At 59.2% G+C, this 57306-nt stretch carries 51 protein-coding genes and 3 pseudogenes (1 of these 54 only partly in view); 37 read left to right on the top strand and 17 right to left on the bottom strand.

Annotation, left to right across the window (positions count from 1 at the left end):
* From BMX68_RS15735 to BMX68_RS15715, 5 genes are all read left to right on the top strand, one after another.
* Positions 1-1012 carry the 3' end of a fimbria/pilus outer membrane usher protein gene (locus BMX68_RS15735; RefSeq protein WP_081503040.1) on the top strand. The gene continues 1562 nt to the left of window position 1, outside the view, so the window shows 1012 of its 2574 coding nt (coding positions 1563-2574); its start codon lies off the left edge, out of view; the stop codon is at positions 1010-1012.
* The gene (locus BMX68_RS15730) at positions 1009-1788 is read left to right on the top strand and encodes a fimbrial biogenesis chaperone (RefSeq protein WP_017132689.1); all 780 of its coding nucleotides are present in this window, start codon (positions 1009-1011) and stop codon (positions 1786-1788) included. Before BMX68_RS15735 ends, BMX68_RS15730 begins: the two co-directional genes overlap by 4 nt.
* Positions 1785-2765: a fimbrial protein gene (locus tag BMX68_RS15725; RefSeq protein WP_017132690.1), complete on the top strand. Its 981-nt coding sequence runs from the start codon at positions 1785-1787 to the stop codon at positions 2763-2765. The genes BMX68_RS15730 and BMX68_RS15725 overlap by 4 nt, the downstream gene beginning before the upstream one ends.
* Before the next feature lie 87 nt (positions 2766-2852).
* Entirely contained in the window at positions 2853-3095 is a 243-nt protein-coding gene (locus tag BMX68_RS15720) for a hypothetical protein (protein WP_017132691.1), read from the top strand.
* Between the two features lie 171 nt (positions 3096-3266).
* Positions 3267-4445, top strand: coding sequence for a transporter substrate-binding domain-containing protein (locus BMX68_RS15715; RefSeq protein ID WP_248672843.1), 1179 nt, complete (start codon positions 3267-3269; stop codon positions 4443-4445).
* Between the two features lie 101 nt (positions 4446-4546).
* Here the strand turns inward: BMX68_RS15715 and BMX68_RS15710 are convergent, their stop codons facing one another.
* From BMX68_RS15710 to norR, 4 genes are all read right to left on the bottom strand, one after another.
* A complete protein-coding gene (locus BMX68_RS15710) occupies positions 4547-4870 on the bottom strand; it encodes a hypothetical protein (protein WP_017132693.1) in 324 nt (107 codons plus the stop codon).
* Positions 4871-4907: 37 nt separating this feature from the next.
* The gene (locus tag BMX68_RS15705; protein ID WP_017132694.1) at positions 4908-5399 is read right to left on the bottom strand and encodes a GNAT family N-acetyltransferase; all 492 of its coding nucleotides are present in this window, start codon (positions 5397-5399) and stop codon (positions 4908-4910) included.
* Position 5400: 1 nt separating this feature from the next.
* Complete coding sequence (locus tag BMX68_RS15700; RefSeq protein ID WP_017132695.1) at positions 5401-6303, bottom strand: chemotaxis protein CheV; 903 nt, start codon at positions 6301-6303, stop codon at positions 5401-5403.
* Positions 6304-6411: 108 nt separating this feature from the next.
* Positions 6412-7962: a nitric oxide reductase transcriptional regulator NorR gene (norR, locus tag BMX68_RS15695; RefSeq protein ID WP_017132696.1), complete on the bottom strand. Its 1551-nt coding sequence runs from the start codon at positions 7960-7962 to the stop codon at positions 6412-6414.
* Between the two features lie 157 nt (positions 7963-8119).
* Here norR and hmpA point away from each other — a divergent pair, with 157 nt between their 5' ends.
* The 8 genes from hmpA to BMX68_RS25950 all read left to right on the top strand — a co-directional run bounded on the left by hmpA (position 8120) and on the right by BMX68_RS25950 (position 15942).
* Complete coding sequence (hmpA, locus tag BMX68_RS15690; protein ID WP_017132697.1) at positions 8120-9301, top strand: NO-inducible flavohemoprotein; 1182 nt, start codon at positions 8120-8122, stop codon at positions 9299-9301.
* 354 nt (positions 9302-9655) lie between these two features.
* Positions 9656-10165, top strand: coding sequence for a disulfide bond formation protein B (locus tag BMX68_RS15680; protein ID WP_017132699.1), 510 nt, complete (start codon positions 9656-9658; stop codon positions 10163-10165).
* Between the two features lie 787 nt (positions 10166-10952).
* Positions 10953-11879, top strand: coding sequence for a ubiquinol oxidase subunit II (gene cyoA / locus BMX68_RS15670; protein WP_026013251.1), 927 nt, complete (start codon positions 10953-10955; stop codon positions 11877-11879).
* A gap of 3 nt (positions 11880-11882) precedes the next feature.
* Complete coding sequence (gene cyoB / locus BMX68_RS15665; protein WP_017132701.1) at positions 11883-13904, top strand: cytochrome o ubiquinol oxidase subunit I; 2022 nt, start codon at positions 11883-11885, stop codon at positions 13902-13904.
* A 3-nt stretch (positions 13905-13907) separates the two neighbouring features.
* The gene (locus BMX68_RS15660; RefSeq protein WP_017132702.1) at positions 13908-14534 is read left to right on the top strand and encodes a cytochrome o ubiquinol oxidase subunit III; all 627 of its coding nucleotides are present in this window, start codon (positions 13908-13910) and stop codon (positions 14532-14534) included.
* On the top strand, positions 14535-14864 hold the full coding sequence (cyoD, locus tag BMX68_RS15655) for a cytochrome o ubiquinol oxidase subunit IV (protein WP_017132703.1): 330 nt from the start codon (positions 14535-14537) through the stop codon (positions 14862-14864). It abuts the gene before it with no gap.
* Positions 14865-14874: 10 nt separating this feature from the next.
* Entirely contained in the window at positions 14875-15762 is an 888-nt protein-coding gene (gene cyoE / locus BMX68_RS15650) for a heme o synthase (RefSeq protein WP_017132704.1), read from the top strand.
* 9 nt (positions 15763-15771) lie between these two features.
* Positions 15772-15942 (top strand): hypothetical protein, encoded by a 171-nt coding sequence (locus tag BMX68_RS25950; RefSeq protein ID WP_017132705.1) that lies wholly within the window; start codon positions 15772-15774, stop codon positions 15940-15942.
* Here BMX68_RS25950 and BMX68_RS15645 read toward each other — a convergent pair.
* Positions 15937-16440, bottom strand: a complete 504-nt coding sequence (locus BMX68_RS15645) for a RidA family protein (protein ID WP_017132706.1) — start codon at positions 16438-16440, stop codon at positions 15937-15939. The genes BMX68_RS25950 and BMX68_RS15645 overlap by 6 nt on opposite strands.
* A gap of 473 nt (positions 16441-16913) precedes the next feature.
* On the opposite strand from BMX68_RS15645, the gene BMX68_RS15640 reads away from it, so the two are divergent.
* Together BMX68_RS15640 and BMX68_RS15635 are read left to right on the top strand one after the other, a co-directional pair.
* Complete coding sequence (locus tag BMX68_RS15640; protein ID WP_017132707.1) at positions 16914-17189, top strand: hypothetical protein; 276 nt, start codon at positions 16914-16916, stop codon at positions 17187-17189.
* A gap of 288 nt (positions 17190-17477) precedes the next feature.
* Positions 17478-17927 (top strand): hypothetical protein, encoded by a 450-nt coding sequence (locus BMX68_RS15635; RefSeq protein WP_017132709.1) that lies wholly within the window; start codon positions 17478-17480, stop codon positions 17925-17927.
* Positions 17928-18350: 423 nt separating this feature from the next.
* Here the strand turns inward: BMX68_RS15635 and BMX68_RS15630 are convergent, their stop codons facing one another.
* On the bottom strand, positions 18351-19055 hold the full coding sequence (locus tag BMX68_RS15630) for a hypothetical protein (RefSeq protein ID WP_017132710.1): 705 nt from the start codon (positions 19053-19055) through the stop codon (positions 18351-18353).
* Between the two features lie 349 nt (positions 19056-19404).
* Here BMX68_RS15630 and bcsQ point away from each other — a divergent pair, with 349 nt between their 5' ends.
* Genes bcsQ through BMX68_RS15585 form a run of 9 tightly spaced genes read left to right on the top strand, consistent with a single transcriptional unit; the run spans position 19405 to position 34114 of the window.
* On the top strand, positions 19405-20544 hold the full coding sequence (bcsQ, locus tag BMX68_RS15625; RefSeq protein WP_017132711.1) for a cellulose biosynthesis protein BcsQ: 1140 nt from the start codon (positions 19405-19407) through the stop codon (positions 20542-20544).
* A complete protein-coding gene (gene bcsA / locus BMX68_RS15620) occupies positions 20541-22766 on the top strand; it encodes a UDP-forming cellulose synthase catalytic subunit (protein WP_017132712.1) in 2226 nt (741 codons plus the stop codon). The genes bcsQ and bcsA overlap by 4 nt, the downstream gene beginning before the upstream one ends.
* Positions 22763-25072 (top strand): cellulose biosynthesis cyclic di-GMP-binding regulatory protein BcsB, encoded by a 2310-nt coding sequence (gene bcsB, locus BMX68_RS15615; RefSeq protein WP_017132713.1) that lies wholly within the window; start codon positions 22763-22765, stop codon positions 25070-25072. Before bcsA ends, bcsB begins: the two co-directional genes overlap by 4 nt.
* A complete protein-coding gene (gene bcsZ, locus BMX68_RS15610; protein WP_017132714.1) occupies positions 25069-26274 on the top strand; it encodes a cellulose synthase complex periplasmic endoglucanase BcsZ in 1206 nt (401 codons plus the stop codon). Before bcsB ends, bcsZ begins: the two co-directional genes overlap by 4 nt.
* Positions 26256-30152 carry a cellulose synthase subunit BcsC-related outer membrane protein gene (locus tag BMX68_RS15605; protein ID WP_017132715.1) on the top strand — a complete coding sequence of 1299 codons (3897 nt, stop codon included), beginning with the start codon at positions 26256-26258 and terminating at the stop codon, positions 30150-30152. The genes bcsZ and BMX68_RS15605 overlap by 19 nt, the downstream gene beginning before the upstream one ends.
* A gap of 18 nt (positions 30153-30170) precedes the next feature.
* Entirely contained in the window at positions 30171-30857 is a 687-nt protein-coding gene (locus tag BMX68_RS15600) for an SGNH/GDSL hydrolase family protein (protein WP_017132716.1), read from the top strand.
* Entirely contained in the window at positions 30854-31531 is a 678-nt protein-coding gene (locus BMX68_RS15595) for a cell division protein FtsQ (protein ID WP_017132717.1), read from the top strand. The genes BMX68_RS15600 and BMX68_RS15595 overlap by 4 nt, the downstream gene beginning before the upstream one ends.
* A 19-nt stretch (positions 31532-31550) precedes the next feature.
* Complete coding sequence (locus BMX68_RS15590) at positions 31551-32966, top strand: MBOAT family O-acyltransferase (protein ID WP_017132718.1); 1416 nt, start codon at positions 31551-31553, stop codon at positions 32964-32966.
* Positions 32966-34114 (top strand): alginate O-acetyltransferase AlgX-related protein, encoded by a 1149-nt coding sequence (locus tag BMX68_RS15585; RefSeq protein WP_017132719.1) that lies wholly within the window; start codon positions 32966-32968, stop codon positions 34112-34114. Before BMX68_RS15590 ends, BMX68_RS15585 begins: the two co-directional genes overlap by 1 nt.
* 31 nt (positions 34115-34145) lie before the next feature.
* Here the strand turns inward: BMX68_RS15585 and BMX68_RS15580 are convergent, their stop codons facing one another.
* Complete coding sequence (locus tag BMX68_RS15580; protein ID WP_017132720.1) at positions 34146-35747, bottom strand: alkaline phosphatase D family protein; 1602 nt, start codon at positions 35745-35747, stop codon at positions 34146-34148.
* A 19-nt stretch (positions 35748-35766) separates the two neighbouring features.
* Entirely contained in the window at positions 35767-36321 is a 555-nt protein-coding gene (locus tag BMX68_RS15575; protein WP_017132721.1) for a GNAT family N-acetyltransferase, read from the bottom strand.
* A 189-nt stretch (positions 36322-36510) separates the two neighbouring features.
* On the opposite strand from BMX68_RS15575, the gene BMX68_RS15570 reads away from it, so the two are divergent.
* Genes BMX68_RS15570 through BMX68_RS15555 form a run of 4 tightly spaced genes read left to right on the top strand, consistent with a single transcriptional unit; the run spans position 36511 to position 40642 of the window.
* Complete coding sequence (locus BMX68_RS15570; protein WP_017132722.1) at positions 36511-36918, top strand: ExbD/TolR family protein; 408 nt, start codon at positions 36511-36513, stop codon at positions 36916-36918.
* A 2-nt stretch (positions 36919-36920) separates the two neighbouring features.
* Positions 36921-37649, top strand: coding sequence for an energy transducer TonB family protein (locus BMX68_RS15565; protein WP_017132723.1), 729 nt, complete (start codon positions 36921-36923; stop codon positions 37647-37649).
* Positions 37650-37674: 25 nt separating this feature from the next.
* A complete protein-coding gene (locus tag BMX68_RS15560) occupies positions 37675-39954 on the top strand; it encodes a TonB-dependent receptor (RefSeq protein WP_017132724.1) in 2280 nt (759 codons plus the stop codon).
* A gap of 40 nt (positions 39955-39994) precedes the next feature.
* The gene (locus BMX68_RS15555; RefSeq protein ID WP_017132725.1) at positions 39995-40642 is read left to right on the top strand and encodes a MotA/TolQ/ExbB proton channel family protein; all 648 of its coding nucleotides are present in this window, start codon (positions 39995-39997) and stop codon (positions 40640-40642) included.
* 59 nt (positions 40643-40701) lie between these two features.
* Here the strand turns inward: BMX68_RS15555 and BMX68_RS26760 are convergent.
* Positions 40702-40818 (bottom strand): annotated as a pseudogene (locus BMX68_RS26760) (REP-associated tyrosine transposase); the annotation flags it as partial.
* Between the two features lie 254 nt (positions 40819-41072).
* Here BMX68_RS26760 and BMX68_RS15550 point away from each other — a divergent pair.
* Positions 41073-42311, top strand: coding sequence for a phospholipase D-like domain-containing protein (locus BMX68_RS15550; protein WP_039792680.1), 1239 nt, complete (start codon positions 41073-41075; stop codon positions 42309-42311).
* A gap of 52 nt (positions 42312-42363) precedes the next feature.
* On the opposite strand, the gene BMX68_RS15545 is transcribed toward BMX68_RS15550, so the two are convergent.
* Positions 42364-43761 (bottom strand): amino acid permease, encoded by a 1398-nt coding sequence (locus BMX68_RS15545; protein WP_017132727.1) that lies wholly within the window; start codon positions 43759-43761, stop codon positions 42364-42366.
* Positions 43762-43911: 150 nt separating this feature from the next.
* Here BMX68_RS15545 and BMX68_RS25540 point away from each other — a divergent pair, with 150 nt between their 5' ends.
* Both BMX68_RS25540 and BMX68_RS15540 read left to right on the top strand, forming a co-directional pair.
* Positions 43912-44133: a hypothetical protein gene (locus BMX68_RS25540; RefSeq protein WP_143063299.1), complete on the top strand. Its 222-nt coding sequence runs from the start codon at positions 43912-43914 to the stop codon at positions 44131-44133.
* Between the two features lie 25 nt (positions 44134-44158).
* A complete protein-coding gene (locus tag BMX68_RS15540; protein WP_017132728.1) occupies positions 44159-44650 on the top strand; it encodes a sterol desaturase family protein in 492 nt (163 codons plus the stop codon).
* 2 nt (positions 44651-44652) lie between these two features.
* Here the strand turns inward: BMX68_RS15540 and BMX68_RS15535 are convergent, their stop codons facing one another.
* The 5 genes from BMX68_RS15535 to BMX68_RS15515 form a co-directional block, all read right to left on the bottom strand.
* Positions 44653-44874, bottom strand: coding sequence for a formate dehydrogenase subunit delta (locus tag BMX68_RS15535; RefSeq protein ID WP_017132729.1), 222 nt, complete (start codon positions 44872-44874; stop codon positions 44653-44655).
* Positions 44871-47774 (bottom strand): formate dehydrogenase subunit alpha, encoded by a 2904-nt coding sequence (fdhF, locus tag BMX68_RS15530; protein ID WP_017132730.1) that lies wholly within the window; start codon positions 47772-47774, stop codon positions 44871-44873. Before fdhF ends, BMX68_RS15535 begins: the two co-directional genes overlap by 4 nt.
* The gene (locus BMX68_RS15525; RefSeq protein WP_176986779.1) at positions 47771-49333 is read right to left on the bottom strand and encodes a formate dehydrogenase beta subunit; all 1563 of its coding nucleotides are present in this window, start codon (positions 49331-49333) and stop codon (positions 47771-47773) included. The genes fdhF and BMX68_RS15525 overlap by 4 nt, the downstream gene beginning before the upstream one ends.
* Positions 49330-49806 (bottom strand): formate dehydrogenase subunit gamma, encoded by a 477-nt coding sequence (locus tag BMX68_RS15520; RefSeq protein WP_017132731.1) that lies wholly within the window; start codon positions 49804-49806, stop codon positions 49330-49332. The genes BMX68_RS15525 and BMX68_RS15520 overlap by 4 nt, the downstream gene beginning before the upstream one ends.
* Before the next feature lie 614 nt (positions 49807-50420).
* Positions 50421-50750 carry a hypothetical protein gene (locus tag BMX68_RS15515; protein WP_017132732.1) on the bottom strand — a complete coding sequence of 110 codons (330 nt, stop codon included), beginning with the start codon at positions 50748-50750 and terminating at the stop codon, positions 50421-50423.
* A gap of 761 nt (positions 50751-51511) precedes the next feature.
* On the opposite strand from BMX68_RS15515, the gene BMX68_RS15505 reads away from it, so the two are divergent.
* From BMX68_RS15505 to BMX68_RS15485, 6 genes and pseudogenes are all read left to right on the top strand, one after another.
* The gene (locus tag BMX68_RS15505; RefSeq protein ID WP_017132733.1) at positions 51512-53038 is read left to right on the top strand and encodes a catalase; all 1527 of its coding nucleotides are present in this window, start codon (positions 51512-51514) and stop codon (positions 53036-53038) included.
* Positions 53039-53176: 138 nt separating this feature from the next.
* Entirely contained in the window at positions 53177-53740 is a 564-nt protein-coding gene (locus BMX68_RS15500) for an ankyrin repeat domain-containing protein (protein ID WP_211208491.1), read from the top strand.
* 17 nt (positions 53741-53757) lie between these two features.
* A pseudogene (locus BMX68_RS26755) lies at positions 53758-53953 on the top strand (hypothetical protein); the annotation flags it as partial.
* Positions 53954-54198: 245 nt separating this feature from the next.
* Positions 54199-54687 carry an Hcp family type VI secretion system effector gene (locus BMX68_RS15495; protein ID WP_017132735.1) on the top strand — a complete coding sequence of 163 codons (489 nt, stop codon included), beginning with the start codon at positions 54199-54201 and terminating at the stop codon, positions 54685-54687.
* 9 nt (positions 54688-54696) lie between these two features.
* Positions 54697-55671, top strand: coding sequence for a hypothetical protein (locus tag BMX68_RS15490; RefSeq protein ID WP_017132736.1), 975 nt, complete (start codon positions 54697-54699; stop codon positions 55669-55671).
* Positions 55668-56036, top strand: a complete 369-nt coding sequence (locus tag BMX68_RS15485) for a hypothetical protein (protein WP_017132737.1) — start codon at positions 55668-55670, stop codon at positions 56034-56036. The genes BMX68_RS15490 and BMX68_RS15485 overlap by 4 nt, the downstream gene beginning before the upstream one ends.
* 73 nt (positions 56037-56109) lie before the next feature.
* On the opposite strand, the pseudogene BMX68_RS15480 reads toward BMX68_RS15485, so the two are convergent.
* Positions 56110-56277 (bottom strand): annotated as a pseudogene (locus tag BMX68_RS15480) (DUF2628 domain-containing protein); the annotation flags it as partial.
* A 252-nt stretch (positions 56278-56529) separates the two neighbouring features.
* A partial coding sequence (locus tag BMX68_RS26400) for a DUF6708 domain-containing protein (protein ID WP_256218797.1) occupies positions 56530-57306 on the bottom strand: 777 nt, incomplete at its 5' end.

Genomic DNA, 57306 nt, shown 5'->3' with positions numbered 1-57306 from the left:
CGATATCACCCTCAGCCAGCCCGTGGCGGCGGGGACTTTGAGCTTTACCGCCCTTGAGCAGCGCTTCTGGAACTTGCCGGGTAAGTCCCGGCAGTTCAACGCCACCTATGGCGGGTACTGGCGGGACCTCAGCTATAGCCTGTCGGTGGATCGGACCCGGGCGATGGACGTCTATGGCCGGGTCGGAACCGACCATCAGTTCACCCTGACGCTGTCGCTGCCTTTGGGGCGTCATGAGCGTTCGACCCGTGCCTCACTGACGGCGGTACGCGACAACCAGGGTGACTCCAGTGTTATGGCTGGCTTGACCGGGCGCATCCTGGATCAGCAAGCATTCTACTCGGTGCTGGCCGGCAATGACGGCTCTGGCGCTCGTGCCGGTTCCGCCAGTGTCAATGCAACTACCTCCGTCGGGCGCTTCGAGGCTGGCTACAGCCATGGCCAGGACTTCAATAGCTGGAACATCGGTGCCCGTGGATCGCTGGTCGCCCACGCCGGTGGGGTGAACTTGGGTCAATCGTTGGGTGATAGCTTCGCGCTGGTGGAGGTGCCCGGTGTTGGTGGGGCACGGTTGAATAACTTCAGCGAGGTGAAAACGGCGGGCAACGGCTATGCCGTGCTGCCTTATACCCAGCCTTACCGGGCCAATTGGATCAGCCTGGATACTCGTGACCTGGGTGCGGACGTGGAAGTGGAGAACGCTATCGCCCAGGTGGTGCCGCGTCGTGGTTCTTCGACCCATGTGCGCTTCAACGCCAGTGCCGGTCGCCGGGTGCAGTTCGAACTGAGCCGGACCGATGGCAGCGCGTTGCCACTGGGGGCCAGCGTCCAGGATGCCGACGGCAAGCAACTGGCGGTGGTGGACCCCACCAGCCGGGCACTGGTGCTCAGTGATCGGGAGGAGGGGACGTTGCAGGTGAAATGGTCTGGGCAGAGCTGTCAGTTGCATTTCCGCCTGCCGCCGCGGGATCCGCAGTTGACCTATGACCGGATCAAGGAGGTTTGCCGATGAAGCTTTTACAGACATTGCTCCTGGCGTTGAGCGTTGCTGCGGGGCCGGTGCAGGCAGCCGTGTCCCTGAGCGACACGCGTCTGGTGTTTGACGGGCGTTTTACCGAGGTGAGCCTTGAGGCCCGCAACCGGGATCGTCAGGAGGTCCTACTGCAAGCCTGGTTGCAGGCGCCGGAAGGCTCCGAGCCTCGCTCCGGCGATCTGCCCTTTGTGCTGACGCCACCGATTTCGCGGCTGGCGCCCGACGGTCGGCAAGCCTTGCGGCTGATGTATGAGGGACGAGGAATGCCCACGGGCCATGAGTCGCTGCTGCACCTCTATGTGATGGAAATCCCTCGGCTGCGTCCTGGTGACAGTCAACTGAGCATTGCCATTCGTCAGCGGATCAACGTGTTGTTTCGCCCACCGGGACTGGTGGGTGATCCGGCGCTCACACCTGAGCGCTTGCGTTGGGTCGTGGAAGCGGATGCCGGGGGGAGACCGCGGCTGAAGGTGGCGAACCCGACGGTCTTTCATGCGGCGTTGTTGCGCCTCGAGCTGGCCGATAAACAAGGCAGTCTGCCACTGGGCGACGACCTGCTGGTACCTCCGGGAGAACAACGTGAACTCGTGGTGACAAACCATGAGCGGGCGAGCGGCGGGTATTGGCTGCGATTCAACGCCCTGACCGATTACGGTGGTCAGCGAACCTACACGGCCCGCTTCGATTTCGACAACCCTTTCAGCGCGTCGCTGGTGGGCGACGCTTCCTCCTCTGCAGAATGGACTTCCCCATGACCAAGACGCCCTACCTCGCGTGGCTGCACCCCTTGTTGCTGCTCGGACTGCTGAGCCCGGCCAGTTGTTTTGCCCTCACCTGTACCTTGCAAGGCAACGGCGCGCGGATTGCCAGCGCCGACCTGGGCAGCACCGTGGCGATTCCCGCCTCGGCCCCCAATGGCACAGTGGTCTGGCGTTCGGAGCCGATCAACTTGGCGGTCGACTGTGGCAGGGCTGGCCTGCCGGGGCCTCAGGAGGAGGTCTATATCCACCTCAATCCAGCTCATCAGGTGGTTGGCGAGGGAATTCGTGTCGGCTTGAGCCATGACGGGATCGACCACCGCCAGAGCAGCGCTCGCATCGCTACTGGCCGTAGCGTGCCGGCCTGTGTGGATGCGCATTCCTGTAGTTCGTTGAGCTTCAACCTGGGCTTTTCGGTGTTTATCGAGAAGTTCGGGCCGACACCGCCTTCGGGGGTAGCCAGCCGGTTGCAGGATTACCGGTTGTTCCAGCTCGACGGCAGCAGTGGACCGGGCAACGCTGGCGACTCGCTCAATTATGTGATCAACAATCTCGGCGGCCTGCGCTTTGTGGCCTGTGATGCCCAATTGCAGGTCATTCCCGACACCGTCGATTTCGGCCGGATCGCCATCCAGAACGTGGTGGTCGGGCAGGTGGCCGAGCGGCGAGCGTTCGCCTTGCACACCAGTCGTACCTGCGACAGCGCCTTCAGCCTGGACGCACGGCTCAAGCCGGTATCGGGCAGCTTGGTCGGCGAGTTGCTGATTCCCAACGGCAATGACGGCGTTGGCATTCGCATTGTCAGGGCGGGCGGCACGGTGATCCCCTACAATCGCTCCTTCCACCTGGCCGAGCTGCTGGGCGACACCCAGGTGGCGATGACTCAGTTCGACGCCGAACTGTTGTGGAACAGCGACCAGCCCAAGGCCGGGCCGTTCTCGGCTGGGGTGGTGGTTGATTTGTTCTATAAATGACCGTTGGCGGCGCGGACAGTGCGCTCGAAGGTATACTGCAACCCTTCGGTTCGACCTGATCCGTCCCGCTTTTTTTTCGGAGTTCCCATGACGCCCCCCGAACAACCGTCCGTTTGTGCCAACCCGGATGCAGAGCCTGTGGTTGAGGCTGAGCTTGCGGTCGGTGAAAAAACGGCTATCCCGGCCTTCAGTTTTCCGTTCAATCCGGCTGAGTTCGCTGCGGCAAAAAAAAGCGGCCAGACCTGGTACCAAAAAGGTGGCAAGGACGGACACCACGAGAGACCGGGCCGCGCTCCGAATGGCACCCGTCGATCCATGGGCAAGCGCTGAGTCCTCGACATTTCCAGTTTTTTCTTACATGAAAGACAGCTCTTTCAGGTAGAGGTATTGCTACTACTGTAGAGAAACTCTCTTGTCCTGTCCGTCTATTTCAGGCTGAGGCGCTATGTGCCTTCGAGCCTGTCTGGGCGGACGTTCCTGCTATAAAAAGGGAAGAAGCATATGGAACAAGGCAAGAGATTGACCACGGTATGTGGAATGGCCTGTCTGGCGGTGGCGATGGTGAGCGTTTCACCCTGTGCCAGCGCTTGGGACAAACAGCAAGAGACCCTTCGCTTTGGTGTCGAGGCGTTGGTTCCGCCTTTTGAAAGTCGTGATGCACAGGGGCAGTTGGTCGGTTTGAACATCGAGTTGGGTGAGGCGCTCTGTGCCGAGCTCAAGGCCCAGTGCGAATGGATCGACCAGGATTATGCGGGCATGATATCGGCCCTGCGGGAAAAGCGTTTCGACGCAATCATGCCCATGACCGCGACGGCGCAACGACGCCAGCTCATCGACTTCACCGAGCCGATGTATCCACTCCAGAGTCGCTTGGTCAGCCGCCAGGGAGACGGGCTCGGACCCACCGCCGAACGGCTCGAAGGCAAACGTGTCGGGGTATTGGCGGGCACGGTTCGCGAGGACTTCGCCAACGCCGAATGGGCGTCAAAGGGCGTTGAGATCCACCGCTATGCACTCAACAGCGAATTGATCGCCGCCCTGTTGGCCGGCGAGATCGACGCGACGCTACAGGACTCTATCGAAATCAGCGAAGCGCTGCTCAAGACACCGCAAGGTGGCGGTTTTGATTTTGCCGGGCCGCCGATTGTCGACCCACGATTGGGCGGCGGTGTGTCGATGGGGGTTCGCCAAGCTGATACCGAGCTGCGCGATAGATTGAACCAGGCGCTGAAGTCCCTCAAAGCCAGTGGCCGTTACCAGGCTATCGTGGCGCGTTACCTGCCATCTGCCGCTGCGATGGCAGCCGAACCCATGCAGTTTATTCCGGCGGCTCGGGGCATGCCGTTTTCCAAGGCTGTACGGGTGGGAGAAATGCTCTATCTCTCGGGTGTGTTGGGCTCGAACGGCAACGGCAAACTGGTTCCTGGCGGAATACGGGGGGAAATGCAGCAGGCCATGCACCTGATCGCGCAAGAGCTGGCGCGTAACGGCAGCACCATGGCGCAGGTGGCTAAATGCACGGTGATTCTGGCGGACATCAAGGACTTTGCCGACATGAACGAGGTCTATGTTCAGCATTTTCCTGCCGATCGCCTTCCTGCTCGCACCACGTTTCAGGCAGGTGGCTTGCTGGATAAGGCCAGGGTCGAAGTCGAGTGCCTAGCTTACGTTGGACCCTGAACCTGCTCAAGATCCAGGTCAGCGGCACGGGAGGATCTGTACCGCCTCGACCGGCCCACGGCGTGGCGTGGGCCGGTCGAGGCGAGTGACGCGCCGACTCCTCAGTAACTGCGTGTCGGCATCACCGAGTCCCACTCGGTCACGGCGGCGCTCTTGCTCTTCTTGTTATACAGGCACAGTTCAGTCCCTGGCTGGTTTTTCATATGAGCCTGCGGATAGAGACCATGCAGCAGCATGGCGGTGTAGCCGACCTGATCATCGAATTGTGCCGGCTTGCCCACCAGCTTCACACCCTTGAGACTGCTGGCCTTGGTGCAACTGGCGAGCACGGCCTTGTCGTAGGCAATCCAGGCATCGGCACTGGATGCCTGGGCCTGGCTTGCCAGTGCGGCGAGGCTGATGAAGATCAGGGAGAAGGTTTTCATGGTGGGTCTCCTGTCGGTGTTTACGGCAAAAAGCAGATTATGCCCGAGCCGGGCTGACTTCATAGCGCTGGATAAAGCGCATGCCGGCCCGGTCGTATAAGCGCCGGGCGGGTAGATTGTTTTCCATGACCTTGAGATCGACGAAGGCTTCGCCCCGTGACGCGAAGACCTGGAAGGCATGGCGCAACAACGCCAGGCCCAAGCCCTGGCCACGACGGCGTGGATGGATGACTAGATCCTTGATGTAAGCACTGGTCCAGCACTGGGCGACACCTGCCAGGCCGTGGTCGTCCACGGCAATCAGGCACAGCGCAGGATCGAATTCGGCATCCTTGGTGAAGCGTTCGCGCCAACTGGCGAAGTCCGCGACATACACACCATCGTCCCGATAGCCCTGTACCATCAGGTCGTGGACGGCCCTCATCAGATCCGCCCGCAGCACGCCCGGTCGAATCCCGGATGGCCATTGCGGCATCTCCAGCAAATCCTCGAGGTCCTTGCGCAACAATAGGCAGTGGCGGTCGGGCATCTCAGATACCTTGAGTGGCCACGGTCCTGGCCGCCTGGATCAGGCATTTGGTCAGTTCCGGTGAAGAGAACTTGGTCAGCACTGCGTTGGCTCCGGCCAGGCGTGCCTTCTCGCTGTTCATGGTACTGTCCAGGGAGGTGTGCAGAAGAATGTAGAGGTCCTGGAAGTCCGGGGTTTGGCGAACGGTGCGGGTAAAGGCGTAGCCGTCCATCTCCGACATCTCGATATCCGAGACCACTACGTTGATCTGTCCAGCGGTGCCTTGCAGGTCCAACAGGCAGCCGATGGCGTCCTTGGCGCTACGGGCGGTATGGCAGGTCAGGCCGAGATTGCGCAGGGTGTGTACCGATTGCTGCAAGGCCACTTGGCTGTCATCGACCACCAGGATGCGCGCGTGGCCGAGGATTTGCGCTTCTTCCATGGTCAATTCGGTCGGTGCGACTTCGATTTGCGCCGGGGCGATGACATGGATGACCTTTTCGATATCCAACACCTGCACCAGCGTGCCATCGACCTGGGTCACCCCGGTGATAAAGGAGCGTATACCGCCGGAGCCGAAGGGCGGCGGGCGGATATCGGTGGTCAGGCAATGGACGATCTTGCTCACGGCCTGGACATGCAGACCCTGCTTGGAGCGGCTGACATCGGTGACGATCAAGCAGCCGCCGTCGGGGTCCACCAGTGGACGTTCACCGATGGCACGGCTCAGGTCGATCACCGACAGCGAGGTTCCGCGAAGGGTGGCGATGCCTTTTACATGGGGGTGAGATTCGGGCAGTTTGGTCAGCGGCGGGCAGGGAATGATTTCGCTGACTTTTAGCAGGTTGATTGCCATCAGCTTGCCGCTGCGCAAGGTAAAGAGCAGAAGTGACAGTGAGTCTGCGCGGGCTTTGTTGGAGGACATAAAAACCTTCTGTTGGAAAAAGCTGCTTCAAGACGGGTTATCGACCTGAGCCGGGCGGGCTTTAGGTGAATATCTTGGAGGTTGTTGCCAGCCAGGGTGGCTTTTTTGTCACTTCAAGCCCAGGCGTTTGGCCATCCGTCCCAGGTTCGCTCGGTCCAGGCCGAGCTCCCTAGCTGCGCTGGCCCAGTTGTTTTGGTGTTTTTCCAGGCAATTGCTGATCAGTTGTCGCTGGTAGTGCTCCGTGGCCAGGCGTAGATCGACCCCGGTTTCCAAGTTCGGCGGGGCGCAGGCCTGCACCGCCGAGGCTTGAGTTGTCACCGTCGGCAAATCCAGGTCGGTAGCGCTCAATGTGAGAATCTTCGGCCGCTCCCGGCAATTGCCCAGGGCCTTCAAGGCACTACGGCCGATCAGGTGTTCGAGTTCACGGACGTTGCCCGGCCAGTGGTACGCCAGCAGCGCCGCGTGGGCATCGGGGCTCAGGCGTAAACTACCCAGGCCCATGCGCGAGCGGTTTTGCTCAAGGAAAAAGCCGCTCAGCAGCAAGACGTCGTGCCCGCGTTCACGCAATGCGGGTACGCGCAGCGGGTAGACGCTCAGGCGGTGATAGAAATCCGCCCGATAGCGTCCGCCGCGCACTTCTTCGGCCAGGTCACGGTTGGTGGCGGCGATCAGCCGCACGTCCACCTGATGTTCCCGGTCCGAGCCCAATCGCTGCAACTGACCGCTTTGTAATACTCGCAGCAGCTTGGCCTGGACGCTCAGCGAGAGCTCGCCCACCTCGTCGAGAAACAGGGTACCGCCATTGGCCAGCTCGAACTTGCCACGTCGATCGTTCACGGCCCCGGTGAAGGCGCCGCGCACGTGACCGAACAACTCGCTCTCCACCAGGGTATCGGGCAGGGCTGCGCAGTTGAGACTGATGATAGGCTTTTCCGCACGCGGCGAGGCGGCATGGATCGCCTGGGCCACCAGCTCCTTGCCGACTCCAGTTTCACCTGTGATCAGCGCTGTCAGGTGAGTGCCACCCACCAGGTTGATCTCTTCCACCAGGCGTTTGTGGGCTTTGCTCTGGCCGATCATCTCGCGATTCTGCGGGTTGCTGGCCTGGCGATAGAGTTCGGCGCGCTGATGCTCGTTCTCAGCGCGTAAAGCCAGGCGCTCGATGCGTTCGGCGGCGCTGACCGTGGCCGCCGCCAGGCTGGCGAAGGCCTGTAGTGCATCCAGTTCGATCGGCTCGAAGCGTTCCGGGTCTAGGGCATCGAGGGTCAGCAAGCCCCAGGGCCGCTCGTCGATAAACAGCGGGCAACCCAGACAATCATGGACCTCCAGGTGTTTGGTCAGGCCATCTACCAGGCCATCATAAGGGTCCGGCAATTCACTCTTGCCTTCGAAACGGGTTGGCCCGTGGCTGCCGAGCAGGATCTGGAAGCGCGGATGCTCGCTGACTTTGAAGCGGCGACCGAGAGTATCGGTACTCAAGCCATCGACGGCCAGCGGCACCAACCACTCGCCGTCCAGGCGCAGCAGCGCGGCGGCGTCACAAGGCAGTAGGGCGCGCATGGCTTCGAGCAAGCGTCGATAACGTTCGTTTTCGGGCAGTTCCCGCGAGAGATCCGATACCAGCGGCAGCAGGGTAGTCAGCAGGGATTTTGCAGTCATATTGACTCCGATGGTGTCAGACTGACTATAGAATGATTGTAGTTATTTTGACTAAGGTTATTTTAACCTATTGATTTTTAATGTTTTATTACTTGGCATGGAGTGTGAATAGTCAAAGTCAATTCAGGCGAAGCCTCAAACCCCAGGAGTTGATCCCATGCTGAGCGTTCAAGACCGTGCCATCGTCAAGTCGACTGTCCCGTTGCTGGAAAGCGGTGGAGAAGCACTGATCACCCACTTCTATCAGATGCTGCTGTCCGAGTATCCAGAAGTGCGTCCACTGTTCAATCAGGCCCACCAGGCTAACGGCGATCAGCCCCGGGCCCTGGCCAATGGCGTGCTGATGTACGCTCGGCATATCGACCAGCTCGATCAGTTGGGCGATCTGGTCGCGAAGATCATCAACAAGCACGTTGCGTTGCAGATTCTTCCAGAGCATTACCCCATCGTCGGTACGTGCCTGCTGCGAGCCATCCACGAAGTGCTGGGCGCCGAGATTGCCACGCCCGAGGTGATGAGTGCCTGGGGGGCGGCCTACAACCAGTTGGCCGATATCCTGATGGGGGCCGAAACCGCGATCTATGACGAGAAGGCCCAGGCACCGGGCGGCTGGCGTGGAGGCCGGTCGTTCAAGGTCGCGGCCAAGGTCAAGGAGAGCGCGGAAATCACTTCGTTCTACTTCGAACCGGTGGATGGCCAGGCCATCCTTGCGTTCGAGCCGGGTCAATACATTGGCCTGAAGCTGGTTGTCGACGGTGAAGAGCTGCGCCGCAATTATTCCCTGTCGGCGCTGACAAAAGTCGGACAGTACCGTATCAGCGTCAAGCGCGAGGCCGGCGGTAGAGCTTCGAACTACCTGCACGATCAATTGGCGGTCGGCCAGACCCTGGACCTGTTCCCGCCATCGGGCGAGTTCACCCTGACCACCAGCGACAAACCGTTGGTATTGATCAGCGGCGGTGTCGGTATCACGCCGACCTTGCCGATGCTAGAAGCGGCATTGGTGACCCAGCGCCCGATACATTTCATTCACTGCGCGCGCAACGGTGGCGTGCACGCATTCCGTGACTGGGTCGATGGCCTGGCCGAGCAGCATCCGCAGCTCAAGTGTTTCTACTGCTACGACGAAGATGACGGCGTGAGCCCGGCGGCGCACAAAGTCGGCTTGTTGAGCCTGGAACAGTTGGCCGAGTGGTTGCCAGAGCAGCGTGATCTGGATGCCTACTTCCTCGGGCCCAAGGGTTTCATGGGGGCGATCAAGCGTCATTTGAAGGTGCTGGGCGTACCGGAGAAGCAGAGCCGGTATGAATTCTTCGGTCCGGCAGCGGCCCTTGAATAAGCTAATTTGCCCTTGATTGATCATGCTCCCCGGTCGTTTCGGATTCCGGGTGTTCCCGGAATCCGAAAACCCCCTCGGCGGTTAATCCGCCTTTAATCAGCCTGTCGTTAATTCTCCAGGGCTGATTCCAACAGCAAACTCTGTGGCTGGCGACGTGCGCGGGAGCACTTTGGCGCGTACTCAATACGTTCAAAGATCATGAGCTGCGTGTAGACTTGCGGGCTACGGATACTGATCGGATCGACCATGCTCCGATGGCGGCCAAAGCGGCTTGTCGAAGACCACCTCGGCTTGATGCAGCCGCTGCCGGCGCTGTCTTCCAGCTGATCCAATAACGAGTCAAAGGAACACGGGATGAATGACGAAATGATGCGGCTGGGACGGGAACGGCGCTTTCTCGTCCTGCTCGGGGTGATCTGCCTGGCCTTGATCGGCGGTGCGCTCTATATGCAGGTGGTGCTCGGCGAGGCACCTTGTCCACTGTGTATCCTGCAACGCTATGCATTGCTATTCATCGCCATCTTCGCCTTCGTCGGTGCCGGCATGCGCACCCCACGCAGTCTCACGGTGCTGGAGGTGCTGGTGTGGTTGAGCGCGGTGGCCGGTACGCTGGTGGCAGGCCGGCATGTCTATATCCAAGCCTTTCCGCAAGTCAGTTGCGGGATCGATGTGCTGCAACCGATCGTCGATGGCTTACCGCTGGCGAAACTTTTCCCGCTAGGGTTCCAGGTCGACGGTTTCTGCGAGACCCCATACCCGCCGATCTTGGGCTTGTCTCTGGCACAATGGGCGTTAGTGGCCTTCGTCCTGACCGTCGTGTTGGTGCCGCTGGGTGTTTATCGCAATCGTCGACAAAACCGCTAATTCTCTGCGAAACGCCCCGGTCTTCTTGCTGAAGGCCGGGGCGTTGTGGTGTCTGCGTGCCGAGTAACGAGGCGGTGATGAGAAGCCACAAAAGGTCCGGAAAAAGTGCGACATATTGTCACGTTGTCGATGTCGCGGAGAGCGTTTGTGGCGACGATGCGGTTGTCCAATTGACAACAATTCTCAGCAAGGGCTCCTTGTCGGCTTTTGGGCCTCAGGTCACCAATAGCGCTCCTTGCAAGGGACCCAATATCTGCTAGGGACCCTATTTACCGGGGGTAAGCGCCCATCGATCGGCCATCTGGATGGCCCCAGGAACCTATCGAGCTGTCCGATAGACGAGCATATCAGAGCTTTTTGTTGCGAATGAAAAGCGATACGATTGGTATCGTTGTAAAATTGGCGAGTGATTGTTGCGCGAACGGATAAAAAATATTTCAGGATGAGACATGGTTTATAAAACGCGACATATCTACAATCGCCGCACTGAATGTCCAGCGCTGCTCATCCTTGACGGCACGAGGGCGATCGAGGGGCTCAACGGTGCCATGCGATCCCGGGTGCTGACCACCTCCAAGTATCCGCTCCAAATGGAATTGGTCTGTCACAAGGCCTTTGACCGACGAAATCGAATAAGAACTCACTGCTAGCTCCGGATGTGCCGATCAGCGATTAGCGCGAAGGGCAGGCCCTTAGTCAATTGAAGAAAAATGCCAACCCTTGGCAGGGTGAAGTGTTGGCGATCAAAACCCAACTGCATTGCGCAAGCTGCTTTAGAGGTCGTGAGATGAGTAAAACAAGGTACCCCAGATTCCTAGGCTTATTGCCGCTACTCGGCACGTTGTTGCTGGGAGGTTGCAACATGACCTTGCTCGACCCGAAAGGTCAGGTAGCACTGGACGAACGTAACCTGATCATCACTGCCACGCTGCTGATGCTGTTGGTCGTGGTACCGGTCATTCTGATGACCTTTGCTTTCGCCTGGAAATACCGCGCATCGAACAAGGATGCCACCTATGCGCCGAAGTGGAACCATTCGACCAAAATCGAAATCGTGGTCTGGGCCGTTCCGGCGATCATCATCCTGTTCTTGGGTATCGTGACCTATAAGTCGACCCACGCCCTGGATCCCTATCGTCCGCTGGAATCCGACGTCAAGCCGATCACCGTCGAAGTGGTTGCCCTGGACTGGAAGTGGCTGTTCATTTACCCGGAACAAGGCATCGCCACCGTCAACAAGCTGGTGTTCCCGGCCAAGACTCCAGTTAACTTCAAGATCACCTCCGACAGCGTGATGAACTCGTTTTTCATCCCTGGTCTGGGCGGTCAGATTTACGCGATGGCCGGTATGCAGACCAAACTGCACCTGATCTCCAATGAGAATCATGAGTACGAGGGGATTTCGGCCAACTACAGCGGCGCCGGTTTCACCGGTATGAAATTCAAAGCGACCGCAACCAGCCAGGCGGATTTCGATGCCTGGGTGGCTGAGGTCAAGAAGGCACCTAAACAGCTTGAACAAGTTGAATACGCGAACCTTTCCAAGCCGAGCCAGGACAACCCGGTCGAGCTCTATTCCAGCGTTACGCCGAACCTGTTCCAGATCATCGTCGACAAGTACGAAGGTATGAAACCAGGCAAGCCGGTCGAGCACGAGAAGAAAGAAGTCGCCGCGATACAAGGTTCGCATTCAGTTGCCGGGGCAGAGGAGTAAACGATGTTTGGTAAATTAAGTTGGGAAGCAGTGCCGTTCCACGAACCGATTGTCATGGTGACCCTTGCCGTGGTCGCCCTCGGTGGTCTGGCGTTGTTCGCGGCGATCACCTACTTCAAGAAGTGGACCTACCTGTGGACCGAGTGGCTGACTTCCGTCGACCACAAAAAGATCGGTGTCATGTACATCGTCGTGGCCATGATCATGCTGTTGCGCGGCTTCTCCGACGCCATCATGATGCGGACCCAGTTGGCCATGGCCACCGAAGGTTCGCCGGGCTACTTGCCACCTCATCACTATGATCAGATTTTCACCGCCCACGGTGTGATCATGATCATCTTCATGGCGATGCCATTCTTCACCGGCCTGATGAACATCGTCGTGCCGCTGCAGATCGGCGCGCGTGACGTTGCCTACCCATTCCTGAACTCCCTGAGCTTCTGGCTGCTGGTATCCGGTGTGGTGCTGATCAACGTTTCCCTGGGTGTCGGCGAATTCGCCAAGACCGGTTGGGTCGCCTATCCGCCGCTGTCGGGCTTGCAATACAGTCCGGGCGTGGGGGTCGATTACTACATCTGGGCGCTACAGCTATCAGGGCTGGGTACGACGCTGACCGGGGTAAACTTTTTGGCTACCGTGCTGAAAATGCGTACCCCTGGCATGAAGCTGATGGACATGCCGATTTTCACCTGGACCTGCACCTGGGCCAACGTACTGATCGTCGCTTCGTTCCCGATCCTCACTGCTACCCTGGCTCTGCTGACGCTTGACCGCTATATGGATTTCCACGTGTTCACCAATGAACTGGGTGGCAATCCGATGATGTACGTCAACCTGTTCTGGGCCTGGGGTCACCCCGAGGTGTACATCCTGATCCTGCCGGCGTTCGGGGTTTTCTCCGAAGTCATCTCGACTTTCTCCGGCAAGAAACTGTTCGGCCACCACTCGATGATCTATGCCAGTGGCGCGATCTCGGTGTTGGGTTTCATGGTCTGGTTGCACCACTTCTTCACCATGGGTTCAGGTGCCAACGTCAACGCTTTCTTCGGCCTGGCGACCATGCTGATTTCGATCCCGACGGGGGTGAAGCTATTCAACTGGCTGTTCACCATCTACCGTGGCCGTCTGCGTTTCACCAGTCAGGTCTTGTGGACCCTGGGCTTCATGGTGACTTTCGCCATTGGCGGCATGACCGGCGTACTGCTGGCCATTCCGGGCGCTGACTTTGTCCTGCACAACAGCCTGTTCGTGATCGCGCACTTCCACAACGTGATCATCGGCGGCGCGGTATTCGGCTACATCGCCGGTTTCAGCTTCTGGTTCCCGAAAGCGTTCGGCTTCAAGCTGCACGAAGGTTGGGGCAAGGCGGCGTTCTGGTTCTGGATCTCCGGCTTCTTCGTCGCGTTCATGCCGCTCTATGCACTGGGCTTCATGGGCATGACCCGTCGCCTGAACGCCAGCACCAACCCTGAGTGGATACCGTACCTGTACGTCGCGCTGTTCGGCGCGGTCCTGATCGCCTTCGGTATCGCTTCGCAACTGATCCAGATCTACGTCAGTGTGCGTGATCGCAAGCAGAACCTGGACGTGACCGGCGACCCATGGAATGGCCATACCCTGGAGTGGTCGACCTCCTCGCCACCGCCGTTCTACAACTTCGCCGAACTGCCGAAAGCCGATGGGGTCGACGCCTTCACCGAAGCCAAGGAAAACGGCACCGCGTACTCGGTTCCAAAACGCTACCAGCCGATCCATATGCCCAACAATACCGCCACCGGTCTGGTCATGGGCGCGCTGTTGACCGTCTTCGGTTTCGCGATGATCTGGCATATCTGGTGGATGGCCATCTTTGGCCTGGCCGGTACCGTGATTTATTTCATTATCCATGCCGCTCGTGACGATCAGGGCTACATGGTGCCGGTAGAGACTATCGAACGCATCGAGGCCGAGCAGCACAGAGTGCTGGTAGAGGCCAAGGCTATTGCGGCCGGTGCTCGTGTTGAAACCTCGTTGGAAAAGGCTTAAACCATGTCGAATGCAGTGACTCATGCTGGACACGCCCATGGTCATGACCATGGGCACGATGACCATCACCATGACTCGGGCGAGATGACCGTATTCGGTTTCTGGCTCTACTTGATGACCGACTGCATCCTGTTTGCGTCGATCTTCGCCGCTTACGCGGTACTGGTTAACAACGTAGCGGGTGGCCCGTCGGGCCACGATATCTTCGAACTGCCATACGTGCTGGCTGAAACCGCCTGCCTGTTGCTCAGTTCGATCACCTACGGCTTCGCCATGCTGGCGTTGTTCAAAGGCAAGAAAAGCCAGGTACTGGGTTGGTTGGCGATCACCTTCCTGTTCGGCCTGGGCTTCATCGGCATGGAAATCAACGAGTTCCACAAGCTGATCGAAGAAGGCTATGGTCCGAACCGCAGCGGCTTTCTGTCCGGATTTTTCACCCTGGTCGGGACCCATGGTCTGCATGTCACCAGCGGCCTGATCTGGATGGCCGTGATGATGTATCAGGTCTGGAAAAAAGGCCTGACGCCGACCAACACCACTCGCCTGAGCTGCCTGAGTCTGTTCTGGCACTTCCTGGACGTCGTGTGGATCTGTGTATTCACCGTTGTTTACCTGATGGGGACCCTGTAAATGGCTAATGCACACCATTCCAGTGATGCCAACCACGGCAGCGTGAAGTCGTACATGATCGGCTTTGTCCTGTCGATCATCCTGACTGCCATCCCGTTCGGCCTGGTGATGTACCCGTCGCTGCCGAAGGCCATGACTCTGTGGATCGTGTTGATCTTCGCCGTGATCCAAGTGCTGGTGCACCTGGTGTACTTCCTGCACCTTGACCGTTCCGCCGCACAGCGTAACAACGTGATTGCGTTTATCTTCGCGGCGCTGGTGATTGTCCTGCTGGTAGGTCTGTCACTGTGGATCATGTTCAGCATCCACACCTTCATGATGGCGAAGTGAGGTAGACCTGATGTCGCTCAAGCACTTTATCCAAATCACCAAACCGGGGATCATTTTCGGTAACGTGCTTTCTGTGGCAGGTGGTTTCTTCCTGGCGTCCAAGGGGCATGTCGATCTGGCTGTCTTCCTGGCTGCCATGATCGGCACTTCGTTGGTGGTGGCTTCCGGTTGCGTGTTCAACAACTGCATTGACCGCGACATCGACCTGAAGATGGAACGCACCAAGAACCGGGTGCTGGTCCAGGGGCTGATCTCCCTGAAACTGGCATTGGTCTACGCGACCGTTCTCGGCGTGGTCGGCGTGGTCCTGTTGTATCGCATCGCCAACCCGCTGGCGGCGCTGTTCGCGGTGATCGGCTTTATCATCTACGTCGGTTTCTACAGCCTGTACTTCAAGCGCAAGTCGGTTCACGGCACGCTGATCGGTAGTCTGTCGGGGGCGATGCCGCCGGTGATCGGCTACGTGGCGGTGAGCAATAGCTTCGACATGGCGGCGCTGACGCTACTGGTGATGTTCAGTTTGTGGCAGATGCCGCATTCCTATGCGATCGCGATCTTCCGTTTCAACGATTATCTGGCCGCATCGATTCCGGTGTTGCCGGTGAAACGTGGGATCCTGGTGGCCAAGAAGCACATCCTGCTCTACATTCTGGCCTTTCTCGGCGCGACGCTGATGCTGACCTTCAGTGGTTATGCCGGCATGAGCTATCTGGCTGTAGCCGCGGCCATGGGTATGTACTGGTTGTACATGGCTTGGACCGGTTACAAGGCGGTGGATGATACGGTCTGGGCACGCAAGCTGTTCGTGTTCTCGATCTTCACCATTACCGCGCTGAGCGTGATGATGTCCCTGGATTTCAAGGTGCCGACCGAGTTGTTGCTGACTTACGCACACTGAGTGACCCACATGACAAAAAAACCGCCTTCGGAAGATGAGCGGTTTTTTTTGCCTTTCCATCTCTTGCTCAAGTGTGTAAAGGCGGTGGGAGATGAGACGATCAATGCCGGGATCGAGGGCGAGCCGGCTGCGGCTGCTCAGCCGATGACTCTGGAAGATGGTGAGAGCGAAGTCTTATAACAGGCGAGCTTTCCCGTCCACTGAGGCGACTATATCTATCTGCACAGCGGCGTTTTCGGGAAGCTGATACACCCCAATCGTCGTTCGGGTGTGTTTGCCGAGTTCGCCCAATACGTTGCGGAAAATTTCCGAAGCACCGTTGGCGACTTCGAGGAGGCCGGTGAAGTTTTCTGTCGATCTGACGTAGACCGTCACCCTGGCGAGGGCCCTGATTCGGTCCAGTGAACCGATGGTCTGGAGGATCAGGGCCAGCCCGTGCATGGCAGTGATTTTGGCCGCTTGATGGCCTTCTGCAACGCTTAGATCAGCCCCCACGCGTCCCGGAAAGATAAGCATATTGCCGAGCAATGGAAGCAGTCCGCTGGCGTATACCTCGTCGTGACGGCGCAGGACCGGGGAGCAATAGTCATCGAGGGTATTTTCAGCATAAATGTCATAGCCCAGCTCGTTGGCGAGCGTGATAAATCGTTCATCAGCTGACATGAGTTTCACTTCCATTGAGAGCAGAGGCTCCATGCCTTATCTAGACGTGTCTAGTGGCCTGTGTAGCTACTTCTGTGAGTCAGTTTCGGCGCCAGAAGCCGCTGAGCCGTGTTGCTGTTCTTCGCCATAGTTCAGCTATGACTCGTCACAGCGCCTTGGCCATGGACTGCTGACATCCGAGCTAACTGTACAGGCCAGTAGATCCAACATTTTTCTCTTGAAGATCGCGGTATATCAGAGTCACGTGCAAATCACCACTGTTCTCATCGCTGGATAATCGGTGGACGATATCATCCGCAAAAGGGATGCAACGGTGTTTGCAGCCGGGGTCGCGGGGTATGGCAAAAGGCTTACAGACAGACACCGGGATCTCCTCTGTTGCTCCCTTGTCGCAGGGCTTAATCTTTACCCATCGCTGCTGCGCAAGGATGTGCACAGAGTCATGGAAGAATGACCCAGGCCAGGACGGTCGGCGACAGGATGTCGTAATGGTCGACAAAAAACCCGCTTCGGCGGGTTTTTTGTGGCCGATGGAAAAAGCCACGTTGCACTTCATCCCCATGTGTAGCCTCAAGATCGATTGGGCCTCTCAGAATAATAGCTCATTGCCGGTATTTGGCTTTTTTTTTCGAAAGCGCGCTCAGGTTGCCATACCGCTTGCCCGGAGCCTGCCAGTCGTCGCTGCCTGCGTCCAAGCCACTGTCCTGCGGGTCAACATCAGAAAAATCTGCCAAGGCGGTCAAAAAGCCTTGGTCTATGGCTAAAGGCTTACACGATATGCCGGTGATCGCGTCTTGGCCATCGACAATGACTCGCCTAATCTGAAACAACTCTGCTGCGCAAGGATGTGTGCAGGATCAGGGATGATCGACTTGACCAGGATGGCCTCTGACAGGATGTTGGAAGATCAAAAGAAAAACCCGCTTCGGCGGGTTTTTTTGCGCCCTCGTCTTGCCTTTTCTTTATTTGAAATAGTCGCTCATACAGTGATTTTGTTCTGTGTTGCGAGCGCTGCTATGTTCTAAGTTCATACCAAACAAGGAACATGGCTCATGAGATTCGAGGACTTACAGGGGAGGTATTTGTTGCTGTGGAATGTCGACTCGTTTGAGTGGCCAGATAATATGCTACCTTACTTTGAAGTGTTCGAAGGTTACTCATTCAAAGGAAATATAACCTGTTTATTCAGCGAGGGGGCTACTGATAAAGAGATATCGGGGCGCCTTTATCATGACAGTGTCTCAGAGCGTATTTGCATCTCCTTCGATAGCCTGGTTGCTGATCCGGAGTGTGATGTAGAGGGAAGCTTTTGTGAGATTTATAAGGCGCCGTCGGTTGAGGCCATGGATCGAATGCAACGAGCAACGCATTACAAAATCGTTGCAACCAGTGCGGGCGAGTATAATTTGTTACTGAAGAACTCCGAAGCAGGGAGTCCCGTCTTGAGATTCACAATAGCCGATGAGCTCCGCGAGCCGTCATGCGGGTATAAAACAGAGTAGTTGGCATGTTTTGACTATTGATTATCTGAATGCTGCGGGCAATGCAGTCGTGGCTGATTTGTTTCAACGTCTGCCGACAATTCTGCTCTAGATTCGTGCTGGCGCTCGTGTGTTCCAGGTACGAGCGCGGCTTTATTCGCCGCGTCTCGATATTCAACACATTTGCGAAACCGTCTGCGTCTGAATACAGATACGCACCCCATGCGGCTGCTCCTGTCGAATGCCATACGCCGGGCTCCTTTGAGTTTCCTTCGGTTATTCCTGCTGAAAGGTCAATTTATGAGAGGCTTCTGAGCCTCTTATTCTCAACAAGGCAGGCTCAAGCATTCATAACGCAAAAAGGGCAGACCCATTCTCCGGTACGTCGTACCTCGAAACAAATCCACCCTTTCACACCACGGCTGCGATCAAGCCAGCCGCCGTTTACTGCTGAACGATGCTGTAGCCTGCGAATGCTGTCTGTCGCTGGATCGCGGCGACGATGTTCTTGCGTGTCGCTGGCTGTTCGTTGCCTTCGTTATCCACAAACGTTTCACTCAGCAGTTCGGCCAGATCGCCATGGCCGGCAAAAGCGAAGCCCAGGAATTCGTAGGCCTCGCGATCAGCGTTGGCCTTGGCGCGTGGCGTGCGCAACGGGAAGTTGACGCTGCTGCCGTCCTTGTGGATCACGAACACTTCGGCTTCTTTCTTGGAGCGCGTGGCCTTGCCTTTGCTGACGTTTGGGTTGCTCACCGCCTGGTGAGTCTGGTTCAGCACCTTGAGTGCCAGACCGTAGACCCATTCCTGGAACGCAGGGTCGTCCTTGTAGCAGGAGAGGATCCGGCTGATCGGGAATTTCGTGCTCAGCTCTTCCAATGCGGCGATATCCGCTGCCTCGGCGTCCTTGAGTTGCTTGAGCTGCCCCATGAGTTCGTAGGCTTGGTCGTCGTCAAAACGGTCGTGCGCCTGACGGATTGCCGTGCGCAATTGGCGAATCTCGTCGCTTTCTTTGGAAGTGTGGAATGCGTCGAGCACCATTTCACTGATGATCTTGGCCTGGGCCACGTGCTGGGAAAGATTGATCGCGTTTTCGTATTCGTGCTTGGCGGACAAGGAGGTTACGGCTTCATCGGTATGAGAATCAGGCATCGAAATTTCGCTATTTCATTTAACGGGGCGTGAGACGCGAAATGCCGTGGGCATTTCCGGGCGCCTAATCTATTGGACCGACGCGCCGTTGTCACGGATCAGCGCGCGAGTGGTCCGTGAAGGACTCAAGACCTTCTGTACATTCAATGACTTACAATTTGATCGCCAAAATATTGGCGATAGCGGCCTGCTTGTTGAGTAAAATCAATTAGACTCCAAAATAATGACACCATCATATTGATATCACTTGTAGAGGGTAGTCGGGGAACAACGGAATGTATTACCAGGGTTGGTGCTAGTCCTTTTGGATGCGGGTTTTGAAGCTTTTTTGCATATAAGGGATACCAGAATGCACCGGTCAGACGATATCGCCAATCTGTTCCAGAGGCTCGGTGGAAGTGCGCAGAGCTATCGGGAAATCGACCCGTCCTACGACTACACCGAGGAGACCGCCACACAATTGACAACCAGCGTGAGCGACTTACAGCCGTTGGATGCGATGCCCCCGGTCGATGCCTCGTTGCTGTCTGTTGAGGCATTGCTTGAATCTCAAACACAGGGCCCGAGCCCGGTCGTCGAGCCTTCACCCATTGCCTCGGCGGCTTCAGGCAACCCGACATCCTTGAGCCGTCTGCTGGCGGAAATCGAGCAGCAGCGCGAAGCGGCGGTTGTCGATGTCCCGGCTTCGACCACTGTCCGTCCGATCCTGATGCCCAAGGTCATCGCCGTGGTGTCGGTCAAGGGAGGGGTCGGCAAGAGCACTCTGGCCAGCGCCCTCGCGAGTACGATCAAGCGCTCCGGCGGACGTACCCTGGCGATCGACCTCGACCCGCAAAATGCCCTATGCCTGTATCTCGGCGGTAATGAGCAGTGGCTGGGCATCGCTCAGCAATACCCGAAGCGGCAGGGCTGGCGTCAGTTGATTCGCGAGGGTTTTTCGGCCAGTCACTGTCTGGCCTACGGCGTGGTCAACGAAGAAGAACGCCTGGATTTCGAACACGATCTGCGTACCGACCCCCTGTGGCTGGTCCGCCACCTGAGCGATCTTGGGTTGGGCGAGCGCGACACGGTGATCATCGACACACCGCCCGGAGCGACGGTCTACCTGGCCCAGGCTCTGGCAATCGCCGACATTGCCGTGGTGGTGACTCTTGCCGATGCCGCGTCCTACACCAGTCTCAACCAGATGGAGCGGTTGCTCGCGCCCTATCTGCAGCGCGACAAGCCGTTGCAGTGCAAATACGTCATCAACCAGTTGGATACGTCCCGCCAGTTCAGCCTCGACTTGTGCGAAGTGCTGAAAAAAAGAACAGGCAGTCAGCTACTTGGTGTGATCCGTCAGGATCATTTCCTCGGTGAAGCACTGGCATACGACCGTCAGCCGCTGGCGCATACCCCAAGCACCCGAGGCTGCCAAGACATCCTCGATATCGCAGGCTCGCTGTGCGAACTGCTCATGCAAGGTCCGCCAGAGTCCGATTTGTCATGACCCACGATCCACATCTCACGTCTCATCTGCCGAGGCGCCCTGAACAGCACCTCAACGGTTGGCTGGCCCACTTCAACCAATGGCCTGGAACGCTGCGCCGGGCGCTGATCCTCGCAGGCGCGCTTGTCGCTGGCCTGCTGTTGGCCAGCATCATCAGCGCTCCACTGGACCTCTACACCCAGTGTCTGTTCGCCGCGCTGTGCTTTGGCTCGGCGTTGCTGATCAAACGTCTGCCGGGGCGCCTGCCGATCCTTGCGCTGATCGTGCTGTCGCTGGTGGCCTCGCTACGCTATCTGTATTGGCGCCTGACCGACACTCTCGGTTTCGACGGCTGGCTGGACATGCTCTTCGGCTACGGCCTGGTGCTGGCCGAGATCTATGCATTGGTGGTGCTGGTCTTCGGTTACGTCCAGACCGCCTGGCCGCTGCGCCGCAGCCCGGTGCTGCTGGCGGGCGATCCGAGCGACTGGCCGACGGTGGATGTGTTCATCCCCACCTACAACGAAAGCCTGAGCATCGTGAAGCTGAGTGTCTTTGCCGCGCAGGCGATGGATTGGCCGAAAGACAAGCTTCGGGTGCATGTGCTCGATGACGGTCGACGCGATGAGTTTCGCCGGTTCTGCCAGAGCATCGGTGTCAACTACATCACCCGCGACAACAACGTTCAAGCCAAGGCCGGCAACCTCAACGCAGCGCTCAAAGTGACCGACGGCGAGTACATCGCCATGTTCGACGCCGACCATGTGCCGACGCGGTCCTTCTTGCAGATCGGCATGGGCTGGTTCCTCAAGGATCCGAAGCTGGCGATGTTGCAAACACCGCACTTCTTCTTTTCGCCGGACCCGTTCGAGAAGAACCTCAACACCTTCCGCGCCGTGCCCAACGAAGGCGAGTTGTTTTATGGCCTGGTGCAAGACGGCAACGACCTGTGGAACGCAACGTTCTTCTGTGGCTCTTGCGCCATTTTGCGCCGCAAGCCGCTGGAAGAAATCGGCGGAGTAGCCGTCGAAACCGTGACCGAGGACGCCCACACCGCGCTCAAGCTCAACCGCGCCGGCTACAACACCGCCTACCTGGCGATCCCCCAGGCGGCTGGCCTGGCTACCGAGAGCCTGTCGCGGCATATCAGCCAGCGGATCCGCTGGGCACGAGGCATGGCGCAGATCTTCCGCCTTGACAACCCGCTGATGGGCAAGGGCCTGAACCTCGGCCAGCGCATCTGTTACGCCAATGCCATGCTGCACTTTTTCTATGGCCTGCCACGGCTGGTGTTCCTCACTGCGCCGCTGGCCTATCTGATCTTCGGTGCGCAGATTTTCCACGCCTCGGCCTTGATGATCGTCGCCTACGCCATGCCGCACCTGTTCCACTCCAACCTGACCAACTCCTGCATCCAGGGACGCTTCCGGCATTCGTTCTGGAACGAGGTCTACGAGACGGTCCTGGCCTGGTACATCATGCCGCCGGTCCTGATGGCGCTGGTCAAGCCGACGTTTGGTGGCTTCAACGTCACCGACAAGGGCGGGATCATCGACAAGGAATATTTCGATTGGAAGCTGGCCCGACCCTACATCGTGTTGCTGGCACTGAACCTGACCGGCCTCGGTTTCGGTATCCACCAGTTGATCTGGGGGGCTGCGGACACGGCTATCACGGTGCTGATCAACGGTGTCTGGACGCTCTATAACCTGATCATCACCAGTGCTGCGGTCGCGGTGGCCAGCGAGACCCGCCAGGTGCGCGCCGAACCACGGGTCCGGGCTGAGTTGCCGGTGAGGATCGAGTTAGCCGATGGCTGCGAAGTCTATGGCACGACTCAGGACTTCTCTCAGCGCGGCCTGGGCCTCAGGTTGCCGGCGGGAACCACGGTGGCGGCGGGGGAACGGGTGCGGGTGTCGTTGTTTCGCAATTCGCGTACCAGTCGGTTCGACACCACGGTGGTGTTCAGCAAGGGCCAGTACGTGGGCGCACTGTTCGACCCGCTGAGCCTGCGCCAGCAAAGCGAACTGGTCCACATGACCTTCTCCCGCGCCGATACCTGGGCCAGTAGTTGGGGCAGCGGCAAGCTCGATACCCCGTTGTCGGCCCTGCGGGAAGTCAGTGTCATCGGCCTGCTCGGCATGGGCACCCTACTCAAGGCCGTGGTCCTGCAAGCCCGTGACCGTCTGGTCGCCAAATCCGCTCCTTCGCAGCCGCTCGAACCCTTTATGGACAAGCCATGACCACCACATCCTCAGCACGCAGCGCCGTTCGCGGCCCCCGTCATCCGTTCATGCGCCTGGCCTCGTCGGTACTGGCTTCATCGGTGCTCTGTCTGGGCAGCATGACCTCCCTGGCCTATGCCGATACGGTGGTGGCGCCGACCGGCCCCGTGGTCGAGACGACTGCGGGCAGCTACAACCGCGACCTGACCCTCAAGCAGTTGGGCCGACTGGACACCATGAACTTGCAGGGTGTCGAAGCGGCCGATGGGGTCAATTTCGATATCCGCGCCGACGAAGTGGTCAATGGTGCGCAACTGGTACTGCGCTACAGCTACTCGCCGGCGTTGCTCGCCGACCTGTCGCAGATCAACGTGCTGGTCAACGACGAAGTCGCCGCCAGCCTGGCGCTGCCCAAGGAGGGCGCCGGCCAGCCGCAACAACAAGTGGTCCAGATCCCGCCGCACCTGATCACCGAGTTCAACCGGCTGCGCCTGCAATTTATCGGGCACTACACGATGCAGTGCGAGGACCCGCGCCATAGCAGCCTGTGGGCCAAGATCAACAACAGTTCGGAACTCAAGCTCAGCGTTTCGCCGATCCAGCTCAAGGACGATCTGTCGATCCTGCCGCTGCCGTTCTTCGATCGCCGCGACTCACGGCAGGTCAACCTGCCGGTGGTGTTTGCCCGACCACCGGATAACGCTGCCCTGGAAGCGGCGGGCGCGCTGTCGTCTTGGATCGGTGGCCTGGCGGCTTATCGAGGTGCCCGTTTTACCAGCAGCCTGGGGCAGCTTCCAGAGCAGGGCAACGCGATGGTCTTGATCGAAAGCCGAGAGGCCGTGCAACTGGGCGGCCTGCAAGTGCCGGCGCCCACCGGCGCGACCGTCACGCTGGTGAGCAATCCCAACGATCCTCACGGCAAGCTGCTGCTCGTCGTCGGACGGGATGGCGCGGAACTCAAGCTTGCCGCTTCCGCCGTGGCCGTGGGCAGCAAGGCGCTGGTGGGTACCAGCGTGGTGATCGATCATCTCGATCTGCTGAGCCCGCGCCAGCCTTACGACGCACCGAACTGGCTGCCGTCCGATCGGCCGGTGCGCCTGGGCGAACTGATCGACACCCGGCAACTCAGTGTGTCCGGCTATAACCCCGGCACTATCAATATCCCCGTGCGCTTGCCCCCCGATCTGTTCAACTGGCGCGAAGCGGGCGTGCCGCTAGACCTGAAATATCGCTACACCCCGCAGCAGGAATCCGCGAATTCCTCACTGCTGGTAAGTCTGAACAATACCTTCATGAAATCCATGCCATTGCCGTCACTCAAGAGCCTCGATGGCGGCGAGAACCTGTTGGCACTGCTCAAGAAGGATGAAAGCCTGCCCCGCGAGGCGAATGTGCTGTTGCCCCTGGGCGTGGCGTCGCCGCGCTCGCAGCTGCAACTGCGTTTTATGTTCGACTACGTCAAGCAGGGCGAATGCCGCGATATCATCATCGACAACATGCGCGGCCTGATCGATCCGGATTCGAGCCTCGACCTGCGTGGCTTCAACCACTACATCGCCTTGCCCAACCTGGGGGTGTTCAACGACAGCGGGTTCCCGTTTACTCGTCTGGCGGACCTGTCACAGAGCGCTGTGGTGCTGCCGGACGGCAGCGGTCCGCAAGAGTGGGGCGCCTACTTGACGGTGCTCGGCCGGTTCGGCGAGTCCACCGGTTACCCGGCCACGGCGGTGACGGTGGTCCAGGCCAAGGATGTGCAAGCAGTCAGCGACAAGGACCTGTTAGTGTTCGCCTCGGGTGCCAATCAACCCCTGCTGGAGCAGTGGGTTGATCGCCTGCCGGCCAGTACCCATGGCGACAGCCATCGATTCAACCTCTCCGACCTGACCTTGCGCCTGCGTGAGTGGATCAGCCCGGATGCCCAGGCCAACCAGCGCAAGCCGCGCCTCCAGGTAACCTACAGCGGTGCCAACAGCAGCACCTACCTGGCCGGTTTCCAATCGCCGCTCAAGCCTGAGCGTAGCGTGGTGGTGATTGCCAGCGGTAAGCCCGAAGGCCTGGCCGATGCGACCGCCGCGCTGATCGGTGGCGACCAGTATAAGGACAGCATCCAGGGCAGCCTGGCGGTGGTGCAGGACAAGCGGATTACCTCGCTGGAGGCCTACGAGCAGTACTATGTCGGCGACCTGAGTCTGTTCAAACGGGTGCAATGGACCCTGTCGCAGAACTTATTGTGGATGCTGCTGGTGACGGTGGCCGGTCTGGCACTGGTGAGTGTGCTGCTGTTCCTGTTCTTGCGTTCACGGGCGCGGAAGCGCCTGTCATGAGTGTCGCTCGATGGTTCCTGCCTCGGCGCCTGGGCAGCCTGTTGCCGCTGGTGCTGCTGGTCTCGGCGACGGTGCATGCCGAAAGTTGTAGCGTGCAGAACTGGCCATTGTGGAAAAGCTACGCGCAGCGTTTCGTACAGAAGGACGGGCGCATGCTTGGATCGAGCATGGACCCCAACCAGAGCAGTTCCGAAGGTCAGTCCTACGGGATGTTCCTGGCGCTGGTGGCCAATGACCCGGAAACCTTCGAGGCACTGTGGCGCTGGACCCGTGACAATATGGCCGGTGCCGATATCGCCCGCAACCTGCCCGGTTGGTTGTGGGGGCCAACGCCCACTGGCACCTGGGGCGTGCTCGACAAAAACTCGGCCAGCGATGCCGATTTGTGGTTCGCCTACGCACTGCTGGAAGCCGACCGCCTGTGGAAAAAACCGGCGTACCGGGGCGATGCGCAACACATCCTCGGCTCGGTGGAAAAGACCCTGATCCGCGACATCCCCGGACTCGGCAAGATGCTCCTGCCTGGGCCGGTGGGCTATGAGCACCCGGATCAGTTATGGCGTTTCAACGCCAGCTACACACCGATCCCACTACTGCGTCGTTTCAGCATGCAGACGCCGTCCGGTCCGTGGAAAGCAGTCGCCGAAAGCACTGCGAAGATGATCGCGGACAAGAACATGAACCGCTTCGGATTTGTCCCGGACTGGATCGGCTATCGCGGCACGGATGTCAACAAAGGCATGTTCGTGGTGGACAAGTTCACCAATGCCCAGGGCAGCTATGACGCCATTCGTACCTACCTCTGGGCCGGCCTGACATCACCGGCCGACCCGCTGGCCAGGCCGATTCTCGACAATCTCGACGGCATGGCGCAATCCACGGCTTCCACCGGTGTGCCGCCGGAAAAGGTCCAGGTGCTGACTGGCGCCACCGAAGGAATCGGCCCCTACGGGTTCTCGGCGGCGCTGGTGCCCTATCTGCGGGCCAAGGGCCTGCCGCTGCTGGCGGACCAGCAGCAACGCCTGGTCGACCAAGCGCTGGCGCACTTGAGCAATCCGGCCGATCCGGCTTATCAACAGCACCAGTATTACCACGTGATGCTGAGCCTGTTTTCCCTCGGCTGGAGCGAGAAGCGCTATCAGTTCAATAAAGACGGCACCGTGAAAGTATCCTGGGAGGCCGCATGCGCCAGCAAATCCTAGCCCTGGCGGTGTGTGCCGCCCTGGCATCCGGCGCCTGCTTCGCCACCGACACCGACACCGACACCGACACCGTGCAGTCGCTGCTGATCCGCCAGGGTTATTATTGGCAGACCAAGGAAAAGCCCGAACGTGCCGCCGAGGCCTGGACCCGGCTGTTGAACCTGCAACCCGAGCAGCCTGACGCCTTGTATGGCCTGGGCCTGATCGACGTGCAGCAACAGCGCCTGGCTGGCGCGCAGGATTACTTGAACCGTTTGCAGGCGATCAAGCCGTTGCCGCGCCTGGCGTTGCAGCTTGAACAGGACATCGCCCTGAGTTCGCCCGACAAACAACAACGGCTGGAAAAAGCCCGTGAACTAAGCGATGCGGGCGAACGCGACAAGGCGGTCGAGGCTTATCGACAATTGTTGGAAGGCCATCAACCGCAGGGCCTGATCGCCCGCGAATACTACAACACGCTGGGCTTCGCCACGGGTGGCTGGCCCGAGGCGCGCAGCGGGCTGGAGCGGCTGCGCCGGGAGCGTCCGGATGACGCGATCCTCGACCTGTGGCTGGCATTGCACCTGGCGCGCAACCCCGACAGTCGTCCGGAAGGTATTCGGGCGCTGGCGCGGCTGTCGCATAACCCGGATATCGGCGGGAATGCCGACGAGACCTGGCGCTTCGCTCTGGTCTGGCTCGGCCCGCCATCGCGGGATCAGGTGTCGTTGTTCGAGCAGTATTTGCAGGCGCATCCGAACGACATGCAAATCCGTGCGCTGATGAACAAGGGTATTGCCCAGGGCCGAGGCGGCTCTGGCTGGCAGCGCGATCCCCATGTCGCGCGTGGTCTCCAGGCCCTCGATGCGGGTGACCTGGCCGGCGCCGAGCAGGCGTTACAGGCGCGCCTCAAGGACCAGCCCGGCGACTACGATGCCCTCGGTGGCATGGGCATCCTGCGCCAGCAGCAGAAGCGGCTGGACGAGGCGCAGAACTATCTGGTGCAGGCGACCCGTACCGCCGGTGGCGGCCAATGGAAAAATGCCCTTGAGGATGTGCGCTATTGGATCCTTCTCGACCAGGCCGGCGAGGCACAGCGCAGTGGGCGCCAGACCCAGGCACGGGAACTGATCGAGCAGGCCATTGCCAAGAACCCGATGGAACCGGCTGGCCCAACCGCGCTGGCCGGGCTGCAGGCCCAGGCCGGCCAACTGGAGGGCGCCGAAGCCGGTTATCGCCAGGTGCTGGCGCGCACGCCGAACTACCCGAATGCCTTGAGTGGGCTGATCACCGTGCTGTCGCGGGCGGGCCACTCCGATCAGGCGCTGCAACTGATCGACGGGTTGTCGCCGACTGAACAGGCGCGCTTGGCGCCCAGCGTGCGTGTTCGGGCGCTACGGGCCATCCAGGTGGCCAAGCTGGCCGAGCGTCGCGGCGATCTCGGTACTGCGCAGAAAGCCTACAAGGAAGCCCTGGCCGACGACCCGAAAAATCCCTGGACGCGCTTTGCCCTGGCGCGGGTCTACCTGCGCAACGGGCAAACCCAGATCGCCCGCGACCTGATCGACGAACTGCTCAAGCAACAACCCGATCAGCCGGACGCGCTGTACACCAGTACCTTGCTCTCTGCCGAGCTGGGGGAGTGGACCAAGGCCCAACGTACCCTGGCGCGGATTCCGGCGGCCAGACGCAGCGCCGACATGAACGAGATGGAGCTGGATATCCGTCTGCATAGCCAGACCGAACTGGCGGTGGATGTCGCCCGTCGTGGCCAGCGGGAAGAGTCCTGGGCACTGCTGTCGCGTTGCGAGCCACTGGCCCAGGGCAAGGCCGAGCGACTGGCGGTACTGGCCAGTGCCTACGCCGAAGCTGGCAAGCCGGACCGGGCGCTGAGCCTGATGCGCGGCCTGCTGGACAAGTCCGCCTCGACGCCGGACCTGCAACTACTGTATGCGGGCGTGCTGCTCAAGGCTGACCAGGACGCCGAAGCCAGCGACATCCTGCGCCGGTTGCAGGGCCAGCCGATGAGCGAAACCGCAAGCAAGCGCTATGAGGACCTGGTGTTTCTCTACCGGGTCAAACAGGCCGACGGACTGCGGGAAAGGAATGATCTGGTGGCCGCCTACGATATGTTGTCGCCGGCCCTGCAACAACGCCCGAACGACAGCCTGGCAGTCTCTTCGCTGGCACGCATGTATGCCGCCAGCGGTAATGTCGCCAAAGCCCGGCAGCTCTATGAGCCGCTGATCAAGGCCGATCCGGGTAACGCTAAACTGCAACTGGGCCTGGCCGAGATCGCCATGCAGGGCCGGGACTATGCCCTGGCCGAAAGCTCGGTGAACAAAGCCCTCGAACTGGAACCGGGTGTGCCGCAGACCCTGACCGCTTCCGCGCGGATCTATCGCGGCATGGGCCGGACCGGCGAAGCGAGTCGGTTGCTGCGCAAGGCCATCGAGATCGAAAACAGCCAGCGCAGCGACACCTATGTCGTCACTTCCGCCGGCTCGGCAGCCTCGTCCAATCCCTTTGTCGGGCTGGCCGGACAGCGGCGCCAGACCACGGCACTGGCCCAGGCCGCGCTGATTCCGCCGGCGCTGGATGGCCCGGCAACGGGACTGGGTGCGGAGAATCTGCAGCCGGTCCGGGCGCCAGTCGGGCGCCGGGCCGTGCCTGCGGCCAATGGTAGTGGCAATCCGTTCGACGACAGTTACGCTCGCGATACGGCACCGCGAGTGGGACTGAGTCCGGCGCAACTGGCCCTGGACGATATCCTCCAGGATCGCAGCGCTTATGTGGTGCAGGGACTGAGCGTGCGGAGCAACAACAGCGAAAAAGGCCTGGGCAAGCTGACGGATATCGAGACACCGTTCGAAGCCAGCATTCCCGTGGGGAGCGAGACGGCAAGTATGGCGTTGCAGATTACCCCGGTCTCGCTGCATTCGGGCAGCCCGGGCCGCTTCGCCCAGGCACGTTTGGGCACCAGCGGCCTGGAGTCGGTCGGCTCACAGAAAGACAATGGCGTTGGGCTGGCCGTGGCCTATCGCAACAAGGATGAAGGTCTTAAGGCGGATGTCGGAGTCAGCCCGCTTGGCTTTACCTACAGCACGCCAATTGGCGGGGTCAGCCTCAAGCGGCCCTTTGAGGCTAACTCCAATTTCAGCTACGGCGTCAGCGCTTCGCGGCGGGCAGTGACCGACAGCCTGACTTCGTTCGCCGGCTCCCGCGACCGGCGTACCGGTGATAAATGGGGCGGCGTCACGGCCAACGGTGTACGCGGCGAACTGGGTTACGACAACCAGAAATTCGGCGCCTATGGCTATGGTTCGGCGCACCGGCTGATGGGCCATAACGTCGAAGACAACGACCGTTTCGAGTTGGGCAGCGGCGTCTACTGGTACTTGCGCAATACCCCGGACAGCATCCTGACCCTCGGCCTCAGTGGCTCGGCCCTGAGCTATTCCGAGAACCAGGACTTCTACACCTACGGCCACGGCGGTTATTTCAGCCCGCAGACGTTCTTCGCCCTGGGCGTGCCGGTCAGTTGGTCACAACGTACCGAACGCTTCACCTACCGGATCAAGAGTTCGGTGGGGGTCCAGCATATCGGCCAGGACAGCGCCGCTATCTTCCCCGGTCATCGCGAGCTGCAACCGAACGCCACGGCGGCCGGACTGACGCGTTATGACGGCGAAAACAAGACCGGTATCGGCTACAGCTTCAACGCCGCTGGAGAATACAAGTTCGGCTCGAACTTCTTCCTCGGCGGCTCGCTGGGCGTGGACAACGCCAGCGATTACCGCCAGGTCATCGGTGGCCTGTACCTGCGCTACACCTTCGAGGACATGAGCGGCCCCATGGACTTGCCTGTCAGCCCTTTTGGCTCCCCTTATTCGAATTGATTCAACGAGGAATGGTTCATGGCTTCTTCTGTGCTCGCTGGTTTGACGTTGCTCGTGATTGGCGAAAGCCACATGAGCTTCCCCGACTCACTGATGAACCCGCTGTATGACAACCTCACCCAGCAGGGTGCGCAGGTCCACGCGATCGGTGCCTGTGGCGCCAACCCGGCGGACTGGGTCACGCCGAAACTGAAGCTCGACTGCGGCGCCACCCGCGATCCTGGCGAGAAGATCAAGGTGATGAGCCGTGGCACCTTGGATACCCAGCCGATCAAGGCGGTGATCGCCAAGGACAAACCGGACCTGGTGGTGCTGATCATGGGGGACACCATGGCCTCCTACAAGACCACGCCGTTTCCCAAGGTCTGGGCCTACCAGAGTGTCACCGCGTTGACCAAACAGATTGCCGACAGCGGCGTCAAGTGCGTGTGGGTGGGGCCGGCCTGGGGCAAGGCGAATGGCAGCAACACCCATGAAAACAGCTACGGCAAGAACCAGATGCGCACCCAACTGGTGTCCGGCACCCTGGCGAATATGGTTGCGCCGTGTACCTATATCGATTCCACGAAGTTCTCCAAGCCAGGCGAGTGGGTCACCTCCGACGGCCAACACTTCACCATTGCCGGGTACAAGTCCTGGGCGGCGGCCATCGGCAAATCCATCAGTGAATTGCCCGCGAACGCGGTCAAGGGAGCAAAACAGTGAAGCGGACTTTCAGCCTCGTGGGCGGTCTGCTCGGCGCGGTCCTGAGTACCAGCGCATTCAGTGCACAGATTGCGCTGTATCCCACCGGTCCCTCACGGGACTCGGCCTATCTGCGCTTCGTCAACGTCTCCGCCAGCGCCCTGGAACTGATACCGGAAGGGGCGAAGGCCAGCCTGAAGCTGGAAGGTGAGAAGGCTATCAGCGACTTTATCCCGGTACCTGGCGGCCAGCCGGTCAAGGGCACCCTCAAGCGTGACGGTCAGAGTGTGCCGTTGCAGGTGCAGGTTGCCGCAGGGGATTTCGCCACGGTGTTTGCCCTGGACGACGGGCACCCTGGCATCCGGCAATTGGTGGTCAACGAAGCCTTCGATATCCCGAACCAGCTCAAGGCGTCGCTGGCCTTGTTCAACGCCGACGCCGGGTGCGCCGACGCGCGAATCAACCTGGCCGGGCGCGATGTCGATCTGTTCCAGAAGGCGGCGACGGGCAATCCACGCCGCCAGGAACTCAATCCGCGTGCTGCGCTGGCGGTCCAGTTGATCTGCGCCAACAGGCCGGTCGGCGCGGCGGTCGAGCTAGGGCCGCTGGAGGCGAACAAGCGCTACAGCTTGCTGGTGTTGCCTTCGTCGACAGGGCCACGCCTTGTTACCACCACGGACAGCGTGTCCAACTGAATCGGAAGCACCTGTCGCCATGGTCTTCGCCTCACTCGAGTTTTTGACGCTGTTTCTGCCGGCGTTCCTGCTGATCTATGCCTTGGCAAGACCGGCCTGGCGCAATGTGATCCTGTTGCTGGGCAGTTGGTTGTTCTACGGTTGGCTGAGCCCGTTGTTCCTGTTCCTGCACATGGCCCTGACCGTGTTGGCGTGGGTGGGTGGTTTGCTGGTAGAGCATTCGCGGGAGGACGGGCGCAGGCGGGTACGGCTGTTGATCGCGCTGATCGTGATCAACACTGCGGTGCTCGTTTGGTACAAGTACGCCAATATCCTCGCGGGCACCTGGAACGAGCTGATCAGCTACTACGGCGCTCTGCCCATGGCCTGGCAGCGGGTGGCGTTACCGGCGGGGCTGTCGTTCATTGTCCTCCAGGCGATTTCCTATCTGGTCGACGTGCATCGGCAGGTGGTGCCGGTGGAGCGCAGCTTCGTCAATTATGCGACCTACATTTCCATGTTCGGCCATTCGATTGCCGGACCGATCATTCGTTATGACTGGGTTCGTCGGGAGCTCAACCAGCGTTACTTCAACGGGCTGAACTTCTCCCTCGGCGCACGCCGCTTCATGATTGGCATGTGCATGAAGGTACTGGTGGCGGACACCCTGTCACCGCTGGTAGACGTGGCCTTTCACCTGGACTCGCCGTCCTTTGTCGATGCCTGGATTGGCTGCCTGGCGTACTCGCTACAATTGTTCTTCGACTTCGCCGGCTACAGCGCCATGGCCATCGGCCTGGGACTGATGCTGGGTTTTCACTTTCCGGAAAACTTCAACCGCCCCTACCTGGCCTACAGCATCCAGGATTTCTGGCGGCGCTGGCACCTGTCGTTGTCCAGCTGGCTGCGCGACTACCTGTATATCGCCCTCGGTGGCAATCGCCTGGGCACTTGGAAAACCTATCGCAACCTGTTTCTGACCATGGCCATCGCCGGCCTGTGGCATGGTGGTGACAGTTGGAATTACTTGCTGTGGGGCTCGGCCCATGGCGTGGCGTTGTGCATCGATCGCGCCTGGTCGCGCTCCAGCCTGCCAGGCCTGCCCCGGTGGGCATCGCACAGCGCGACGCTGTTGTTCGTGTGTCTGACCTGGACGCTGTTCCGCTCCCCGGATTTTGCCACGGCCCTGAGCATGTATGGCGGGCAATTCGGCCAGCATGGCTTCGCCCTGGGCGATGCGCTGGCGGTGACCCTGCGCCCGGTGCACGGCATGGCGGCTTTGCTGGGTGTGGCGTGTGTCCTTGCGCCCCTGTTGCAAGCGCGTTGTGCAAGACGATTCGCCGACAGTGGCTGGTTCGCACTGACGGCAGCCCTTTGGCCTGTGCTCGGATTCATTCTGTCGTTCGCGCTGATCGCCAGTCGTGAAGCCGTGCCCTTTCTGTACTTCCAATTCTGATGACCCAGCCAACGCAATCTCCGTCAACCGCGCCCACCCCACCCAGCGAACTGGCGTTGCGCGTCAGCCCGCTCGCCGGGGTGATCTTCACACTGTTCCTGTCCCTGGGCTTGCTGTCCTGCGTCTGGCTGATGCTCAAGGGCACGGTCGAGTTCGTGCCCAAGGTGGTCACCCTGGACCTTCTGCTGCATGGCGATATCACCCATCGCTTCGCCAAGACGCTGTCCGATGCCCCCGCGCCGAAACAGCTCGCCGAACTGGAGCGCGGTGGTAGTTGGTTGGTGTTGGGCGACCTTGGGCCACGGGTACGCACGGGCTGTCCTGGCTGGTTGTTCCTCACCGATGAATTGCGCGTGAACCACAACGCCGTGCTCAATGCCCGAGCCAAAGCCCAGGCGGTGATCGAGCTGCGGCAAGGATTGGCGAAGCGGGGTATCCAGTTGGTGGTGGCGGTGGTGCCGGACAAGAGCCGGATCGCCGCGACACAGCTGTGCGAATTGACCCGCCCGGCGCTGCTGGCATCGCGCATCGACGAATGGCTGACCCTGTTGCATGGCGCCGGAGTGCCCGCTCTGGACCTGACACCGGCCTTGCGGGCGGTGGGCGAGGGCGCCTACCTGCGCACCGATACGCACTGGAGCGAAGCCGGTGCCAGGGCGGCGGCGGGGCAGGTGGCCGTGGCAGTCGCGGGACTGAAGTTCAATGCGACACCACGCAAGCGTTTTGACCTGGTGACACAAGCCAGCGCAGTGCGGCCGGGCGATCTGGTGCGCTTGGCGGGGATCGATTGGCTACCGTTGGCGTTGCAGCCTCCGGCCGAATACGCGGCGGCCACGCAAGTGAAGGAACTGGTAGAAGAGACGGCAAGCGCCGACAATCTGGACGATCTGTTTGGCGATGACAACCTGCCTAACACGGCGCTGATCGGCACCTCATTTTCGCGTAACTCGAACTTTGGCGGATTCCTGGAAGCGGCGGTGGGCGCGCCGATGGGGAACTTCGCCAAGGACGGTGGCGAGTTTTCCGGGGCGGCCAAAGCGTACTTCGACAGCCCGGCGTTCAAGCAGACGCCGCCGAAGTTGCTGATCTGGGAGATCCCGGAGCGGGATCTACAGACGCCGTATGACGGCAATGTGCGTTTGCCTTGAGGCGGGTATGACGATGGTCTGTCAGACCGCGTCATACCGCAATTGCCCCGGCCCGCCCGCTCTCTACCACGAATTGCTTGAGCGTCGACACGCTGGCATTCACATCCCGAGGATCGGAAATTACCCGAAAGTTCGTCAGCATCTTCTGCTCTTGTAACTCGACCGACACATACCCGCGCTGGCGACTGTCGAAAAAACGCACATGGGGATTGAGCGGCAATTCCTTGTTGAACAACTCGAACGGCGGCCCATCGGCGGTCACCGAGGTACCGACAAACTCGGTTGCGACGATCTTCGACTCCGGGTCCCCCGAGCGTGCATGCAAATCCGTGGTCCAGAACGAATGAATATCCCCGCCCCAGAACACTGGGTTACTGACCTTGCTGCGTTCGATGGAGGCCAGCACCCGATCTCGGGTTGCCCCATAGCCGTCCCAGCCATCGGTCCAGTGTCCCAACTCCTGGGTGGCCGGATTGCGTTGCATCAACGACGCCACCAGCAAGTCCTGGGCAATCACGTTCCAGCGGGCTTGCGAACGGGCAAAGCCTTGCTCCAGCCAAGCCTCTTGTTCCCAGCCCAGCATGGTTCTTTTCGGGTCGCCGAGATCGACGCAATCCGGCGGCGCGACATGCCCCTGATGGCTGCGATTGGCGGGAATGCACGGTTGCTCCGAGCGGTACTGGCGACCGTCGAGGATATGAAATTGTACCAGTCGACCGTAGTCGAGTCGTCGATAGACGCGCATGTCCGGCCCCCTGGGCAGGCTGCTGGCGCGCAACGGCATATGTTCATAGAAGGCCCGATAGGCGGCCGCCCGCCGGAGCAGGAAGTCACGGGGGGAAATAGTCGGATCCTGTGACCACTGGTTCGCATAGTCATTCTGTACTTCGTGATCGTCCCAGGTTGCGGCGCAGGGCGCACAGGCATGCAGGGCCTGAAGGTCGGCGTCGGTCTTGTAGAGGGCGTAGCGGTTGCGATAACCGGCGAGATCGCTGGCGTTGCCGGCGCCGTGGGGACGAATGATCTTGCCCGAGTCGGCGGCATAGGAGCTGTCGTAGATGTAGTCGCCGAGGAAAAACACCAGGTCCGGTTGTTCCGCCGCCAGGTGTCGGTAGGCGCTGAAATAGCCGCGCTCCCAATGCGAGCAGGAGACGAAACCCAAGCGTGCCGATGTCATGGCGGTCAGCGCCGGCGCGGTCCGTGACTGCCCTACCGGGCTTTGCGCCCCCAAACCTTCGAACTGATACCAGTAGGGCCGTCCGGCTTCCAGCCCGCCGACCTCGACGTGTACCGAATGGGCGAAGCGCCGGTCGGCCACCACCTCGCCCCGTTTGACGATGCGGGTCATCGCCGCGTCGCTCGCCACCCGCCAGCGCACCGGCACCGGCTTGCTCAGGCCGCCGCTACCGTCGGCGGCGTTGAAACGCGGTGCCAACCGGGTCCAGATGACAAAGCCGTCCGGCAGCGGGTCCCCTGAAGCCACCCCGAGACTGAAGGGGTAGTCGACCCCCGCGCTACGGGCGAAGGGGCTGAGGATCGACAATACCGCCGCCCCGGCCAGCCCGGTGATGATTCGCCGGCGGTCCTGATCGACGCCAGGTTCGCGCTCGGTCTGTGCAACATGATCGGTCATGGACATTGCTCGCGGATGATCAGGTGAGAGGTTGCCAATGGTCATGCAACAGCCCGTACAGCAGCATGTCTTCGTAGACCCTATTTTTGAGAAAGGCGCCTTTCAGGCAACCTTGGTGGCGCGGTCCGGCTCTGTCCAGTACCCGGGCAGAGGTTTTGTTGCGCCTGAAGCATTGCCCGGCAATGCGGTGTAGCTTGAGCTCGACAAAGCCGTGCTTGAGCATCGCGCCGACCGCTTCGCCAGCATAGCCGCGATTGCGATGTTGCGCGCCAACCCAGTACCCCAGGTGAGCGCTGTCATGGGCCGGTGAAAATCTCAGGCTGATGACGCCGACCAGCTCACGATTTTCCCTCAGGTGAATACCCAGTCCCATCAAACGAGTTGAACGATATTGCTCCTCCTGGCCGCCAATGAATTCCAGTGCGTTTTCGACGGTGTGAGGCGAGGGGAGCGCTGCCGTGTTGTCGGCGATGGTCGGCTTATCCGCCAGCCGCGCCGACGTCTGCGCCTGCTCCGTTTGCAAGGGCATCAGCAGCAGGCGCCGGGTGCTTAGGTGGGGTAAGGCAACACTCATGGTGGGAGGCCCGCTCAGTCAAATTTTTCAAGGCTGTACTAGCTATGTGTCAAATTAATTACATGCATGAATTTAATGTGTGGTGGCTTGTAATGCCCGGTTTAGAGCCTTTAAGCCGTAAATTAATATTAACCATTTGGTCATTTTTGGTTGTTAGGTTGTCGCCCCTAATTGAATGAGGGCATCGGAATGAGAACCTGGGACGAACCCAAAAAGCGCAAGGCACACATCGAGTTGATCCCCATGATCGACGTGATGATGTTCCTGTTGGTGTTCTTCGTGCTGGTGAGTTTGAACGTGATTCCGGCGCTGGGCATGAAGACTCAATTGCCGAGCGCCAGCAGTTCGCAGCAGCTCAAGCCACAGAACAAATTCATCCTCACCCTGGGGCTCGCGGGCCAGTTGCAACTCGACGGCAAGAGCATTGCCGTGGACGCGCTGGTGGCGGCGCTCAAGGCAGCGCAGAAGCCGGACAGCAAGGCGACGATCATCGTCAACAGCGACAAGGGCGTGGAAGTCGCGCGCCTGGTGGAAGTCATGGACACCCTGCGTCTGGGTGGCTTCACGTCCGTCTCCATTGCCACGCGTAAGTCCTGACCATGTACATCCTGTTTCGAGTCCGTCAGTTGCTGGGCAGCGTCCCGGCCATCGTGGCGTTGGTGCTGATTGCCATGAGCATTCAGTCCCAACCGTTGAAGGTCCAGCCGGTGTATGACGAGTCGGCGGTCGAGTTGGCGTTGGTCGAGCCGGAGCCAGAGCCCGAGCTTGAATCGGTGGTTGCGCCAGAGCCGCCACCACCGGTGATCGAGGACGAGGAGGCCGAGCCCGCGCCGCCGCCGCCCAAGCCCAAGCCGCTGCCTAAGCCAAAACCTGAGCCCAAGCCCAAGCCTGTGCTCAAGCCACAGCCGGTGGTCGCCAAGCCGGCGCAAACGCCTTCGGTCGAAGCCAAGCCCGCCCCCGAGCCGGTGGTCGCCCGTACGCCGGCACCGCCCGCACCACCTGCTCCGCCGAAAATCGACGGCCAGGCGCTGGAAGGTGGCTATCTCAAGGGACTGCGCAACGAATTGGATACTTACAAGCAATACCCCACGGGACGCCAGGCCTCGCTTGAGCGCCCCAGCGGCGAGGTCGTGGTCTGGCTGCTGGTGGACCGGCAGGGCCGTGTCCTCGACTCCGGTGTCCAGACCCCGGCGTCGAGCATGCTGCTCAACCGTGCGGCCACCAACAGCCTGCATCGCATCAAGCAGGTCAAGCCTTTCCCTGAACAGGCCTTTGGCGGCCGTAACGAGCAACGCTTCACCGCCACTTTCAACTACAGCTTGCAATAAAGCACCGACGATCAGGAATACAGTAATGAGGTTCTCAAAGATTCACCTGGCATTGATTGCCGTGAGCATGAGCCAAGGTGTTGCGTGGGCAGACACTAACGACAGTGACATCGGTACCATTGGTGTCCAGGGAAAGGCCACCGTCGGTGGCGGCTACATGGTCCAGGAGGAGAGCATCAAGGGGCGCTCCACCGTGACCAAGGAAGCCCTGGACAAACAGACCGCGACCGGCAACGCCATCGACAAGCTCATGTACACCCCGGGCCTGAACATCTCCAGTGAAGACGCCACGGGCCTGGGCAGCTTCCGCTTTACTATGCGCGGGCTCAACTCCGACCAGGTGGGCATGTCCGTCGATGGCATGCCGATCAACGACTCCGGCAACTACGCGTTGTATGCCAACCTACTGGGCGACCCAGAGAACATCGAGCAAATCTTCGTCACCCAGGGCTCGTCCGAGGCCGACGGCCCGCACATCGGCTCGAGCGGTGGCAATATTGGCGTGGTGACCATCCGCCCGACCAAGGAAACCGGAGCCTTCGTCAAGCAAGTGATGGGCAGCCATGCCACCACCAAGACCTTCGCCCGTCTCAACACCGGTGAGGTCAACGGCCTGAGCAACTGGTTGTCGGTCTCCCACACCGAAGGCCAGAAATGGCGCGGCGACGGTGCTGAGCGCGCCGACAAGGTCGAATGGAACAGCTTCTTCGACATGGGCGGCGGCAACACCGCCAACCTGATCCTCAAGTACCACGAGCAGGAAAACGCCAGTTACAGTCAACTGACCAAAGGCCAGTTCCAAAAATACGGGCGTAGCTACGACCCGTATCCTTCGACTCCGGCCCTGGGCGGCAACGGTAAGATCAGCAGCTATGAGGGCCTGGCGCTCAACCCGTTCAAGACCTTCACCGGCGTGCTCAACACCCAGTTCAAATTGGCCGACAACCTGTCCCTGTCGGTGATTCCATATTACTTCTGGGGTAACGGCAGCGGCGCGGGCAGTTCGACCTATGCGCTCAACAGCGGCTCCAACGTCGGCGGGGTCTTCGACCTTGGCAACCTGCCGACCGCAGCTCAATACAACGCCGACGGCCAGCCGAACACCGGCGTCTACTACCGGCCTTCACGCACCCAGACCTGGCGTCCGGGTATCACCACCAAACTGAACTGGGACCTGGAAAGCCATAGCCTGCAGTTCGGCTACTGGTACGAGCGCGCGCGCCAGAGCCAGACCCAGCCGTTCATTCGCCTGCGACAGAACGGCAAGCCGGAAAGCGTCTGGCCGGACTCTGACTACATGGTCGATGCCAACGGCAAGACCATCCAGGGTCGCGATCGCTTCACCGTGACCCCAGCGCAGAAAGTCTGGGCCCAGGACACCTGGTACTTCACCCCGGACTGGACCCTGGTGGCGGGCCTGGCTTATATGAACGTCGAACGTGACGGCAGCAACCACGGCAGCCTCACCGAGAAAGCGGAAAAACGTCACCAAAGCTACTACAAGCTACTGCCCAACGCTGGTCTGAAATACCAGCTCGACGAGCATGACCAGTTGTTCTACAGCCTGTCGCGCAACATGCGCGTGCCACAGAACTACGTGTTGTATGACCAGGGTGCGGGTTCCATCGACTCCAAGCCGGAAACCAGCTGGAACCATGAGCTGGGCTGGCGCTATACCGAACAGGACATGACCGTTGCGGCCACCCTGTTCTACATGCAGTTCGAGAACCGCCAGGTGTCGTCCAAGGACATCAACGGCGACTCCGCCGACGTCAACGCCGGCAGTGTCGACAACAAGGGCCTGGAGCTGGAGTGGAGCGGCCTGCTGGCGCATCACTTCAACTTCTACACCTCCTATACCTACACCCGTGCCGAGCAGCAGAACGACCTGACCGTCTACAACGCCGGCAAGGCCATCCTGCTGCCGACCGCCGGCCGGCAGTTTACCAACGTGCCGAAGAACATGCTGGCCGCCAATATCGGTTATGACGACGGCCTGTTCTACGGCACCTTCGGTGGCAAGTACACCAGCAAGCTGTATGGCGACCTGACCAACGACGAAGCCGTTTCCGGGCGCACTGTGTTCAACCTCGGCGGCGGTATCTACTTGCCGGTAGACAAGAGAGTGGTCAAGAGCGCCACCCTGCGCTTGAACGTCGACAACCTGTTCGACAAGAAGTACCTGGCCGGCGTGTACACCACCAAGACCAACTCCGCCACCTACAGCGGTTTCCGCGATGGCGACCCCGCCTACATCGTCGGCCTGGACCGTACAGTGACCGCGTCGCTGGAAGCGAATTTCTGATGTTTGTCCCCTGCGTATTATCAACAGAGGTAACCCGATCATGGACATGAACCTGCTTCACGAAATCACCTTTTATGTGATGTATGCGGCCCTGGCGATCGCGATCTTCATCGCCATCGAGCGTGCCATCTACTTCGCTTATGTCCGGCGTTCGGCCCGTGCGTTGATGGCGGCCCTGGGCTCTCATGTGCATAGCGCACAGGAGCTGCCGCAGGAACTGACCCGGCGTGCCAGCTTGCCGTTGGACATGGCCTCGGCGGTGTTGGCGCAGAAGGCCGCTCAGGGCCCGCGCAAGGACCTGGACGATGTGATCGACACCCAGTACCTGGCCAGTCGCGCACCGTTGGCCCGCAGCCTGTGGATTATCGAGACCATCACCACTGCCGCGCCCCTGCTCGGCTTGCTGGGAACCATCCTCGGCATCATCGATACTTTCAAGGCGTTGGCCAGCGCGGGGGTGTCCGATCCGGGCCAGATCTCCGGTGGTATCGGTACGGCCCTGTTCGCCACTGGCTTGGGGATTGCCATCGCGTTGTTCTGCGTGGTGTTCCACAACTTCTTCCAGGACAGCCTGGAGCGCATCAACGACCAGCTCAAGATGTTACTGATCCGTGCGTCGACCGGTGCCCGTGTGCAGGGTGAGGTGGCGCATCGGGTGGCGAGTCCGGTGCAGTTGCAGACGGCCTGATTTCTATTTCGCGGGTCAGGGACGACCTCTGTGGACGGGCGCTGTCGCCACATTGGTGCTCAGAGCCCGATGGCATCCCTTAACGGGTAGTCGCCAATCTGCTCGACCAAGCCGGCGCGCAGCGGATTGGCGACGAGGTATCTGGCGATATCGCGCAGGTTTTCGCCGTCGCGTATCGGCGGTGATCAGGTAGGCGCGTCCTGGTTCGGAGTCTCGACCTATGCATAGACGATGTGAGTAAGGGCGTCGAGGCAATCCGTTGCACTCTTTGTTGAGGGAGGTGCTGTTAACGCCAGCAGTAAAGGTGATGATACGGACTGTGGAGGGTTTGCTGTGTGTTACAGGACTCAGGGCTTGCGTGGGTGGTAAGCCCGCTCGCGACAATTCATTCCAGGCGCGAGCCGTGTACTTTTTGATGATGAGACGCCTAATGTCGCCCCTCTCGAAATGTCGATCGACGCTGTTGTGCGTCGGTATGGCGGGCCTTGTCGGCTTGCTGCTCAGTCCGCTGGCCCTGGCGGACTTTTCCATTCCCGGTTTCGAGCTGGTACATAGCGTTCCACTGGCCACCGATCTTGGCACCGATGATTTGCGTCAACCCGGCCCGGTCTGGATTGAACTCTTCGACAGCGCGAAAAACCGCATCGACATCGGCCAATTCTACGTTGCGGACCATCCTGGGTCGGTGATGGACAAGGTCATTGAAAGCCTCGAGGCCGCTGGCAAACGAGGCGTCAAGATTCGTTTCCTGCTGGAAGAAAAGGGCCTGAAGCTTTCCGAAGAGTCCACCCTGGAACGGTTGCGCAAGATCCCTAACCTGACCTTGCGCGTGCTGTCGTACGCACGCTTGAGTGGCGGCATCATCCACGCCAAGTACTTGGTGGTGGATGGTCGCCAGGCCTTTGTCGGCAGCCAGAATTTCGACTGGCGCTCACTTGAGCACATCCATGAAACCGGCTTGCGCATCAGCGACGCCACACTGGTCGGTCAGGTCCAGGCGATCTTCGACCAGGATTGGAAGGCCCAAGCCGCCTTGGCCGAGAATAAGCCGGTGCCGTTGCCTAAGACCGGGAAAGAGCCCGCGCGCACCGGCAACTATCTGGTGGCCAGTCCGCAACGCTACAACCCGCCCGGCGTCGGCGACTCGCAGTTGGAACTGCCGCGCCTGCTGGCCGAGGCGAAGTACGAAGTGCGGGTGCAACTGCTCGACTATGCACCGCTGTCCTACGGTCCGGATAAAAGCCGCCCGTACTATGCGCTGATCGATAACGCGCTACGTGCGGCGGCGGCGCGTGGGGTGTCGATCAAGTTGATGGTCTCCGACTGGAACACCGGAACACCGGAAATTGCCTACCTCAAGAGCCTGGCGGTGTTGCCCAATGTGCAGGTCAAGATCGTCACCTTGCCCCAAGACCCACGGGGCTTTATTCCCTATGCGCGAGTTATCCACAGCAAGACGATGGAAATCGACGGGCAAGTGGCTTGGGTCGGCACCAGCAACTGGCTGGGCGGCTACCTCGACAACTCGCGCAACCTGGAAGTGGTGATGCGCGACAATGCCATGGCCGAGCGGATCGAAGCCTTGCATGAGCAGTTGTGGGACGGCTCCTATGCGTGGCCGGTGGATATCCTGCGCGATTACCCGCAACCGCACCCAGGCAAACCCTGAGCCCCGAACCAAGGGACTGTGATCCTATGGTTCGGGGCTCAGGGACCAGGTATCAGGCCGGCCGAGCCGCGCCCTTCGCCAACCGCAAGCGATACAGGCCGTAGATGAGCAGCACCCACGCCGGTAGCACATACACCGACACGCGGATGCCGGGGATCATCAGCATCACGCCCAGAATCAGGGCGACAAAGGCCAGGCACAGGTAATTGCTCAAAGGCGTCCAGAACGCCTTGAAGCCCGGCACCACGCCTTGCTGCTCCATGGCCTTGCGGAATTTCAGGTGGGTCAGGCTGATCACGATCCAGTTGATGATCAACGAAGCCACTGTCAGCGCCATAAGCAATTCCAGGGCTTCATGGGGCGCCATGTAGTTGACCACCACGCACAGCAAGGTCACCAGGGCCGAGACGCCGATGGCGCGTACCGGTACGCCTTGTTTGTTCAGTTTCATGAGCGATTTTGGCGCATCGCCTTGCTCGGCCAGACCAAACAGCATGCGGCTATTGCTGTACACGCCGCTGTTGTACACCGAAAGAGCAGCGGTCAGGACCACCACGTTGAGAACCTGTGCCGCCGTGTCGCTGCCGATCAGGGCGAAGATCTGCACGAAGGGACTGCCGCTGTAGGCATCGCCGGAAGCGCCGAGGGTGGTCAGCAGTTGGTCCCATGGGTACAGCGACAGCAGCACTGTCAGCGCCCCGACGTAGAAGATCAGGATCCGCAACACCACCTGGTTGATCGCTCTGGGGATCACCTTGCGCGGTTCGCTGGCCTCGGCGGCGGTGATACCCACCAGCTCCAGGCCACCGAAGGAGAACATGATGAAACACAGGGCCATCAGCAGGCCGCTGATGCCATTGGGGAAGAATCCACCGTGGCTCCACAGGTTGCTGACCGAGGCTTGCGGGCCGCCGGTGCCGCTGATCAGTAGGTAGCAGCCGAGGGCGATCATGCCGATAATCGCCACCACCTTGATGATCGCGAACCAGAATTCAGTTTCACCGAAGGTCTTCACATTAGTCAGGTTGATCAGGTTGACCAGCACGAAGAACACCGCCGCACTGACCCAGGACGGCACCTCGGGCCACCAGAACTGCACGTACTTGCCCACCGCCGTAAGTTCGGCCATGCCCACCAGGACATAGAGCACCCAGTAATTCCAGCCGCAGAGAAACCCCGCGTAACCGCCCCAGTATTTGTGGGCGAAGTGGCTGAAAGAGCCGGCTACGGGCTCTTCGACGATCATTTCGCCCAACTGGCGCATGATCAGGAACGCGATAAAACCGCAGATCGCGTAGCCGAAGATCATCGCCGGGCCGGCCGACTTGAGTACCCCGGCGGAACCGAGGAACAGCCCGGTACCAATCGCCCCGCCCAGGGAGATCAACTGGATATGGCGGTTCTTCAGGCCGCGCTTGAGCAGACCCGATGTCAGGTTGTCACCCGTCATTGCTTCACCTTTTCTGGTTTTTCTTCTCAGCGGGGCCCTGAGCGGGTCAGGTGTGCAACCGGGACTGAGTGCTCGACATAAGCGGCGTGGATAGTAAATCCCGAAAGTGGCGGGGCTCAAGTAGTACGCGGGCTCGAGGGCAAATTAGCGATGGATTCGGAGGTTTCCGACAGTAGCGTGCCCAATCGACGAGCGGTACCGGAGCTGGCGGCGAGCGACGATACTCAGGCGTATCCGTGCATCGGGCTCAAGCCGGTGCAGGCCGAGGTTTGCCGATTTCTGCGTAACGCCTGGCGTCGCAGGGCTCGATTTTCGCGCTCGGCAAGGTATGCTTGGGCACCGTTCGACGACCTCACCCGCTTGACTCCCTGACGTTACCATGAGCCGACCGCGTTCCATGATCAGCCATCTTGCCCTGTTCCTCTGCACCCTGGTCGCCATGGAGGGCGTCGGTTACCTGGCGCATAGGTACGTCATGCATGGCTGGGGCTGGTTTGTGCATCGCTCGCACCATGAGGAACAGTTGGGAGCGTTCGAGACCAATGATCTCTACCTGTTGGTGCTGGCGGCGGTGGCGAGCCTCCTGATCGTCCTGGGCAATACCGGGCACGACCCCTTGCAGTGGGTCGGCGCCGGGGTCGCGGCTTTCGGGATCATCTATGTAGTGGTGCATGACGGCATTGTGCACCGTTATTGGCCGTTGCGACCCCGGCCGCGCAATCGTTACCTCAAACGCCTGTACCAGGCACATCTGCTGCACCACGCGGTGAAAGGGCGCAACAACAGTGTGTCGTTCGGCTTCCTGTATGCGCCTCCGCTGCGGACCTTGAAGCGCCAGTTGCGTGAGTCGCGCCGTCGGGTTGCAGCTCGGAGTGAGAGGGGTGAGTAGGCCTAGGCCTCCCACCCCGCTCCGCTGACCGCCGCCTGCGCCAGCGGATGCAGGTCCGCTCCCCGATGTGTTGCCTGCCAGGCCAGTAGTTCCTTGCGCATGCCCGGTGTCCAGAACATTTGCAGGTGATTGCGCACGCCGAGCACCGCTTGCTGCTGGTCCGGTTCGCTGGAAAAATACTGGGCGATCTGGTTGGCCATCTTGATCAGGTTGTCGGTGCTCATCGGCGTGCCTCCGCTTTTTCCCCGGCGTTGCGCGCCTGGCGGCGCTCATCGAGCAGGCGTTGTTGTTCGTTGCTGAAGGCCTGGAAGCGTTTTTGCCACTCGGAAGGGTGGTAGACGCGGCTGACTTCCACGGCGGTGACCTTGTACTCCGGACAGTTGGTGGCCCAGTCGGAGTTGTCGGTGGTGATGACGTTGGCCCCCGATTCCGGGAAGTGGAAGGTGGTGTACACCACGCCCGGAGCCACCCGTTCGGTGACCCGTGCGCGCAGGACAGTCTGGCCCGCGCGGCTGCCGATACCGACCCAATCACCTTCGTTGATGCCTCGGCTTTCGGCATCGGTCGGATGGATTTCCAGGCGGTCTTCGTCGTGCCAGGCGACGTTCTCGGTGCGTCGGGTCTGGGCGCCGACGTTGTATTGGCTGAGGATTCGCCCGGTGGTCAGCAGCAGCGGATAGCGGTTGTTGACCTTTTCTTCGGTGGGCACGTAGCCGGTGAGCATGAAGCGTCCTTTGCCTCGCACGAATTGCTCGATATGCATGGTCGGCGTGCCATCCGGCGCAGCGGCATTGCAGGGCCATTGCAGGCTGCCGTGACTGTCCAGGGAGGCATAGCTGACATTGGCGAAGGTCGGCGTCAGGCTGGCGATTTCGTCCATGATTTGCGCTGGGTGTTGGTAGCTCATCGGGTAGCCCAGGGCGTTGGACAGAGCCACGGTGCCTTCCCAGTCGGCCTTGCCGCCCAGCGGCTCCATGACCTTGCGTACCCGCGAAATGCGCCGTTCGGCGTTGGTAAAGGTGCCGTCTTTTTCCAGGAACGAGCTACCCGGCAGGAACACGTGGGCGAACTTGGCGGTTTCGTTGAGGAAGATGTCCTGCACCACCACGCATTCCATGGCCGACAGCGCTGCGGTGACGTGCTGGGTATTCGGGTCGCTCTGGGCGATGTCTTCCCCCTGGCAGTACAGACCCTTGAAGCTACCGGCCAGGGCAGACTCGAACATGTTCGGAATGCGCAGGCCTGGGTCGGGTTGCAGGGTGACATTCCAGGCCTGTTCAAACTGCGCCCGCACCACTTCGTCGGAGATGTGTCGGTAGCCAGGCAGCTCGTGGGGAAAGGAACCCATGTCGCAGGAGCCCTGGACGTTGTTCTGTCCCCGCAGCGGGTTCACGCCGACGCCTTCGCGACCGATGTTGCCGGTGGCCATGGCCAGGTTGGCGATGCCCATGACGGCGGTACTGCCCTGGCTGTGCTCGGTGATGCCCAAGCCGTAGTAGATAGCGGCATTGCCGGCGTTGGCGTACAGGCGGGCGGCGGTGCGGATGTCGGCTGCTTCGACGCCGCAGATGACGCCAAGAACCTCCGGCGAATTTTCCGCGCGACTGACGAACTCACTCCAGCGGGCGAAATCACTGCCCTCGCAACGGGCGTCGATAAAGGCTTGGTCAAGCAGGCCTTCGGTGACGATGACGTGGGCCAGGGCGTTGAGCATGGCGACGTTGGTACCTGGGCGTAGGGCCAGGTGCAGCTCGGCGCGGGCATGCACCGAGTCCACCAGATCGATGCGGCGCGGATCGATGACGATCAAGCGTGCCCCCTCGCGCAGGCGGCGCTTGAGTTGGGAAGCGAACACCGGGTGCGCGTCGCTGGGGTTGGCGCCCATGACCAGGATGACGTCGGCGCGCATCACCGAATCGAAATTCTGGGTACCGGCGGACTCGCCCAAGGTCTGTTTCAGGCCGTAGCCGGTGGGCGAATGGCAGACCCGTGCACAGGTGTCGACGTTGTTATTGCCGAAGGCGGCGCGTACCAGTTTCTGGACCAGGTAGGTTTCTTCGTTGGTGCAGCGGCTGGAGGTGATGCCGCCGATGGCATCGCGGCCATATTTGTGCTGCAAGCGACGGAACTCGCCGGCGGCGTAGGTCACTGCTTCATCCCAACTGACTTCCTGCCAGGGGTCGCTGATGTGTTTGCGAATCATCGGCTTGGTGATGCGATCCGGGTGGGTGGCGTAGCCCCAGGCAAAACGGCCCTTGACGCAAGAGTGGCCGTGGTTGGCCTGGCCGTTCTTGTCGGGAACCATGCGCACCACTTGATCGCCTTTCATCTCGGCACGGAACGAGCACCCCACACCGCAATAGGCGCAGGTGGTGATTACGGCGTGTTCGGGTTGGCCCAATTCAACCACGCTTTTTTCTATCAGGGTCGCGGTCGGACAGGCTTGTACGCAGGCGCCGCAGGAAACGCATTCCGAGTCGAGGAAATTCTCGCCGCCAGCGGCCGCGACCCGCGATTGGAAACCGCGCCCGGTGATGGTCAGGGCAAAGGTGCCCTGGGTTTCTTCGCAGGCACGCACGCAACGGTTGCAGACGATGCACTTGCTCGGGTCGTAGTCGAAGTAAGGATTGGAAGTGTCTTTCTTATCGGTCAGGTGGTTTTCACCTTCGTAACCATAACGCACTTCCCGCAGGCCGACCTGGCCGGCGACGGTTTGCAGTTCGCAGTTGCCGTTGGCCGAGCAGGTCAGGCAGTCCAGCGGGTGATCGGAGATGTACAACTCCATGACGTTGCGGCGCAGGGTAGCGAGCTTCGGTGTCTGAGTATGCACGATCATGCCGGCGCTGACTGGCGTGGTGCAGGATGCCGGATAGCCGCGCATGCCGTCGATCTCCACCAGGCACATACGGCAGGAGCCAAAGGCTTCCAGGCTGTCGGTGGCGCACAGTTTGGGAATGCTGGTGCCCAGCAGCGCGGCGGCGCGCATCACCGAGGTGCCTTCGGGCACGCTGATGCTGCGGCCATCGATGTTCAGGGTGATCTGCACTTGGCTGTCGCGGGCCGGCGTGCCAAGGTCAAAGGTGCCAGGGGCAGTATCGGTTTTCGGGTCGAAGAGAGTGATCATTGGTCGGCCTCCGAGGGCTGCAGACCGAAGTCGGCGGGGAAATACTTGAGAGCGCTGGCCACCGGAAAGGAAACCATGCCGCCCAACGCGCACAGCGAACCGTATTGCAGGGTGTCGCACAGGTCCTTGAGGATGATCGCCTGTGCATCGCGACCGCCCTGGTCGGGCGCGGCCAGCAGGCGATCGATCACCTCCACGCCGCGAATGGAACCGATGCGGCAGGGCGTGCATTTGCCACACGACTCCTCGGCGCAGAACTGCAAGGCGAAGCGCGCCATATGGGCCATGTCGAGGCTGTCGTCAGCCACCACCACGCCACCGTGACCGAGCATGGCGCCGATGGCGGCGAAGGCTTCGTAATCCAGCGGTGTGTCGAAGTGCTCCGGTGGCACCCAGCCACCGAGGGGGCCGCCCACCTGAGCCGCCTTCAGTGGCCGGCCACTGGCGGTGCCACCGCCGTAATCCTCCACCAGCTCGCGCAGGGTCAGGCCAAAGGCCCGTTCCACCAAGCCGCCGTGGCGGATATTGCCGGCCAACTGGAAGGGCATGGTGCCCAGCGAGCGGCCCATGCCGTAGTCGCGATAGAACGGCGCGCCCTTGGCTAGAATCAGTGGCACCGAGGCCAGGGTCAGCACGTTGTGGACCAGCGTCGGCTGGCCGAACAGACCTTGCAGGGCCGGGATCGGCGGCTTGGCGCGGACAATCCCGCGTTTGCCTTCGAGGGAATCGAGCAGCGCGGTTTCCTCGCCACAGATATAGGCGCCGGCACCGACGCGTACTTCCAGCTCGAAGGCCTGGCCACTGCCCGCGACATCGGTACCGAGGTAGCCGGCGGAGCGGGCGATGTCCAGCGCTTCGCGCAATGTCGCCACGGCCTGTGGATATTCCGAGCGCACATAGAGGTAGCCATGGTTGGCACCGACGGTGAGACCGGCAATGATCATGCCTTCGATTAGCAGGAAAGGGTCGCCCTCCATCAGCATGCGGTCGGCAAAGGTGCCGGAGTCGCCTTCGTCGGCGTTGCAGACGATGTATTTCTGTATCGCCTGGGTAGCGCGTACCGTGCGCCATTTGATCCCGGCGGGAAAGGCCGCGCCGCCGCGACCGCGCAGGCCCGAGTCGAACACCGCAGTGGCGGTCTGCTCGCTGCCCAGGGTAATGGCTTGGGTCAGGCCCTCGAAACCGCCGTGGGCGCGGTAATCTTCCAGGGACAGTGGCCGGGTAATGCCGGCGCGGGCGAACAGCAGGCGTTGCTGGGATTTCAGGTAAGGCAACGCTTCCACCGGACCGAGGGCCAGTGGATGGGTGGAGGGATCGCCTTGCAGGGCCTCGAGCAGCGACGGCACATCGGCGGCGGTCAACGGGCCGAAGCCAATACGGCCTCGCGGGCTGTCGATTTCCAGCAGCGGTTCCAGCCAGTACAGGCCACGGGAGCTGGTGCGGTGCAGCTCCAGCGACAGACCGCGCTCGCGAGCCTGGGCGACAAGGGCGGCGGCAACCTCATCGGCACCGACGGCACGCGCCAGGGAGTCAACGGGCAGATAGAGGCTCGGCATCATGAGCCCTCCTGGCAGGCATCGAGCAGGGCATCCAGGCGTTCGGCGCTGAGCCGCGCATGCACCTGACCATCCAGCTCCAAGGCGGGCGAGCAGGCGCAGGCGCCGAGGCAATAGACCGGGCGCAGGCTGATATTGCCGTCGGCGCTGCTGCCATGGTCGTCCAGTTGCAGGCGTTCGCGCAGTTGCGCGGCGAGCTGCTCGGCGCCACGGCTCTGGCAGGACTCGGCCCGGCACAAGCGCAGGATATGCCGGGCCGGTGGCGCGGTACGGAAGTCATGGTAGAAGCTGATCACCCCGCGTACCTCGGCCTGGCTCTGGTTGAGGGCGTGGGCTATTTCGGGGACGGCGACATCGGGGATATAACCGATGTTCGCCTGAATCTCATGCAGGATCGGCAACAGTGCGCCGGGGGAGCCTTTATGGCACTCCAGCAGGCTGTTAACCATAGGCAGGTGCAGCATCTCATCAGGCATACGGCATTCCTCATGGTCACGGACAAACCACAAGGTTGTCGGTTGTCCGAAAGTATCGGCTGCGGCATTCACGCCACGTCACGGTATCGTGGCATTGTCGACCGTTGGCCAGGCACCCCGGGCGGGCATCTTGTTGTGCCCGGTGCGATCGTTGCCGCACCTCTTCAGGGTATAAAGGGCAGCTTGCCACGCAGTCTTGGGCTCATCGACACCAAAGCGACCTGCACGGTTCTTTCTGCGACCGTCGTTGAGTATAGAAGGATGTGGCTGGGGGGATGGGCGAGGAGGGGAGGCCGAAAAAATCGAGATAAAAAAACGCCTTAGTAGGGCGGTTTTTCCACAAGTCTGCTTACCGCAGGCTTGTGGGTCTCACTGAGCGCATCAACGTGAGCATTCGTTTTGCTGAGACGTTTTACCGCTTGCCATATTCGGGGGTAACCGAAGACTTCCGGAAATACCACAGTGATAGCCTTCCACTGATGTATGTTGATTAATGTGGTAACACAATGAGCGTTTGTTTCAGGCTTTTGTTCTCAAAGATTCAAGTATTACCCTTTTGCTCTCTCGTTCGGAGCACTCTATTGAGTCGATCATTCGTCAGTTGTGGGAAACCATCACTGAATGTCTTTCAAATAGTCCTTGAGCACGATAAGCGGGGCACTCAGCTCCTCGGTCGTTCGTGCCTTGCTGAAGTCCGTAGCCAGCCTCTGCAACTCGCGCCCGAGGGGTTTGTCCGTTCCGCCCACGGCATCCAGCGCCACGGCTACACACGCATTGACCTTCAGTTGGATAGCGTCAACATCGCGGTTGCGTACCAGTAACTCAAACACGTCCTTCTGGTAGTCGCTCATGACCGGATCATCGCGCAAAAGCGGGCTCTGGCCGTCGGTTTCATAAGCCAGCTTGAGCGCAAAAAGGGCGGTGGTCTCCAGTGATGATTTCATGGTGCAAGCTTCTCTGTCGTCGTGTGCGGTGAATGATTGCTATTTTGTGCGCGGAAAAAACCTTGAAAATCAAGTAGGTTTTCAGTTTTGGTGCCGAGGGAAACTGTAGAGCTCCATAGAATCTGTGACATGCTGGCGGATTATACGACAAGGGATACACAGGGATAGGCGAAGGCTGCGCAGAGGTTGGCGGCTTGTAAGGAACAGGCTATCGGCGGCTTGCTTTCCAGCTCCAGCCTTATCGTGTCGGCGCTGACGCTATGCCCGCACACTGGAAACCTGTTTCGCAAGATGACTTTCGAGCAACAACTAACGCTTTTAGAAAACACCGCACGTAAGCTTAAAGGTATTTCTTTGCCGGTAATTCAATTTCATATTGATCATTGCACTTTGTTGATCCTACACATGTTGCTGGAGTAGCTGGCCTAGTAAGGGGAGTATAGGCGCTGATAAATGTCGGTTTGCGATCGTGAATTTATGAAGGCTTCTTTAATAAATGGGCTATTTAGAAATAATCATGTCTGTATGGTGTTCCATGAAAGCAAAAAAGCAAAATGCGTATTTGGTAGTTTGGCTACTTTGATTTCGAAGGCTTTGATGAATCCCTCCACCTTGTGTCCAGATTGCGCGCCTACGCGACACACCGTTCCCTCAATTCCCCGATAGCGGTTTCCTATTGATGCCATAAATATGACGAGATGGCTCGCCTGGTTTTTAACGGTCATTCTCTTTGACCAAACCCAAAATAAAGGGAACCTGCAATGCCTAGCAAAATTTCCGTGTTGCCATTATGTGTGCTGATCGCTGGCCTTAGCTCCACCGCGTTTGGCGCCGATAACCTCTCACGCGATTCGGGTGCACCGGTGGGAGATAATCAAAATTCGCAAACTGCAGGTGCCGATGGTCCTGTGCTCCTTCAAGATAGTCATTTGATCGAGAAGCTGCAGCGCTTTGACCGGGAACGCATTCCCGAACGCGTAGTGCACGCCCGAGGTACTGGCGCTTTTGGTGATTTCCAGGCCTCGACGGATATCCAGGATTTGACCCGGGCAGAGGTATTCAAACCGGGCACCAAAACTCCGGTTTTTGTACGTTTCAGTACGGTGATGGGATACCGCGGTTCGCCGGAACAGGCCCGTGATCCACGTGGGTTTGCGGTCAAGTTCTACACCAGTCAAGGCAACTGGGACATGGTCGGGATTAACGTTCCGGTGTTCTTTATCCGTGACGCCATCAAATTTCCCGACTTCGTACACGCGAACAAACCCAGTGCGGTGACTGGGGTGCAAGACCCCAACCTGGCATTCGACTTCTTCGCTCATAGTCCGGAGGCGACCAACATGCTCACTCGCATGTATTCGCTGGAGGGCATGCCCGATTCCTATCGGCACATGAATGGTTCGGCGGTCCACGCCTTTAAGTTCATCAACGCCAATGGCGAGGTGCATTACGTTAAGTTTGCCTGGAAGAGCCAGCAGGGCGTTCACGGTTTCGAGCCCAAGCAGATTGCTGAGGCCATCGGCAAGGACTGGAACCTCATGACGAACGACCTGTACGGTGCGATCAAGAAGGGCGATTATCCAAAATGGGATCTGTATATCCAGACTTTGACGCCGGGCGAGCTCAGTAAATTCGCATTCAACGCTCTGGATGACACGAAAATCTGGACGGGGGTGCCTGAGCAGAAGGTCGGTACACTGACCCTGAATAAAGTCCCGGAAAACTACTTCGAGTCTACCGAAGAATCGGCCTTCGCCCCTTCTCGATTGGTGCCGGGAATTGAAGGTTCCGAGGACCGCATGCTGCAAGGGCGATTGTTTTCCTACGCCGATACGCAAATGTACCGCCTTGGTACTAACTACCAACAGATCTCTGTTAACCGTCCGCTGAACAAAGTGAGTAACAACTCGCAGGATGGCGCGATGAACAGCAGCGGCCGCACTGGCGAGATAAACTTCGAGCCGTCAGGTATCAATGAGCTTGCGCAGGACCCGCAGTATAAATATGCAAGCACTCCAGTCAGCGGCGTCACGCAACAACTGGCCCTGAAAAAAACCGCTAACTTCCTGCAAGCAGGTGAGTATTACCGGGCTCTCCCCAGCAAAGAGCAGGAGTTTCTGGTGGAGGCATTGAGCGGTGATCTGAATCACGTTTCTAACGAGGCAAACAAATACGCCATGCTCTCTTATTTCTACAAGGCTGATGCGGATTATGGGACGCGCCTGGCCAAAGCCACGCATGCGGACCTGAGTCGTGTCGAAACTGCAGCCAAGGCACTTCAGGACTGAGTGCCGTGTATTGACAACCTGTCATGCAAGGCATGACAGGTTGTCTGAGAGGGAGGGGCTCTTATGATAGTTACTCGCAGAACACGCTACATAGCTGCGCTGCTCATGGTCCTGCTTGTGGTAGCAGGTTATCGGGCCATGCACCTGTTCTTTCCCAATTTATGGCTGCCAAAAACAGCAGAAGCCCTGCAGACCGACAGCCAGCAGCGGGTCAACCCGCATATTTATGACAGCCAGTGGTTCGACGCTGCCCGTGCTGGCCGTACCGACATCACTGATGCGCTGCTCAAGGCCGGCTTTCCGGTCAACGCCCGCACAGGCTCTGGATACACTGCATTGGTGCTTGCTACTTATCATGGCGACCTTGATGAGGTGAACCTATTGCTCACTGCCGGTGCCGATCCGTGCATCGCTGATCAAAGTGGCAACACTGCACTGATGGGGGCGTTGTTCAAAGGCGAAATCCACGTCGCCCGCCGCCTGCTCGACTTATGTCCGATCGACGCGGCTAACGACAATGGTCAAACGGCGTTGTCATTCGCAGCCTTATTTGGCCGTCTCGACATGCTTGCACAGCTTGTGCAGCTCGGTGCGGATCCTGGGCATCGGGACAAGAAGGGAAATAGCGCGAAAATGATTGTGCAAATGCAAGGTAACGACGCCGCAGTCGCCGCGTTGGAAGCGGTCGGCGCACGGAACTAATGACTGATAGAAAACGCATAGGGATCAAGCTCAAGTGTAAGCACCGCAAGGAGTCCGTCATGGTCGGCTACAGTGAGCCAAAAGACGCTAGAACATCGTTTGGAGCACTGCTGCTGAGATTGGCGAGCTTCGATCTGCGGGGAAAGTGGGTACGGGGTTCAATGACAGCACGCCTTGACAATCCATACCCAGCTTCAGCCCCTGGAGAATAAAGGGGGTGGATATGAATAAATACACGGCGCAGGATAAACCTGCGACAGCACGGACCAGTGCTCCGGTAAACCGGAGCGCCTAGGGAGCCAGTGCCCAATATCGCCGATATCCTTCGCCGAAACCCGCTATAACCTCCCATTGCTCATTGAACGAAAATAGACACCGACCTACGGAACCCCAAAAGAAAAACGTTGTCCGTAATATCAGAATTTACCTTGCTTACTACTTACCAAGGAGAGGTACACATGGCTTTTGATGGTTATATTCAGATCGCAGAAATTCCCGGCGAAGCTTTGGACGAGAAGTTCAGCAAATGGATCGAAGTTACTGGATACAACTTCGGCGTTAGCCAAAGCACTTCTGCAACAGCCAGCTCGGCAGGAGGCGCGTCCTCCGGTCGAACTACAATGAGCAACTTCACCTTCACAAAATATCTTGACAGCGCCAGTTGCAAGCTGATGGAGGCTAGCTGTGCAGGTCAGCACCTCAAAGAGGTGAAACTAGTGCTCTGCCGAGCAAGCTCCGAAAGACTCAAATATTATGAAGTAGTACTTGAAGAAGTCATTATAGCTGACTATTCCCAAAGCGCTAGCTCAGGCGTGCCAATCGAAATTGTGCAACTGAACTACGGTCGTATTAAAACCACATACACCTTGCAAAAACGCAGCGATGGTCTCGCGGGCGGTAACGTAACCGGCGGATGGGATCGGATCGACAATAAGAAATATTCATGAGGCGATGGCATGTCCGAAGTTCAGTCTTTCATCAACTCCAAAACGCAAAACTTCGAAACCCTTAAGGCAAATATCGCGCTTTCCAAAAATTCGAAAGCCAAATTCAACATCCTTAATGCCCATATAGCAGGAAGTGTTGTACTCGCGGGTGAGCTTGTAATTTTAGGTGATTCATCTACCCCCTCCTGCACCAGCCAAGAAGCCTACATGATGGGTAAAGCCAGCCAAGTCCATACGGACTTGCTAAGTAACGGCGCGGAGGCGGATGATTATTTTCTGGATAACTTTGAACTATTGCAAAGCCTTCTTTCAAATGCCTCCATCGGTGTGGGTGCTATAACCGACGGATGGAACAAGCACCTGAACGCCATCAAGACCACGCTCGATGACATAGAAAAGTTACATAGAGAGCACCTCGGATCAGGTTCTATGTCAGCCCGCGACACGTTCTATGCAAAACGAACCGCCCTTTTCTTGAAACTGGATAAGCAACTATCAAACATGGCGTCTTACGGTTCGGGGTTACGTAAGGAAGGTTCAATTAAAAGGCTTTTGGGAATCTCCACCTCTAGCTACATGCACACAGGTGAAATATCTGGATATGCAGATAAAGTTTCTGGAGTCGCTAAAGCCGCTAAACTAGCAAAGAGAGGAGCTTATATAGGCACGGCTTTAGACGTAGCATCCACCGGTTTGTCGATCCATAAAGCTTGTACATTGGGCAGAGAACAAGAGTGCAAAAAGGCTACATATGTTGAGGGTGGCTCACTGCTGGGGAGTCTGGGTGGCGGAGCGCTAGGTGGGACGGTTGGTAGTGGTCTTGCGGGAATAATATGTGTTGGGTTAAGCATACCCACAGGCGGAGGTGCTGCATTAGCTTGTGCAGTAATCGGGGGGGCTGCCGGTGGTATGGCGGGAGGTGCGCTGGGGACTAAAGGCGGTGAGTTGATGGGTGACTATCTATACAGGCAGACAAGCCCATGACCAACGTGGATCCTGGACTGATAGCGACGATCATTATTTTATCCATCGTGATCACAATGTGCATTTCTTTTTATGTGGCTCACGCCTATACCGAGAAGTTTGAACATTGCCTTACAAACTGCCTATTTGTAGAGCAAAATAAACGGGTTTTTTCGAGCGCAGGGCTTCTGGGAAAGACTATGCGTTGCAACATGATTTATTTTTACCTCTGGATACCAAGTCTAGGAGAAAAAAGGGGCTTAGTGGATATAAATGAGATCGAACGCTTCCCTGTAAAATTTAAATACTTGCTTACGATTCCTTGGACCGTGCAGATTATTCTTTTAATAGCGCTGGCTTTGTTTATTCAATTATGCGCAAGTTAATCCCACTTATTTCCCTCCAAAAAAATAGGAGGTATTTCTTTATTAGCAATCATGCTCACTCATATTGAGATTACATGATGCCAATCAGCGCCAGGTTCTTCTTCCACAGGCCCAGCACGAACAGATAGATCGGGCCAAAGAAGAAGGCGATGATATTCGTGTTGATCAGTACCTTTTTGCCGAAGGTCGGCCTCGCTTTGAGGGCTGGGTTATAGTGCGGGTCGTTCGGTGCCCCCGGTGTCAGGATAGTTGTCGCCTCTCCGAATTTTCCCCTGAATTCAACTCCTTGGTGCCATTGATATGGTACAAATAAACCTCGGCGCTCCACTGCAATTTTTCTTTCAGAACCGCTGGAATCAATAAATGTAGCTGAGCTTCCTGGCTCATGACCATTTGCAAGCGCCAATGACCCTCTGGTTGCGAACTCAGCCACAAGGTTGCGCTATTGCATAGTTCAGGCCTATGAGTGGGCACCGTCATTGTCATCGACTGATCACCAGAGCCGATGATCGAACCCGGTGAGTTGTTCAATCTCCTGGATGCTCAAGGCTTCTCCACCGGCAGCGTCGATCAAATGTTGGGGGAATTGCGGTAGTTTACCGATACCCGATGTGCGCAGTGTTTCGTCAGGTTGCAGGGGCGGACCATCTTCTTCCATATAACGGCGGATATGCTCCCACAGACGCCAAAGCGTAGCGTCCTCCCAGCTTTCTACATGACCGAGATAGGTAAAGTCTTTAAAGAGACGTGGATTATCTGGATCAGCGCACAACAGGGTCAAGCTATAAGACTCACGAGCAGTCTCGCCCATCATTTGCAGGGTTTTATAGGTGCGCGCATGAACGGTATCCCATGAGTAGGTAACAACCCTGTCAATTCCACCTAACTGCCAAAATTTTAAAAACGAGATAAATCGCGGCTTTGTTATAGTTACTGTCCGTGATGCTTTATTAAAAAGCGCAGGCAGGTCGCGAAATGAGAAAAAGGTAATCCTTATAAAAAAGGACAAACAATATAGGCTTGGCACAAGCAAAAAAAACAGAGCAAGCGCTGATAATATATCAAACTCGAAAGGGGTTATCGCCACTATCCCCATGACAACACCGACAATAGAAAGTAAAATCCCTAAAATTCCGCTTGAACCTGTATCGCTAGTTCCCGAAGGCCCACCCACCGCTATTGCATTTGGATAGACATTAACAACCGCTTCACAACTGCTGACTTGCGCATGGATTTTTTCTTTTTTATCTGGCAGAGTTAGACGCCAAGG

Origin of the sequence: Pseudomonas agarici (genome assembly GCF_900109755.1) — a bacterium.
Taxonomy (GTDB): domain Bacteria; phylum Pseudomonadota; class Gammaproteobacteria; order Pseudomonadales; family Pseudomonadaceae; genus Aquipseudomonas; species Aquipseudomonas agarici.
This window is presented reverse-complemented; position numbering and strand designations above follow the sequence as displayed.

Coding starts and splice junctions, on each gene's coding strand:
- BMX68_RS15730 (WP_017132689.1), top strand. CDS start 1,009: ATGAAGCTTTTACAGACATTGCTCCTGGCGTTGAGCGTTGCTGCGGGG.
- BMX68_RS15725 (WP_017132690.1), top strand. CDS start 1,785: ATGACCAAGACGCCCTACCTCGCGTGGCTGCACCCCTTGTTGCTGCTC.
- BMX68_RS15720 (WP_017132691.1), top strand. CDS start 2,853: ATGACGCCCCCCGAACAACCGTCCGTTTGTGCCAACCCGGATGCAGAG.
- BMX68_RS15715 (WP_248672843.1), top strand. CDS start 3,267: ATGGAACAAGGCAAGAGATTGACCACGGTATGTGGAATGGCCTGTCTG.
- BMX68_RS15710 (WP_017132693.1), bottom strand. CDS start 4,870: ATGAAAACCTTCTCCCTGATCTTCATCAGCCTCGCCGCACTGGCAAGC.
- BMX68_RS15705 (WP_017132694.1), bottom strand. CDS start 5,399: ATGCCCGACCGCCACTGCCTATTGTTGCGCAAGGACCTCGAGGATTTG.
- BMX68_RS15700 (WP_017132695.1), bottom strand. CDS start 6,303: ATGTCCTCCAACAAAGCCCGCGCAGACTCACTGTCACTTCTGCTCTTT.
- norR (WP_017132696.1), bottom strand. CDS start 7,962: ATGACTGCAAAATCCCTGCTGACTACCCTGCTGCCGCTGGTATCGGAT.
- hmpA (WP_017132697.1), top strand. CDS start 8,120: ATGCTGAGCGTTCAAGACCGTGCCATCGTCAAGTCGACTGTCCCGTTG.
- BMX68_RS15680 (WP_017132699.1), top strand. CDS start 9,656: ATGAATGACGAAATGATGCGGCTGGGACGGGAACGGCGCTTTCTCGTC.
- cyoA (WP_026013251.1), top strand. CDS start 10,953: ATGAGTAAAACAAGGTACCCCAGATTCCTAGGCTTATTGCCGCTACTC.
- cyoB (WP_017132701.1), top strand. CDS start 11,883: ATGTTTGGTAAATTAAGTTGGGAAGCAGTGCCGTTCCACGAACCGATT.
- BMX68_RS15660 (WP_017132702.1), top strand. CDS start 13,908: ATGTCGAATGCAGTGACTCATGCTGGACACGCCCATGGTCATGACCAT.
- cyoD (WP_017132703.1), top strand. CDS start 14,535: ATGGCTAATGCACACCATTCCAGTGATGCCAACCACGGCAGCGTGAAG.
- cyoE (WP_017132704.1), top strand. CDS start 14,875: ATGTCGCTCAAGCACTTTATCCAAATCACCAAACCGGGGATCATTTTC.
- BMX68_RS25950 (WP_017132705.1), top strand. CDS start 15,772: ATGACAAAAAAACCGCCTTCGGAAGATGAGCGGTTTTTTTTGCCTTTC.
- BMX68_RS15645 (WP_017132706.1), bottom strand. CDS start 16,440: ATGGAAGTGAAACTCATGTCAGCTGATGAACGATTTATCACGCTCGCC.
- BMX68_RS15640 (WP_017132707.1), top strand. CDS start 16,914: ATGGTCGACAAAAAACCCGCTTCGGCGGGTTTTTTGTGGCCGATGGAA.
- BMX68_RS15635 (WP_017132709.1), top strand. CDS start 17,478: ATGAGATTCGAGGACTTACAGGGGAGGTATTTGTTGCTGTGGAATGTC.
- BMX68_RS15630 (WP_017132710.1), bottom strand. CDS start 19,055: ATGCCTGATTCTCATACCGATGAAGCCGTAACCTCCTTGTCCGCCAAG.
- bcsQ (WP_017132711.1), top strand. CDS start 19,405: ATGCACCGGTCAGACGATATCGCCAATCTGTTCCAGAGGCTCGGTGGA.
- bcsA (WP_017132712.1), top strand. CDS start 20,541: ATGACCCACGATCCACATCTCACGTCTCATCTGCCGAGGCGCCCTGAA.
- bcsB (WP_017132713.1), top strand. CDS start 22,763: ATGACCACCACATCCTCAGCACGCAGCGCCGTTCGCGGCCCCCGTCAT.
- bcsZ (WP_017132714.1), top strand. CDS start 25,069: ATGAGTGTCGCTCGATGGTTCCTGCCTCGGCGCCTGGGCAGCCTGTTG.
- BMX68_RS15605 (WP_017132715.1), top strand. CDS start 26,256: ATGCGCCAGCAAATCCTAGCCCTGGCGGTGTGTGCCGCCCTGGCATCC.
- BMX68_RS15600 (WP_017132716.1), top strand. CDS start 30,171: ATGGCTTCTTCTGTGCTCGCTGGTTTGACGTTGCTCGTGATTGGCGAA.
- BMX68_RS15590 (WP_017132718.1), top strand. CDS start 31,551: ATGGTCTTCGCCTCACTCGAGTTTTTGACGCTGTTTCTGCCGGCGTTC.
- BMX68_RS15585 (WP_017132719.1), top strand. CDS start 32,966: ATGACCCAGCCAACGCAATCTCCGTCAACCGCGCCCACCCCACCCAGC.
- BMX68_RS15580 (WP_017132720.1), bottom strand. CDS start 35,747: ATGACCGATCATGTTGCACAGACCGAGCGCGAACCTGGCGTCGATCAG.
- BMX68_RS15575 (WP_017132721.1), bottom strand. CDS start 36,321: ATGAGTGTTGCCTTACCCCACCTAAGCACCCGGCGCCTGCTGCTGATG.
- BMX68_RS15570 (WP_017132722.1), top strand. CDS start 36,511: ATGAGAACCTGGGACGAACCCAAAAAGCGCAAGGCACACATCGAGTTG.
- BMX68_RS15565 (WP_017132723.1), top strand. CDS start 36,921: ATGTACATCCTGTTTCGAGTCCGTCAGTTGCTGGGCAGCGTCCCGGCC.
- BMX68_RS15560 (WP_017132724.1), top strand. CDS start 37,675: ATGAGGTTCTCAAAGATTCACCTGGCATTGATTGCCGTGAGCATGAGC.
- BMX68_RS15555 (WP_017132725.1), top strand. CDS start 39,995: ATGGACATGAACCTGCTTCACGAAATCACCTTTTATGTGATGTATGCG.
- BMX68_RS15550 (WP_039792680.1), top strand. CDS start 41,073: ATGTCGCCCCTCTCGAAATGTCGATCGACGCTGTTGTGCGTCGGTATG.
- BMX68_RS15545 (WP_017132727.1), bottom strand. CDS start 43,761: ATGACGGGTGACAACCTGACATCGGGTCTGCTCAAGCGCGGCCTGAAG.
- BMX68_RS25540 (WP_143063299.1), top strand. CDS start 43,912: ATGGATTCGGAGGTTTCCGACAGTAGCGTGCCCAATCGACGAGCGGTA.
- BMX68_RS15540 (WP_017132728.1), top strand. CDS start 44,159: ATGATCAGCCATCTTGCCCTGTTCCTCTGCACCCTGGTCGCCATGGAG.
- BMX68_RS15535 (WP_017132729.1), bottom strand. CDS start 44,874: ATGAGCACCGACAACCTGATCAAGATGGCCAACCAGATCGCCCAGTAT.
- fdhF (WP_017132730.1), bottom strand. CDS start 47,774: ATGATCACTCTCTTCGACCCGAAAACCGATACTGCCCCTGGCACCTTT.
- BMX68_RS15525 (WP_176986779.1), bottom strand. CDS start 49,333: ATGATGCCGAGCCTCTATCTGCCCGTTGACTCCCTGGCGCGTGCCGTC.
- BMX68_RS15520 (WP_017132731.1), bottom strand. CDS start 49,806: ATGCCTGATGAGATGCTGCACCTGCCTATGGTTAACAGCCTGCTGGAG.
- BMX68_RS15515 (WP_017132732.1), bottom strand. CDS start 50,750: ATGAAATCATCACTGGAGACCACCGCCCTTTTTGCGCTCAAGCTGGCT.
- BMX68_RS15505 (WP_017132733.1), top strand. CDS start 51,512: ATGCCTAGCAAAATTTCCGTGTTGCCATTATGTGTGCTGATCGCTGGC.
- BMX68_RS15500 (WP_211208491.1), top strand. CDS start 53,177: ATGCACCTGTTCTTTCCCAATTTATGGCTGCCAAAAACAGCAGAAGCC.
- BMX68_RS15495 (WP_017132735.1), top strand. CDS start 54,199: ATGGCTTTTGATGGTTATATTCAGATCGCAGAAATTCCCGGCGAAGCT.
- BMX68_RS15490 (WP_017132736.1), top strand. CDS start 54,697: ATGTCCGAAGTTCAGTCTTTCATCAACTCCAAAACGCAAAACTTCGAA.
- BMX68_RS15485 (WP_017132737.1), top strand. CDS start 55,668: ATGACCAACGTGGATCCTGGACTGATAGCGACGATCATTATTTTATCC.